This is a genomic window from Bacteroides timonensis (genome assembly GCF_000513195.1).
Classification (GTDB): domain Bacteria; phylum Bacteroidota; class Bacteroidia; order Bacteroidales; family Bacteroidaceae; genus Bacteroides; species Bacteroides timonensis.
Genome location: NZ_CBVI010000051.1, coordinates 1 through 42,345, shown reverse-complemented (window position 1 = coordinate 42,345; position 42,345 = coordinate 1). Strand labels below are relative to the sequence as shown.

Annotated in this window: 20 protein-coding genes; 12 read left to right on the top strand and 8 right to left on the bottom strand. The window is 38.1% G+C overall.

All coding sequences use genetic code 11. From position 1 onward, the window contains the following. The 5 genes from BN161_RS10935 to BN161_RS10915 all read right to left on the bottom strand — a co-directional run. On the bottom strand, window positions 1-3,126 hold a 3,126-nt coding region (locus tag BN161_RS10935), incomplete at its 3' end, for a SusC/RagA family TonB-linked outer membrane protein (RefSeq protein WP_244436471.1). Window positions 3,127-3,506: 380 nt separating this feature from the next. After that, window positions 3,507-5,243 (bottom strand): hypothetical protein, encoded by a 1,737-nt coding sequence (locus BN161_RS10930; protein ID WP_044265966.1) that lies wholly within the window; start codon window positions 5,241-5,243, stop codon window positions 3,507-3,509. Then, the gene (locus BN161_RS10925) at window positions 5,240-8,047 is read right to left on the bottom strand and encodes a glycoside hydrolase family 31 protein (RefSeq protein ID WP_044265964.1); all 2,808 of its coding nucleotides are present in this window, start codon (window positions 8,045-8,047) and stop codon (window positions 5,240-5,242) included. Before BN161_RS10925 ends, BN161_RS10930 begins: the two co-directional genes overlap by 4 nt. Window positions 8,048-8,059: 12 nt before the next feature. Next, window positions 8,060-9,970 (bottom strand): MGH1-like glycoside hydrolase domain-containing protein, encoded by a 1,911-nt coding sequence (locus tag BN161_RS10920; RefSeq protein WP_044265961.1) that lies wholly within the window; start codon window positions 9,968-9,970, stop codon window positions 8,060-8,062. Window positions 9,971-10,147: 177 nt separating this feature from the next. Beyond that, window positions 10,148-12,667, bottom strand: a complete 2,520-nt coding sequence (locus BN161_RS10915; protein ID WP_044265958.1) for a hypothetical protein — start codon at window positions 12,665-12,667, stop codon at window positions 10,148-10,150. A gap of 202 nt (window positions 12,668-12,869) precedes the next feature. Here BN161_RS10915 and BN161_RS10910 point away from each other — a divergent pair, with 202 nt between their 5' ends. Both BN161_RS10910 and BN161_RS10905 read left to right on the top strand, forming a co-directional pair. Next, window positions 12,870-14,345: a sialate O-acetylesterase gene (locus BN161_RS10910; RefSeq protein ID WP_044265957.1), complete on the top strand. Its 1,476-nt coding sequence runs from the start codon at window positions 12,870-12,872 to the stop codon at window positions 14,343-14,345. Window positions 14,346-14,377: 32 nt separating this feature from the next. Then, window positions 14,378-16,441, top strand: a complete 2,064-nt coding sequence (locus BN161_RS10905) for an alginate lyase family protein (RefSeq protein WP_167332519.1) — start codon at window positions 14,378-14,380, stop codon at window positions 16,439-16,441. A gap of 116 nt (window positions 16,442-16,557) precedes the next feature. Here BN161_RS10905 and BN161_RS10900 read toward each other — a convergent pair whose 3' ends face one another. After that, entirely contained in the window at window positions 16,558-19,785 is a 3,228-nt protein-coding gene (locus tag BN161_RS10900; RefSeq protein WP_044265954.1) for a glycoside hydrolase family 2 protein, read from the bottom strand. 201 nt (window positions 19,786-19,986) lie between these two features. On the opposite strand from BN161_RS10900, the gene BN161_RS10895 reads away from it, so the two are divergent. Continuing rightward, window positions 19,987-20,556, top strand: a complete 570-nt coding sequence (locus BN161_RS10895) for a Crp/Fnr family transcriptional regulator (protein ID WP_044265952.1) — start codon at window positions 19,987-19,989, stop codon at window positions 20,554-20,556. A gap of 75 nt (window positions 20,557-20,631) precedes the next feature. Continuing rightward, the gene (locus tag BN161_RS10890; protein WP_044265951.1) at window positions 20,632-21,486 is read left to right on the top strand and encodes a 23S rRNA (adenine(2030)-N(6))-methyltransferase RlmJ; all 855 of its coding nucleotides are present in this window, start codon (window positions 20,632-20,634) and stop codon (window positions 21,484-21,486) included. Window positions 21,487-21,518: 32 nt separating this feature from the next. Here BN161_RS10890 and BN161_RS10885 read toward each other — a convergent pair whose 3' ends face one another. Then, a complete protein-coding gene (locus BN161_RS10885; RefSeq protein ID WP_044265949.1) occupies window positions 21,519-25,415 on the bottom strand; it encodes a hybrid sensor histidine kinase/response regulator transcription factor in 3,897 nt (1,298 codons plus the stop codon). Window positions 25,416-26,057: 642 nt separating this feature from the next. Between BN161_RS10885 and BN161_RS10880 the strand changes: the two genes are divergently transcribed. The 6 genes from BN161_RS10880 to BN161_RS10855 are packed head-to-tail and all read left to right on the top strand — an operon-like array spanning window position 26,058 to window position 38,989. Further along, window positions 26,058-28,958 (top strand): SusC/RagA family TonB-linked outer membrane protein, encoded by a 2,901-nt coding sequence (locus BN161_RS10880; protein ID WP_167332518.1) that lies wholly within the window; start codon window positions 26,058-26,060, stop codon window positions 28,956-28,958. 21 nt (window positions 28,959-28,979) lie between these two features. Continuing rightward, window positions 28,980-30,896: a RagB/SusD family nutrient uptake outer membrane protein gene (locus BN161_RS10875; RefSeq protein ID WP_081743675.1), complete on the top strand. Its 1,917-nt coding sequence runs from the start codon at window positions 28,980-28,982 to the stop codon at window positions 30,894-30,896. A 30-nt stretch (window positions 30,897-30,926) separates the two neighbouring features. Continuing rightward, window positions 30,927-33,524 carry a heparinase II/III domain-containing protein gene (locus tag BN161_RS10870; protein WP_044265946.1) on the top strand — a complete coding sequence of 866 codons (2,598 nt, stop codon included), beginning with the start codon at window positions 30,927-30,929 and terminating at the stop codon, window positions 33,522-33,524. A gap of 40 nt (window positions 33,525-33,564) precedes the next feature. Further along, window positions 33,565-34,734 carry a glycoside hydrolase family 88/105 protein gene (locus BN161_RS10865; RefSeq protein WP_167332517.1) on the top strand — a complete coding sequence of 390 codons (1,170 nt, stop codon included), beginning with the start codon at window positions 33,565-33,567 and terminating at the stop codon, window positions 34,732-34,734. A 7-nt stretch (window positions 34,735-34,741) separates the two neighbouring features. Next, complete coding sequence (locus tag BN161_RS10860; RefSeq protein ID WP_044265943.1) at window positions 34,742-36,634, top strand: FAD-dependent oxidoreductase; 1,893 nt, start codon at window positions 34,742-34,744, stop codon at window positions 36,632-36,634. Between the two features lie 9 nt (window positions 36,635-36,643). After that, window positions 36,644-38,989: a beta-glucosidase gene (locus BN161_RS10855; RefSeq protein WP_081743674.1), complete on the top strand. Its 2,346-nt coding sequence runs from the start codon at window positions 36,644-36,646 to the stop codon at window positions 38,987-38,989. Window positions 38,990-39,292: 303 nt separating this feature from the next. Here the strand turns inward: BN161_RS10855 and BN161_RS10850 are convergent, their stop codons facing one another. Then, window positions 39,293-39,643: a DUF1622 domain-containing protein gene (locus tag BN161_RS10850; RefSeq protein ID WP_007209486.1), complete on the bottom strand. Its 351-nt coding sequence runs from the start codon at window positions 39,641-39,643 to the stop codon at window positions 39,293-39,295. 167 nt (window positions 39,644-39,810) lie between these two features. Between BN161_RS10850 and BN161_RS10845 the strand changes: the two genes are divergently transcribed. Together BN161_RS10845 and BN161_RS10840 are read left to right on the top strand one after the other, a co-directional pair. Continuing rightward, complete coding sequence (locus BN161_RS10845; protein ID WP_044265939.1) at window positions 39,811-41,448, top strand: rhamnogalacturonan acetylesterase; 1,638 nt, start codon at window positions 39,811-39,813, stop codon at window positions 41,446-41,448. A gap of 149 nt (window positions 41,449-41,597) precedes the next feature. After that, window positions 41,598-42,155: an RNA polymerase sigma-70 factor gene (locus BN161_RS10840; protein ID WP_044265937.1), complete on the top strand. Its 558-nt coding sequence runs from the start codon at window positions 41,598-41,600 to the stop codon at window positions 42,153-42,155. Window positions 42,156-42,345: the final 190 nt, after the last annotated feature.

Here is a 42,345-nt window from a genome sequence, read left to right as displayed (position 1 = left end):
ATACATATATCCATAGAGTTCAGCCGGTCTTTCCGGATCGACACCTTTCACACCTGTTATAGTGAACAAGTTATATCCATTCATATAAATTCTCAAATTCTTTATACCTACGAATGACAAACAATTCTTTGGTAAAGTGTAACCTATTTCAGCCGTCTTCAAACGCAAATAAGTACCTTTCTGAATAGAGAATTCAGAATTAACATCCGGAGTTGTACCACCATATGAATAATATCCTGAAATCCATTGGCAAGAAGGATCGTAGGGATCTTGCTTTGTATCAACTGGACGCCATCTGTCCAAGAACATATCCAAAGCATTACCATTAAATTGCAAGGGGGCTGACAACTGTTCACCATAAGATACATAGGACATTGCAGCACCTTGGAAAGTCATATTAACATCAAAACCTTTCCATTGAGCAGAAAGAGTTAAACCAAAGTTCATCAACGGATAATTTTTCTTATCCTGGAAATTAGCAGCAGTAGAATTAGTAGTTGTAGCAATAGGATATCTATCCATATCATCAATTGTACCATCACCATTCCAGTCTTCATAAATATAATCACCAGGAAGAGTTGCATTACCAGCAAATATATGAGAGTTAGCAATTTGTTCCCATGAGGTATAGCGACCGTCTGCCCCATAACCAAACCAAATGTCATTATAACGATTAGTTAAGTTATTTCTCCAGTTATCATATGAGTTACCTGACGGGGTGCGTTCTTTGTAACGCCACATGGAACGAGTAATAGCAATGTTTCCAGAAACACTATAATTAACCTGCCCCACACGATTGCGATGTCTTAGTTCAACTTCAAAACCTTTTGTACGGTCACTCTCCAAATTCTCTTTAGGCATTGCAGCACCGAATGTTCCTGGAATAGTAGCAATACGATTAGCCATCAGGTTATCACGGTCACGCTGAAATAAATCAAAAGAAACACCTAATAGGCCATTCCACAAATCAGCATCAATTCCCACATTCAGAGTCTTAACAGTGTACCACGTAATATTAGGATTGGCTACCGCACGGAAACCTAATGAATTCATGAATGAGCCATTGAAAAAATATCCTTTCGGAGTTTTATTAAATTTATCACCACTGGTATTCGGGTAATCATATCCGGAAATAAATTGATAATCAGCAACAGAATCATCACCCATCTTACCATAAGAACCGCGAAGTTTCAGGTTGTTAACAAACGGCAATTTATCTTTTATGAAAGTTTCTTCACTCATACGCCACCCCACAGAAGCACTGGGGAAAAAGCCCCAACGGCTATGTGACGGGAATTTGGAAGAACCGTCATAACGAAAGGCGAATTCTAACAAATAACGTCCTTTATAATCATAATTAAATCTACCAACCAACGCCTGAGAAGCACTTTCTGTCAATCCATTTGCATTAGCTGTACCAACTTGATTAGCTGAATTACCTGCAAATAAATAAGGCAAAGGAATAGAGAAATCACGAGCTGCACGAATGTTATCACCTACACTGTGTGCTTCTTCAAACAGCAACAATCCAGATACATTATGATTTGATGCAAAAGTATTCTCATAGCTTACAGAAGCTTGCCACAAAGTAGTCCATGAATTACCATAATAGCGTTCCAGATTAGTCGGTGACTGCATAGCATAAGCAGTATACGTATTAGTTGCTTCACTATAAGTATACTCATTATACTCTTTCTTATATATGGTATTATCAGCTATAGAAGTATCATAGCTGAACATGCCTTTCACCTTCAGACCTTTTACAAATGGCACAGCATATTCAAGTTCCATCGTAGACTGGAAGATTTTATTTGTTGTCTTATTATAACCGGAAACATCAGGATCTGTTGCTGCCAGAAGATTCAACTGGTCGGATGACATCTTTTGGAAATATTCCGGATTATCATTAGCATACAATTTCTCATTAGGACTTGCACGCCACAAAGCTTTATAAACCTCCCAAGTTGATAAGTACTGACGTTGTTTACTATCAATTATACCATTTATTTTAATTGAAGCCTTCAAATTCTTAGCTACTTCTGCATTCAAATTTGCACGAAGATTATAACGATTATAATCCATTGCTTTTGACTTGAAGAAACCTTCCTGATCTGTATAACCGAAGTTTACATAATAATCAGTTTTTTCACTTCCACCACTCAATGAAACATTGTGTTGCTGCTGGGGAGCTGAATTACGAATTACCGCATCATACCAATCAGTAGATTTCAATGTTCCATTCAGATACTCTTCAATCTGCTCATCTGAATAAGTAAGCTGCGGATTTGTCAGATTACGCATTGACTTTTCATTAAATAGTCTCATACGGTCTACAGCACCTACAGGCTCCAACATTTCTGCCGGAGTTTGAATACCATAATACATATTGTATTCAATCTTTGGCTTATTCTTTTCACCTTTCTTTGTAGTAATCAAGACAACGCCATTAGCCGCACGTACACCATATATAGCAGCCGAAGCATCTTTCAAAACAGAAATTGATTCAATTTCATTCGGGTCCATACGTTGTAAATTGCCACGAGGAACACCATCAACTACGATTAGTGGAGAACCAAAACCACGGATATCAAACTGGTTAGTAAATTCACCCGGTTCAGATGTTTTTTGGATTACACGAACGCCAGGAACCTTACCAGTCAACATATTCTGAGCATTTTGACTTTTGGTAGCAACTAACTCTTCATTAGTAATAGCAGACACAGCACCCGTCAAATTCACTTTCTTCTGAGTACCATATCCTACTACCACTACTTCATCCAATTGTTCAGAGTCTTCCTTTAAAGTAATTTTATAGCTGGTTTTGTTATCCACTGCCACTTTTTTATTCACATAACCAATATAAGAAACTTCCAATGTTGTTCCTTGAGGAACCGTTAGAGTAAAATTTCCATCAATATCAGTTATAGTACCTAATGACTTATTTCCAACTACAGTCACATTAGCACCAATAATTGCTTCACCCAATTCGTCAACAACCTGCCCGGATATACTTCGGGAAGTTTGTGCACGCATCGGAGTAAGCACCATCAAGAACATCATTAGCACACACCAATAAGTGTATTTGCTAACTTTCACAAAATTAGATTTGTTTTTCATGTGTTTCATAATCTCACTTTTAAAATTGTTTTTCATAAAAAATAACGTATCCTTTAGATCAAATAAGTAGGAAGGATGTGTCTTTGGTTAACTTGTATCTTTCATATGCATTTCTTTTAAAGTTATGTATTCTTTCAATTTACTTATCTTTTTTAAATTGTTATCCTAAATACAATCTTGTATTTTATTCTTAAAAAAAGAACTTATTATCGAACCTATTATTATCGTTTTGATATGGCAAAATTACATGCCTAAGATTAAAAATTGAGTGATATCACGCTTATCTGGTGCTTAATTTTGAATTAAATTAAAAGATTAATCGCTTCTTTGTTAATACATAGAACGATTGGGGAACAAACTTATGATCCAACTTTATCCATTGGAGGAATTTATTCATTTTGGAGCGATTTTGAATTCAACATCTTCAGAACTCTACTCCTGCATCTTAAAGCAATCTTTACATCATTCAACCAGTCATATTGACCGACAGGATATGTATTCACCAATAAATTCATATCCTCCGAAACTTGTTCTATTTTTTTTAGTGATAAAAAAATACGTTCCTTCAAACCTTTAGGATGAAACTGCTTAGCTCTGACATAGATTCTGGAACCATAATATGCCGTGCATACAGCTTCATGCAAACATGCAGTCAAATAAGTACGATAAAACAGCTGGTATAAATCATTATATGTCGCAGATTCTAATAAAGGCTTTACCTTTTCTATTTCAGCGACTGCTTCGGAAGCTAGTTTAACTCCATACTGTTTTTCCGTTAGAATATAATTATAATATACACTATCCATTTTTTCATCAGGTTCTATCCATTGATTATCAAAAACGGTCTTCACTTCAACAGCTAACGGAGATGATAATGACTTAAAGTGTACAGGAGCAATATGATTTATAATATCTTTCCAATAATGAAATGTTTTATTTATATCATGCTTAACAAGAACCATAGGCGGATCAATCCATCTTCCAGACACATGCCTGCTATATCCCCATTTATTGTTTTCATAATTTAGAGAAGAATGATCTGTTAGATTTGTTCCTAAGGTATAAAAAACAGATGTGACTATATCATATGCATTTTGAAACGCTTTTCTAATGGGCAACAAAGCATCCTCACCATACCTCGACGTAATAAATTCATTATAGATTTGCATTGGAGATACAGTTTGTTCTTCCGTCATCCGCTTCAGTGCATACAACTGAATTTCATTAGCTGTTCCTACTATGCTGGTATCTCCATAACGATCCGTCCTTGCAACATATCCGGTAACATTGGGACAGTTAATATAACTACCCCATCTTTTCATTGTATATTCAGGCCATGTGTTAGCAACAACACCTTGCCCACTGTATTCATTACCAGAATCAAACTCTACAATTGTAGGTCTATTCATCTTTCTGATATAGGAGTTATCCGGATGTGTCAGAAAGAAATCATGAGGGGTTTCTTTCATCATTAAAATGACCTTATCACTCTTTATATGCTCTATACATCCAACAGTACTCTTATACTCTTCTTCCGAATAAGCAAAAGTACGAATACAGAGTTTCTTTCCTCTTTCACCAATAACGACATCGGAAATAGCATTTACAACAGCTGCCAGTTTTTCCTCAGGGGTTTTCATATTCATTGAGTACTGCTTTTCCGCATAAGCTCCAGTTTCAATAAATGTTAGCACAAGTCCATCTGCTTCAGGAGCCCTGTTGAGCATCCGGCGATAGTCATCTTTAAACCATTCCCAGAATTTAGGATTATCCAGATTTATTGTACCATTAGGTCCTGTTCTAAAACACGATGGATAATAATCCAGAGAATATAAGCTATGATCCCAAAGCAACACTTCATCAATACCTTCTAAATGTGCAAGACGAATGAGTTTATTAACCTGTTCACATACCTTTTCTTCTTTAATGGCCTTTAAATCATGGATGATCTCATGGGACAACTGAAGCTGATTGATATTATACTCTTTTGCTGTTTTTATTGTCCGGATAGCACGTTCCATATTGTCAGACAGAATAATCCATCCCCTAACACTTCCATCTGCAAAAATATTTGCAAAGAAAGATAAGAAAAAGAAACTAACTATTATCAATCTCCTGAGGCTCATTTCAATATAACTTTTATTTCTTTACCACTATATTTTATCCTCTTTATCACATCTTTACCTTTGAGTTTAATAATAAGGTCCCTGTCCTTTACAGCATAATCGCCAGTGCGTTCTCCAACTATAAATTCCTTTGTACGATCATTCCACTTAAACGGAATAGTACTATAATTGCCATTTTTATATTTCAACGTCTCACCATCATCTTCGTATAAATTGAAACTTGCGTTTTCCCCACCAAAGACATGAATCTCAAGCGGAACATCAACATTAATATTTTTCTCAACAGAAGTATAATAGGGGATGATAGAACCAGACTTCACAAACAAAGGCATTTTATCCAGAGGTGCTTCTGCAGTAATTGTAGTTCCTCCTTGGTAGATTGCACCGGTCCAGAAATCTACCCAAGTACATCCTTGTGGCAGATATACAGAGCGGGAAGTTGCTCCTGCCTCCAAAACGGGGCAAACCAGGAGAGCAGGTCCATACATAAACTGATCTTTACAGTCTAATACATTTTGATCATAAGCAAAATCAAAAGCCAGTAAGCGCATTGGTGTATAATGCTCGTGAGTAACTTTACCTGATAGGGTATAAATATAAGGCAAAAGCCGATATCGTAATTTTATAAGATCAGTACAGATACGTTGTACCTCTGGACCGTATGCCCATAACTCATTCGGTGCTTTCGTATCTCCCGGATAACGACGTCCATGGCAACGAAAAACGGGACAGAATGTTCCATACTGAAACCAACGTACAAACAACTCCTGATAATCTTTTTTAGAAGGGTCTCCTCCTGAATAACCACCAATATCTGTAGTCCAGTAGGGGATTCCCGTTGCTGTAAAATTTAATCCTGCTGCGACCTGCGTTTGTAATTCGGCAAATGTCGTTGGAATATCACCAGACCACACAGCCGTTCCCCACTTTTGTTGGGAAGCCCACGCGCAACGGGTCAACATATAAGGACGGATACCGGGACGAGCTTTGGTTATTCCTTCATAAAAATGTGATGCATGAACCAAAGGGTATACATTTCGTACCTTCTGAGCTGGTCCGGCATAAGTATTAAGTGGCAAGTATGAGGCTACATGGTCAGGTTCCGGTCCATCTAAAAACCAGCCATCGATATTCAAGTCCACTAAAGAAGAAACCTTATCCCAATACATTTTGGCTGCATTCGGATTAAAAGTATCATATATATAGCCGTCAATAGCTTTGGCTCCTTCCAATATATACCCTTTTTGTGACATTTCATTATAATTAGGGATACCCGGTTTGAAGCAGGGCCACATTGTCAAAACTACCTTCATATCATAAACGTTATGGAGACTGTCCAACATTGAAGGAACATCAGGGAATAAAGTTTCATCAAACCTATGTGAACCTGTTCCGTACTTACCCCAATAATGATAATCTATAAAGATAGTACTTGCAGGAATATCCTCTTCCTTCATCTTTTTAGCTATCTCCATTACCTCTTTTTGCGTAGCATAACGGTTACGGCTTTGGTGATAACCTAAAGCCCAATCGGGCAACATCGGAGCCCCTCCCGTCAAAGAACGATATGCAGCTACCAAATTATCCATTTTATCACCTACAAAAAGATAATAGTTAACGATCTTACCGTAATCAGAAGCCAAACTCATACCGGTACTATTGTCTGTATAAATAGTCCGGGAAGGATTATCCCAAAACAATCCCCAACCACCAGTAGAATAAATAACCGGTACCGCAGCTTGCGTATTAAACTGAACCAGTTCCCGCTTGGCATTCCTCAAGTTCATTAAGTTATCTCTGAACTGCCCCAAACCATATAAAGCCTCTTCATCTCGTAACTGGAACTTACAATATGCATTGACAGAATCTCCACACATATTCATTCTCGCTTTTTCCGGAAACTCTTTCAGTAAGGTTTTTCCAGACTCATCAAGCAGACTAATATACCCTTTATTCTTATTTACAGTAACAACTAAACGGGAAGAACGTAATACAATATCTTCCTGAGTATCCTCCACTTTAAACTCTGCCACTTTTGCCTGTTGCGTTACGGCAAAACTCTTATATTCTTTTATTTCATTCTCAGAGCCGAACATCACATGTACACTTCCTATATTATAAGGTTGCAAATACAAAGTTCCACCTGAAGTATGAATCCACAAAGCCTGCTGTTTCTTTTCCCAGGAAAGAACTGTTTGTGGTTGTCCTTCCTTCGCTACAACTTGTAAGACATTAGGATGTACTACATCCTGATAATTCTCACCCAAAGAGACATCGCTAAAAATCCCTTTGCTCCCTTTTTCTGCTATGATTCTAATGCGGTCAAAATCAAATTTACCCGATAAAGTATACTCGGCATTTTCCAAATCAGGAACAGAAGCTGCGGTAGGGCTATAAAAAACATATACCTTATCAGCCTTTTCAGAAAAATCGATACGTACTACAACCAACTGAGGCTCCTGCGTCTGTTTGACTTCAACAAATAGTTTTTCACTATTACCTTTCTCAAATGAAAAGCCCAAACGCGAGTTTCCTTTTTCTTTCAACGCCAGAAAACTACACCAAACTGTTCTATTCACACCGTTCAATTGCACATCTCTATACATACTCACCTTTTTAGAAGCGGCATCTAAATGCCAACACATTTCAGGCGCAGCAACAGATGCTATCTTCAGACTTCCTTTTTCTTGCTTTATAGAGGTCATATCCCCTTTCCAGGAATCCTTTAAAAAAGGCTGTTTCTGGGCATATACAATAGAAACTGTACAAAACAAAAAGCTGATAATCAAAATTATATTTTTCATGATCGATTATTATTAATTACATTTACTTACAACTCCATTCTCTATAAGGGAAATATATCCCAGCAATGCCCCCCAATGATAGAACTTATCACTTCGCACAACATCATCACCTTCACCAGTGAGGGCATTGTAATTTTCAAAGACATATCCATGTGATAACCAGGATTTCAATAATAATTTTTGGGATTTTTCGGCAAAGGCATGTCTCACTTCCGGAAATTCATAGTTATTCAATCCTAAGTATACCAGAAAATTCAATGGAGCCCAAATGCGTCCCCGCCAATATTCATTATCTTTAAATGCAGGATCATTTTTAGGTACAGAAGGAATTACGTACTCCCCCCAGAACTCATCAGTGTTCAGTAAATGCTCTTTTATCATCCTCTCAGCCTGATTCTTTGTAGGTACTTTTGCCAGCAATGGATAAAAGCAAGTGGGTGAAGTGCGATAATTAAATTTCAGATCTCTGGTAGAACGATTATAGTAAAATCCAGTCTTATCATCCCACAACCCTGCTAAATTATTGCGATAATATTCCGCGCGTTTTCTAAGTTCAGTTACATCTTTTTTATACCCGAGTTCTTCCGCTATTAAAGCCAGATAGTCACAATCCATTACATACAAAGAAGACATGCCTACATCATGTTGTTCCAACAAATGTTTTTGCTTATTAAAAAGTACTCCATCATACATTGGAGAATTATCCAATCCTGATTCCAAAACAGCACCATAGTGACAATCCGTATCAAACTCAGACCTGAAATAAGTAACCTTTTCATAAGGATTACTACCTAAGCATAATAACCCTCCATCCTCTCTATTCCGGCTCCACCAGCGATTCCAAGTTAGTAATTCTTTATATAATAACTCCAAGAACCATTTTTCTTGATATTGCTTATATATTGTCCAAACAGCCAAAGAACCAACAGGTGGCTGAGAACGATCTCTTGACTTAAAATTATTGCTATAAAAACAGTTGGGTACAAATCCACGCTCTGTTATCGCTTTAGTTATCTCTACAGCATTTGCATAAGCCAATTCTTTATTGCCAACAGCAAGCATCATCGATGCAAAGTAAGTATCCCAACAGAACAGTGTGAAACCACCAAAATCTTCACTGGCAAACCATTCGGAACTCCAAATCCGACTTACAGGAGTAATCACCCTCCTAATGCCAGGATCATATATATTATCCCAAGCCAAAACACTTTGCATGGCATTATAGCAATCATAATTTTCACCAAATTGTTTCTGATTAGAATTAATAAAATCCCGGGCACGGTCATTAATGAAAGTAATTGCCTCATCCAATTCCATATTTTCTCCGCAACAGATAGCAACCGGAGTATCTAAAGACAGAATAAACTCCCTTCCTTTTTTTTCCAGAAGTTCACCCTCTATATAAGTTTTGATTTCAACAACTTTATCACGTGATGCCAATGTAAATCCTAAACTATCCACGCTAAGTGTATTGCCCCGTTTCCAAAGACTTTCAGGGATAACCACCAATCGTCCTCCTTTCTTCGTCTCAGCCAGTGGTCTGATTAGAATTACGTTTTTAAGTCCCATAGCAGCACTTTCCACCTGCAACTTATATCCTCTCCAATCTATGGTCATTTTGGTATACGCTCCATCAAAAGAATGAGGTCCCGGCTGTAATAATGGCGCTCCTTTAGCCCTATCTCCGATTCTGAATTTCCTTACACGACTTCCATCTGCATCCATCATATTCAGATCGACAGCAAAACCATAAGGAAGAAATACATGAGTCAGCACACTACGGGTATCCCAGGTATTCCAACCGGAAGCCAACCGTTTTTGCAAACTCTCATATAATTCTTCAGGAGTGTTACCTGAAATGGCCTTAATAGGATAGATAAACAAACCTAATAAAAACAATCCGATCAACAAGTACTTTTTCACAGTTTAAAGACTAAATTAGACATCAGTTTAACTTTTCATTGGAAGATTTTAAGAATACTTCCACGAATGCAAAATAAAAGCCTTAGTCTTAAAAAACAGAGCCATCCTTTATTAATTGGACATTAAAAAAGCGCTTAATTGTTATGATTAAGCGCTTTTTCTTATTCTTATAAATTATCATTTATATAAATTACATAAGGGGACCTTATATTCCTCTCCTAATGAATCTTTATACTCCTTGCAGAAACGGTCATATACACTCTTTGCAATACCCTTTTTACCTTGTATAAAAAGAATAGAGCATTTAGCAGCCAAAGCTTCTTCATTCAGAGGATCATGCAAGAACAGGATATCAGCAATACGCAGTACTGTATCATAATTATTACGTTGTACATCCAACAAATTCCTCAGCAAATCAATAGAAAGACTGGAATAAGAATCTTTAAATTCATCCAACCAATCAACAATGGTATTTGACAGCAACGGACCATACAATAAGATTTCCAATATCTGATTCAGGAGCTTATCATCTCCATGATCACCATTTTCCTTAAATTGACGAATACAATCCAGCGCCATCCGATAATCACAAAACACTCCCTCACGCCATCTGATACACAGAAATCCCGCATCACTGACAACTTCCACATCACCTACTTTTTCTAACAATATACGCAACTTACGCAAAGTCACATTACGGTTATTGCGAGCAGATTCTTCTTCTTTGTCTGACCACAGAATATCTGTAGCTTTTTTAGTCAAGATGCCTTGCTTGCTTTTTTCCGTATAAAGCACCAACAATATAAGCAAGCTTTTCAATCGTGGTGTAAAAGCTCCTGTTATGTCATTACCGTCTTTATCACGAACATTAAATGTGCCCAACAAAGAGATTGCCGAACGACTGCGATCAAAATACTTTTCTGCCGCTGCAACCTCCTCTACCGTTTCATTAACAGGAAGAACCTCCACCTGAGTATTATCTTCTTTTGTATCTTCAAATTCGACTTTCTTTCTGCTGCATTTTATCCGGTATAAAAGGAATACTGCTCCTCCCAACAACAGGATACCACATGACCACCATAACCACACCGAAGCAAAGTCCTTATTCACCGCCTGCGCAATTTCATTATCATTCAGTAAAGGAGTATTAATAGAATAAATAGCCACATCATGTGTACGGTCACTCAAAATCTTATCCATCACCAGATACAGTTTATGATAGGCAGGCGACGAATAAAAACTAAAATCGCAATCCTGATGAACCAAATCATTACGAATAGGCTTCGATATCTCTACCCAAGCAGAATCATTCATGAAAACCTTCCAAAGGCTGCCTCCGTCTTTCAAACTAACAGCATAAAAAGAACTGTCCGAAGGTTCAAAGTACATGGAAGATGCCATCAACAACATATCTGTAGATTGTTTTTTCTTCCATACACTACGAGACTTTCCCGTTTTCAGATTAATGGCACACAACTCATAATAAAAATGAGCATTGAATTCTTGCTTTCCCTGTTTATTTCCACGACCACCAAAAATATACAGTTCATCGCCTACTATAGCTGCTGCAGATGAGTAACGAGGAGAAATAACAGGGGTATATGCAACTTCTTCAACCTGTTTCATACCCACTTTCAACCGATATAGGTTATTCCTATATTGGTAGAATCCATATCCTCCCCAAAAATAAAATGAAGAATCAGACGGACTAAACGTACGTGCATGGTTGTAGTAACGAGGCTCATCCAAATGTCTTTCATTCAGACTCCATTTCCCTTCGTCGACAGACAAAGCTGAAACCAACTTTTCGTGTAAAGAATAAGACAATAACTGATTAGTCAGTGTATCATAAACCATGTGATCTGTATATTCCATAGCCGGATACCCCTCCACAATAGAGACCTCGTTCCGGTTACCGGAAATACCATTTAATATTTCTATTTTATTTTGTCGCACAAGATAGAACAAGGCATCACGGGCATTAAAAGCGACATCCAAACGACCTGATGTTTTCTCTGTATATATTTTCCGCCATTCAATATGATTATCAATGAGCCATGAAGGATAAGAAGCTAATGCCACAGCCCCTTCAACTTCATCAAGACAAACATCGCCATTATGCTTCCACAACTTCCAATATCTTATCAGTTCCCCATCCCGGGTAATTTTTATATCCCTAATATTCATAGGAACTACATCTGCCGAGAAATATGGAGATTTTCCAAACGAAACTGTAATATCTTTGGTACCACGCAATGGCACTACCATCGTAGTGTCCCTACTATCATATTTCAAATCAATTTGATTCTCCTTTATATTAAGGTGTAAAGACACAGGAACCCATTTACCTTTTTCAATATTGGTATTAATAGCAAACATTCCCTCATTGAAAACGAGAGCTGGAAAATTCCTGTTATTATCACCTGCAGCAAAAACAAAATGAAGAAATTGATTTTCATTCGTACATAAATGAAGAATAGCCCCGAAATCAGGCTCATTACGAACCCACATTTGAAAATCAATAATAAACTCCTTCTCCACATGAAAAGGAGAGTTCTCATCAAGAGACAAAGAGGTGCGTTCATTGCCTGGCACAGAATGAGATTTGAAATGAAGGCCATAATCTGTAGAAGCCAACACCTTCAAATTTCCCAATGAGAAGAAACATAATATCCAAATTAGCAATTTACTTTTCATAGTATCTCGTTAAAGAACACTCTGCAAAGGTATAAAAAAATCCCCCATAACAAATAAAGGACACGAGAATTTGGAATCTGAATTCAATTAAACCGATATTATGCGCAAATTAATAACAAATTAATCAGAGAAGTAATATCTCTGGTTTACTTTTGTTGCAAAGGACAAAAAGCTTGTTCTATCATCAAATTGAAACAGTATTATGGAAAAACTTTTTTTTAGTCACATGAAAGTAAAATCGTTGATTACTTTTTTACTATTAACACACTTTTTATCTGTCTCCACATTCGTAGGAGCCAAAGTACAATTACCCTCCGTACTTAGTAGCAACATGGTATTGCAACAACAAGCAAATGTAAAGCTATGGGGAAAAGCCAAAGAAAACTCGTCTGTTACCATAAAAACATCATGGGATAACAGAACCTATAAAACAACTGCAGACAAACAAGGAAAATGGTTATTAAATGTCTCCACACCAATAGCCGGAGGCCCCTATGAAATTACATTCAGCGATGGAGAGGCTTTAACATTGAAAAATATATTAATAGGTGAAGTCTGGTTCTGCTCCGGACAATCGAACATGGAAATGCCCCTGAGTGGTTTCGACCGCCAACCCACTCAGGGCACAAACGATATCATAGCCAAAGCGAAAGCCTCTACCCCAATCCGCATCTACAACACCGATTCTAAAGATGGAAGATGGGTACGGCAATATAGCAAAACCCCACAGGAAGATTGTAAAGGTGAGTGGTTAGAGAATACTCCAGTCAACGTATCCCACACAAGTGCAGCAGCATACTTTTTCGCCCGATATATTCAGGAAGTACTGGAAGTACCAGTCGGTATTATTGTATCTTCTCTTGGAGGATCAAAAGTAGAAGCATGGATGAGCCGGGAAGCCATAAGCCCATTTAAAAGTATTGATTTAGCCATACTCGACAATGATGAACCTGTAAAAAACATCACAGCTACTCCATGTGTACTCTACAATGGGAAAATAGCTCCTTTCACGAATTTCACCATTAAAGGCTTCCTTTGGTATCAAGGCGAAAGTAATCGTGACAATGCTGATTTATACCAAAGTCTGATGCCTGCTTTTGTCAAAGACTTACGCAGTAAATGGAATATAGGAGAATTCCCTTTTTACTTCGTAGAGATTGCCCCCTTCAATTATGAAGGGACCGATGGCACCTCAGCCGCCCGCATGCGTGAAGTCCAACAACAAAATATGAAGGATATTCCTAATAGTGGAATGGTTACCACTCTGGATGTAGGTCATCCGGTCTTTATCCATCCTACAGATAAAGAAACGGTAGGTAATCGCCTGGCTCTTTGGGCACTTGCCCAAACCTATGGACGAAAAGGATTCGGTTACGCCACTCCTGTTTATAAATCCATGGAAATATCAGGTAACAAAATATACATCAATGTGGACAACGCACAGCGTGGTCTTTGTCCTATGTGGACCCCGCTCGAAGGATTTGAAATTGCCGGTGAAGATAAAGTTTTCTACCCGGCCCATGCTGAAATAGAAACCAAAACTACCCGTCTTGCCGTATCATGCGATAAAGTACAGCATCCGGTAGCCGTCCGATATGCTTATAAGAATTATATCCAAGCAAGCGTATTCAACATCTATGGTATCCCCGTAGCTCCCTTCAGAACAGACAATTGGTAGAACACTAATTAAATAAAACAAAAGGAATGGAGATGAGAAAAAGAATACTCTTATTAATATGCATACTGTGTACCTTAGTACACAGTATAGCAGCCCAACCAGAAAAGAACTCCAACCCAGAGTTTCTAACCAAGGCTTTCGTGCATCCGGGCATGGCTCAAAGCAAACAGGACCTTGACTATATGCGCGAAATGGTAGTAAAAGGCATACAACCCTGGAAAACCGCTTTTGAGAATTTAAAGAAAAACACTTCTTTAGATTTTATCCCCAAACCATTTGCTGAAATATCAGTAGGTCCCTATGGAGCAAACAGTATAGGCGGACGTGAGTTTTCCGAGAGTGCAGAAACAGCCTATACCCATGCATTAATGTGGTATATAACCAAAGACAAAGCCTATGCGAATAAAGCCATTGAAATCCTGAATGCGTGGAGTTATGTTCTCCGGGGATTCGATGCAAACAATGCCAAGCTGAATGTAGGTTTATTCGGATATTACTACCTCAATGCTGCTGAAATTCTGAAACATACCGATTCCGGCTGGGCACCCAAAGACCTGCAACAATTCACCCAAATGGTCCTTACAGTCCTTTATCCCACTATTAAAGACTTCTTTACCGAAGCTAACGGTAACTGGGATGCATCCATGATTAGTACCATCATGTGTATCGGCGTTTTTACTAATAACCACGAAATATTCAACCGGGCAGTAGAAAGATTCTACCGGGGAGAAGGTAACTCCGGCATCACCCGTTATCTCTATCCGGGTGGACAATGCCAAGAGACAACTCGCGACTGGGGACATGTACAATTAGGTATAGGTGAATTTGCCAAAGCTGCACAAACCGCCGACACGCAGGGATTAGATTTTTATTGTGTAGCTGATGACAGGCTGGCACAAGGTTTCGAATATACAGCACGTTTCATGTTAGGAGAACATATTGATTTATTCGGAGTCTTTACAGACAGAGATAATGACAAATTCAGGGATATCTACGAATCCATATATCAGCATTACAAAAATACCAAAGGCTTATTACTGCCATATACCGAGAAAGCAATAAAACAGCACACACGCCCGAAGTCATCGGTAAGTTTTCTGACGGCTGCCAAAGCTCCGCTTCCCAATGCTCCAGCAAAAACATCTCTTTATACAGGTTTTGATAAATTCTTGAAACCAACAGTAATCGGAGCTTTAAAAGGCAAATCAAAACCCCTTCCTGCCAACAGTATTTCTGTAAAACCGGGAGAATCCATACAAGAAGTCATAGACTCCAATCAAAAGAGTGGCAAATGGATTATTTTGGCAGCAGGAGTACATACATTGGAGGCACCTCTAAAGATATATAGTGGCACCCTTCTTGCCGGTCAGGGACGCGAAACCATTATCTTTCCGGCGCCACAAACAGGAACTGCAATCATTAATGGAGAAGAAATTCTCGCTGATGTTACTATTCGCGACCTCCTGATAGAAGGAGCCACTAAAGTAATCGAAAATGCCGACCCCAATCACGACCGTCGTAGCCGCTCATATATGAACGCTCCCAGCCGGGAAGGCATCATTTTCAAATCAAAAGAGAAAGATGGTATACAGAACATTACATTTGAAAATATTACCATACAGAATTTCACCAAAAACGGTGTAGCCATAGTTGGTGGAAAGAATATTCGTATTAACCAATGTGATTTCAGTGATAATGGTGCCAGCGTAGTGCCAGGTGCCGGTTTCCATCATAATCTTCATTTGTCATACATCACAAATTGTGATATAACAAGTAGTCGTTTCGATACCTCCCCATACGGAAACGGCATAAATGCTACTTTCTGCCAGAATGTGAAAGTTATCAACTCAGAGATGGCCCGTAACGGACGCTCAGGCATACGATGTGCAGAAAGTAGCCGGATAACCATCAACAACAGTCTTGCTGAAGGTAACAACGAGCACGGAATATTCATCGAGAAGCAAATGAACCCTTGTCAAGACATTACAATCCATCAGAATACCGTACAAAATAACAGATATCGCGGTATTGATGCCCAAACAGCCATCCAACTAAATACCAAAGATAACAGAAGCCTTCATAACGGTAGAGAATAGTGAATAAAAAACAATCCAGTGTCATGCCAATAATACGCATGCCACTGGATTGTAACACTGAACTTATCGAAAAAGACCCTATTAAAAACTATACCTTTCTAATCATTACCTATACATCATTTAGCTTCAGGATTAATATACATCACTTTCAAAGAAGAAAGGAATTCATTTCTATTATCACATCTGAAGTTACCTGTGAATTCATTCTTATCTCTTTGTCCTATTTTTATGCTTATCTTATTCCAACCTTGCAGCAAGGGCAGTTCTTTATAAGTAGCCTCGTGCCTGTTTTGTGAAGCAGTAGCATACGCTTTGTCATTAATAGCGAGCTGGCATTCTCTTGCTTTCACAACCAAAGTCAGTTTCGGCATATTCGGTTCAATCAACAAGTCATCCAAAGGACGTGGACTAAATACATAGATATCCAAAGTCCATCCATCCGACGTTTTCACTAACTTATCTTTTACAGCATTCGGGAACATTAACTGGTTATCACGCAAAAAGAAAACTTCATTTGATTTCACCTCAATCTCATTACAGTCAATTCCGGCATTCTTCAAAATAACTCCCAATGTATTGTATCCTTTTTCTGAGTTTGTAAACTCTTTTAAAGTACTGATATAGAAGCAGGAAGCATCTTTCCGATATTTCACAAATACAGGAGTAGCAGCTGTACATTCGTACTCACTCCGTACCGTACTGGCCGTTTTAAGTTCCTCCGGACGTTTATTCCAAGCTCTCCAATCAGTCTTACAAGCATTCAGCAATACATCTCCTTCTTCCACTAAAGCGCCTGTCAGCGAGTATTCCGAGGCATCAGTTCTTTGAAGTTCGCTGAAATAGAAATCTGAATTATTCAAACCACGTATCCATGATTTCTGAACCGGCAGGAAAGAAGAACGCTTAAGGTTATCCAAAGCCACCGGAAGAGGCAGAATCTCATTATACACATTCACAGTCTGAGGTGTCAATCCCCAAATCCAGACATCAGCACCTTTAGCTATATTAGTCAACATACTCTTCTTTTCAGCAGCAGCCAAAGTATAAGTACCGTCCACAATATAAAGCATCCGTGCAGGAGCAGTAACTTTAGTCGCAAATTTCACACCTTGCGCATCCAAGATATTCTTCAGTTTACTATTGTCTTCTCCAATGAAAACGACTTCTTTATATTTCTCTGCCGAAGTAGCGGCTGGCGCTTCATATTGTTTCTTGTCGATATTGGCATAAGCAGACCAACCAGGATGTCCCGGTGCATTGGCTGCACGCATAGCATCATACATAGGCCACGGATCATACAAAGGTAGACTTGGATCATATCCCGGATTAAACGTAGTGCAATAGGGACCTACACGTTCCGGTTGTACGCCCGGAACACCTTCTTTATATTCTGCGAAGAAGATACCATCCTTATTTATATCCGGTTGCGTAGTCATATCCCTTTTACCCAACGGCAGTGGTTTCAAGGAATACCATGCCATATTGAAAACCGTACTATAAGAAGCCCCCATATTACGTTGGTTAGCAAGCAGATGATAACATTCATTAGCTAATCCTTCCATACGTCCCAACTGCGATTCGTAAGCTCTTTCACCATTATACTTAGCAACCTGCTCGGGTGTACCATAGTATGCCATACTATGTTCACCGATTCCCCAAGGTTTACCTATTCCAACCCAATGTTTCATTGAGTTCATGTCACCATAGTGACCTACTGTAACCGGCAAGATGCCATCTCCATCATCTTCTCCATCGGCAGAAATCCACGGGCGGGTCGGGTCATTTGCACGAACAATATCCCTCCAGTCTTCCCAGGCTTGCTTCTGCTGAGGCATAAGTTCAGGCCGGTTGTAAACATGCAGAATCACCGGTTTATTCTCATTACTGATACTCCAGCCAAAAACAGAAGCATGGTTACGGTCTCTGAGTACAAAACGTTTCAGATGTTCTTTAGATGCCTCCCAAAAGAGCTCGGAATCCAGTTTCGGACCACCATCACTTGCCCAGTTAGCAGTTTCATTCAATACACAGATACCCATTTCATCAGCTACATCCATATAGAAACGAGGATAAATCTGTGCATGAGGACGGACTGCATTGGCATTCATTCCCTTAACAGCAGTGAACCATGCCCACGCATATCTGCGTGTCATTTGCGGAATACCCATAAAGTGCCAGGAATCACCTCTCAACTGATAAGGTTTACCATTCAGGTACTGTGTGGTACCTTGCAATGTCCATTCACGCCATCCGAAACGCTCATATTTCATATCAAGGGTTTCTTTCTTAGCCTGCAATGAAAGCAATACGGCATAAAGATTCGGCTGCTCAGGAGTCCAGAAATTCAACTCACCGGATACCGGAACCTGCAATACAACTTTTGTTGAAGTATTGGCAGGGATACTAACTTTAACAGGGGCCACTTTCAAAGCTTCCTGTCCAAGTTTCCATGCAGGTACAGGAGCAGAATTAACATCTGTCCCAGCCAGGTTTACCCATTCATTAATCTTACCTTGAAGTTGCAGATCAGCCTTTTTTTCCGTATTATTCTGTACAGTTACTTCCAGTTCAAGCATATTTTGAGAAACCAACGGTTTCACATATACATCTTCCACATGCACTTTGGGCAATGCCAGCAAATATACATCCTGCCAGATACCGGCAATATGATATCCCCACATAGAACCGGCAGGAACAATGCGGCGACCAATCGTAGAATTGTTTTCAAACAAAGACTGGCTGCGAACTCCCACCCATACTTCGGCTGTCTCACCTGCATTCACTTTATCCGTAATATCTACACTGAACGGAAGGAAAATATCAAAATTCTCTCCCACCTTCTCCTTATTAATATAGACTTCAGTATATCCGGATACAGCCTCAAAATAAAGTTTTATCTGTTGACCATCCCAGTCAGCAGGAATCGTTATCATTTTCTTCATCCATGCCATTTTCACTTGCTCCCATTCTTTCGGATAAGACGGGTAATTGCGATGATCGGGACCTTCCACATCTCTGTTGGCAAAAGAATTAATATTCCAGGGAGAAGGTATTTTTATGCGGGTTTTGCTCCAAGCCCCTTCTTTAGGCAACGGCAGTTCCGGTGCTATACCTTTACCTTGCACGTAACTACCCGGCAAAGCCACAGGTTGGAAGTCCCAGTAACCATTCAGGCAAACTTCTTTCCTATACTCCTTTTCTGTCCTATTTACAAGACCCTCACTTGGTGCAAACGGGAAATTATACACCAATTTACCATCGCTCGATGTGGTTTGCCCCACTGCCTTTCCCGGTAGCAAGAACAAAGCCGTCAGCAAGCTTAATAAAATTGCATTTCGTTTCATTTAAGAATACTATTAATTAGGTATTAGACATATTTGTTTTCCTGTTTGCAAAGTAAACGGGGCAGCATTAAAAAATAAGCCGAAACAGAATTAATATTGAATTAAAAACATATTAATCCTCCATATTTCAGCACTTTTCGATTAATAGATGATTTTTTCTGCAATCTTTGTACCTTTGTCATATGTACTAATACAATAGCTATGGACAAATTTAATATAAAAGACAGTCACCCCAATATTTCCAGGCTCGAAAGATTATTTCTGGAAGAAGGGGTACTTACTAAATTCAAGAAGAATGAATATCTGGTACAGCAAAATGAAAAAACAAATCAGATAGGTTTCATCATGTCCGGCATGTTCCGCTTATCACATATAGATGCAGACGCCAATGAATGGATTGTTGGTTATAGCTTCGTAAACGATTTCGTCTGTGACTATCCTTCTTTTATAAAACAGGCAACTTCTACGGTCAATATACAGGCTACTACCGAATGTGAAGTTTATCTTCTTAGCTTAAACCGACTTAATCAATTCTGGGAAACAGACATGGATACCCAACGATTAGGCAGACAGATAGCCGAAACCATGTTTGCCGAGATATACCAACGCTTATTAGGCTTCTATTGCGATAGTCCCGAACAACGTTACCAGTCATTAATGAAACGATGTCCCGATTTACAAGAAAAACTTTCTTTAAAAGAAATAGCCCAGTTTCTCGGTATTACCCCCGAAACCCTCAGCAGAATACGAAAAAAACAACTGTATACTTAAAAGTCTTGACTTTGGTCAAGGCTTTTATCTTTTATATAGCCTAATATTGCTGCCATAAACATTAATCATAAAAATATGGCCACTTATACTCATTTCGGGAAACAAGCAGATGTATTTAAACATCTGGTACTCTGTGAGATTATTCAAATCGAAAAGCCACAAATGTACGTAGAGACAAATTCGGCATCTGCCATTTATCAAATGTCACATACTGTGGAACAACAATATGGTATTTATCATTTTCTGGAAAAAGCCAATAAGGAAAAGTTTCTTAGAGATTCTATTTATTATAAGCTGGAAAGTATAGAAACGGAAAAAGGAAATTATTTAGGATCTCCGGCTTTAGCTATGAACATACTAGAAAAACGAGCATCCCAATATATCTTCTTTGATATTGAAAAGGATGCTTTAGAAAACATAGAACTTTACGCCGGACAAATAGAGTTAGAAACACATATTCAAACATATCATGCAGATTCTCTCGAAGGAGTTATAAACCTGCTACCCACGCTTCCCAAATCTTCTTTTCTTCATATTGATCCTTATGAAATCGACAAAAAAGGAATATCGGGAATAAGTTACTTAGATATATTAATAAAGGCCACCCAGGCAGGCATAAAGTGCTTGTTATGGTATGGTTTTATGACTGAAGATGACAAAATGCACATCAACCAATATATCATAAACAGACTCAAAGAAGAAGATATTAAAGAATATACTTGCGTTGAGCTAATAATAAATTCAATAAGGAAAGATACTATTATCTGTAATCCTGGAATACTAGGTAGTGGCATCTTAACTACAAATTTATCTCAAGAATCAAGAAATAAAATACTCGATTTCAGTTCTGTATTAGTCAATACTTATATATTTACTAGATATAAAAATCACGACGGTAGTCTATATAGATGTATCATAGAAAAAAGCTGATATTACTTGCAGCACATGAGTGGATCTTCATATTATTTAGGCAGTAATTCATTCGGAGTACATCCAAAAAACTTTTTAAAAACTTTGCTAAAATAATTTGGGAAAGAGAAACCTGTCATATAAGCTACCTCACTTACATTATATTTTCCTGTTTTTAAAAGTTCTGCAGCTTTATTCATACGTACTTCATTTATGAATTCTGCTGGAGACTGATTACTAATTTCTTTTAGTTTACGATAAAAAGTAGAATTACTCATCCCAACAGCATTACACAATATTTCTATAGAGAATTCAGCATCTGACAAATGTTCCAAAACAATTCCAGCCACTAAATTCACAAATGCCTGATTCTGACTATCCACCAAAGAAGTATCCGAATCAAATGTCTTCAATATATTTTTTCTTAACACAGATTTATTCTTCAACAGATTCTCAATGCGAGATTGGAGTACTAATATGTCAAATGGTTTCTCAATATATCCATCAGCACCAGCTTTATAACCATCTATCTTATGTTCATTTGAAGACAAAGCAGTCAGTATGATAACAAGCACCCCTTGCCATTTGGGTGTCGATTTTATTTTCTCACAAAGTTCAATACCATTCATTTCTGGCATCATAAAATCAGTAATTACAATATCTGGTAGATTATTCTCAATACATTTTATGGCCTCTACCCCATTAGACGCCGAATCAACATGGTAATATTCACCTAAATTCTGTTCTATATAAAGTAACAATTCCGGATTATCCTCAACAATTAATATCTTCGCCCTTTCTCGATCCTCATTAGCATGTACCGGAAATGGAATTTCCAATTGTTCCACATAGTCAACCAACTGTTCTGCAAAATGTTTTCTACCCAATGGCAAAGCTAGAACGAAAGTAGTCCCTTCTCCTTCTCTGCTTGAGAATGTTACAGTACCATTATGTAATTTCAAAAGCTCATTTACAATAAGCAATCCCACTCCACTCCCTGGAATTTTTGAATTTACAACATTAGAAGCTCGATAATATTTCCGAAAAATTATTGATTTCTGGTTCTCCAGAATTCCGATACCAGAATCTCTTATTTCAATAATATAACTATCTGCATCTACTCTGGCTTTTATTTCAACCTCACCGTTTTCGGGTGTATATTTAAACGCATTGTCTAACAAATTATATAATATTTTCTCGAATTTGTCCATATCGAACCAAAGCCAGGTGGTCACCTCAGGTAGTGTCACCAAGAAATTAATATTCTTTTTCTGTACTATCGGGGCAAATGTCTTTGTAATAGACTCTATAGTAGCTTCAGCCCGGTATTTGCCAACTTGCAATTTGACTTGCCTGGAAGAAGCCTTTTCAAATTGTAATAATTGATTAACCAGTTTCTCCAGACGTTCCGAATTTTTAATAGCTATATCCAATTCTTTATCCAGTTTTTCATTAAGCACTACTTCTTTCTTCATTTTGGAGAGAGGCAACATTATCAACGACAATGGAGTCTTGATATCATGTGCAATACGCACAAAAAAGTCCATTTTTTCCTTCGCTTGGCTGACTACAATTTGGTTTCTATAAAACCTCATTATCAATCGTATCAGCAAAAGTACAATTAAAGCATAAATCAAATACGCTATTGGAGTAGACCACCAAGGTGAACCTATTACGATGGCAATTGCTTTTTCATTATAGCTTCCACCTATTGGAGCAGTCCTCACCTTAAAAACATAACTTCCAGGACTTAAATTTGTATAATAGGCAGAAGTTCTATCTGTATAAGCATTCCATTCTTTCTCAGCACCTTCCAGTATCCAAGAATACCAATTCTGCTCTATTCGAGAAAAATTAATAGCAGCAAAATCAATAGAAAAAGTATTTTGGGTATAATCAAGTTCTATTTTAGAGGTCAAATCAATGCTTTGTTCAAGAAGCCCTCCTTTCTCTTGAGGCTTTACAGAATGGTTGAATAATTTAAAATCAGTAAATATTAAAGGGGCTAATACTGATTCACGATTTACGGATGATGGATCGAAAATTGTACAGCCATTAAAACCTCCAAACAATAACTTCCCGTTTTTTAACGAGGCACGTGAACAATACAAAAACTCACGTAATTGCCCATGAGCGACATTTCTTGCAGAAAAGCTCTGTAAAGTAAAATCATTCCCATTTATACAAGTTAAGCCCATTTGTGTGCTAACCCAGATATTACCTAAAACATCCATCAAAAGGCAATAACACACATTAGAAGCCAGTCCGTTGTCTATACTGAATGTAGTGGTTTCTTTAGTATCTATATCTTGACAAATGACTCCTAATCCATCCGTTGCAAACCATAACCGTCCTTTTTCATCTTCCAAAACACTATAAACCATAATATGCTTATTCTGATTCTTTGGTGAAAAGACGTTTTCCACTTTACCACTTTTTTTATTTATCTTTTGTACTCCTCTGATACCACTTACAAGTATATCCCCCGAGCCAGTCTCAGTTATGGCGCGAATACGACTATTTATCCCATACAATATCAGTTGCTGGGATGCACTATTATAGCAACTAAGGTTCCCGTCCTCTCCCGAAATCCAAATATCCTTATCACGATCCGTATATAATACAAATATATCATCTGATGTTAAGGAGCTATTGGTGGTTGTTATTTTACGCTTAATATGCAGGTTTTTATCACAAACTGTTATTCCTCCGGCAAAAGTTGAAATCCAAATATCTCCGTTCCCATCTTCAGTGATAGACATGGTAGAATTAGAACTGAATTTAGAATCCGTCCCACTATTCAAATGCCGCCATTGTTTTGTTATTGGCGTGTATATGCTTACTCCTTCTTTGGTCCCAAACCAGATATTACCATCCGTATCTTCATAAATAGCCCGTACCATATCATTTGAAAGACTATTCTTATTATTAGAAAAATGTTGTATAGTATGAAAGGGGGATATATGAGGATCTATACAATTGATTCCTCCTCCAAATGTAGAAATCCATAAACGGTTCTTATTATCAGCAAAAAGAGACTGAACTCCACTATTAGACAATGACAAATCACTATCATTGACTTTTATTGTATACAACAATTCCAAGTTCAAATCACAGAAAACAAGTCCAAAACCATCAATAGCTATTACTATCTTATTATTATAGCTTTGTATATCAAGCACCCGATAATTATGGGTAATCATATCCCATTTAGGTTTTATGACTCTTCCATCAGATTTTATCACATAAATGCCCTTTGTATAAGTTGCCAACCAAATATTTCCATATCCGTCACTCTTTATTTTCCGCAAATCAAGCCCGTTCAATAAAGGATTATTGAATTTTTCATCAGACATCATATTAACTATCCGATCCGTATTCAATTGCATAAACAAAAGGCCTTGATGAGTAGCAATAAGAGAAAATCCGTTTGATAAAGGCATAAAAGAATGTGCTCCAAAAGCCTTATCTACACTGTTTAATTTACGCAGTGCTATATTATAATGATACAATTCATTACTGGTTACTACATATAGGTTCAATGAATCTGTTACATGAAGCTCCATTGCTTCTATAAAAGTATTCTTTTTATCAGAGATAGAAAAAGTTTCAATAAAAGTATCCAGCTCCTTGCTATAAAGAAATAATTGATTACGATTCATAGCCCAGAGACGACCAAATTTATCATTCTGAACCAACAAAAAACGATTATCATTATTCCCCGTTACCCCTCTCATATCAAATACATCGTATTGTTTAAAAAAGGTTCCATTATAACTTTGAATTCCACATTGAGTTGCAATCCAAATAAGTCCATTATCACTTTGAGTTATATTACGTACAATCATACTACTCAGACCATCATTCACCGTAATAGTTCGTAACTCCTGAGAATATCCTCTAATAAGAAAAAAGATATTAAAACAGATTATACTAAATAAGATACGCATAACTCTATTCCTTTTCTAATTATATAAAAGCTATATGCAAATATAACATATTAATTAGATAAACATCGCTTCATTCTTTTTAGAAAAAGAAAATATTTCAAGCTAATACACTATATACAAGCATATTAGACCATATACCATACATTCTTTTGAATAAAAAATCTCATTCTTTGAATAAATAATTTCCATTCTCTTTCTACTTCCTTAAGCTCTGAATAGAATATATCTGCACTTGAATAAATTATCCCCTATCATATAATTCATAGTCCCTACTTTTGCCTGTGAACAGACAGAGTATGATTCTGGCAAACGGAGATATATCCGAGGACTTCCGCCCCTCTAAGTAAACTTCTCCCCGAATATAATCATGTCACTTTCTAATTAATAATCTATAAATCATAAATGCGGAAAATAAACAGAAAAGAGATTAACTATAAGAGAAGAAAGGCAGAAATATAAATTACCTATATTTGCCTTACCCCATAAAGGGAAACTATAAATCTAATATTTATTAATGCTGGTTCATCAGCAAAACACATTATTCTTATGACGCACACACTTTGTTATCTAAGCAGAATCTTTCACTCAAAAGAGCTCAGATTCTATCTGGTTATTGTATGTCTATGCCTGCCCTTATCCGCAATGGCACAAAGCAAAATTACCGGGAAAGTAATTGATACTGCCACTGGAGAAACTTTGATAGGAGCTAACGTACAAGTAAAAGGCACAGGAAAAGGTACAATAACGGACATAGAAGGAAACTATTCGATAAATGCATCTTCTGATGACAAACTGATATTCTCATCCATAGGATACATTACACAAGAAGTTTCGATAGGAAAAAAGACTATTATAAATGTGAATATGATAACTGATACGCAAACTTTGGATGAAGTAGTCGTTATCGGATACGGAAGTCAAAGTAAAAGAGACATTACAGGTGCAATTGGTTCAATCAACAATACGACTTTGGAAAGGCAAAATACACAAACAGCTGCCCAAGCTCTAATAGGTCAGATAGCAGGTTTGAGTGTAGTACAAACCACAGGTAATGTCGGAGTAGATCCTGTAATCGAAATACGCGGTATGAATTCTATTGATAAAGAATCATCACCTCTAATTGTGATTGACGGAGTGTTCGGTGACATGGCTGCCTTCTCAGCATTAAATCCATCAGACATTGCTAAAGTTGATGTGCTAAAAGATGCATCTTCAACAGCTATATATGGTTCCATGGGAGCAAATGGAGTAGTTCTCGTTACAACCAAAAGTGGTAGTGAAGGAAAAAATAAGATTAATTATTCTGGAAGTTATGGCATCAGAGTACCGGTTCGTATTCCTAAAATGATGAATGCACAGGAATTTGCCAAAACCCTTCAGGACGCTACCGACTATTTCGGATATACTTCCCGCACACTCGGTCCCGAAGAACAAGAATGGGTAGATTCCGGCAATTCTACCGACTGGTTAGATCTCGTCCTTGGCAATGGAGTACAAACACAACATACTCTCTCACTACAGGGGGGAAATAAAAACGAAAATCACTATATTTCATTAGGTTATTCCAATCAAGAAGGAAATATCAAGCCGGAGAAGTTCGAACGTTATTCATTATCCGGAAAAATCAACGCCAAGGTCGGCAAGATATTCGAAATGGGCGCAGCACTCAATGGAGCATTCTCCGAAAATAAAAAAGGTGGTAATAATGAGATTATCCGTTCTGCATTTCGCCTTCGCCCCACCGGACGTGCTTTTGATGATGAAGGGAATCGTATCTTTTGGCCTACCAGCACCGACTCACAGATTCCTAATATTTTATATGAGTTAGATAATTCCAAAATAGAAACCATGCGTGCCAATGTATATGGAAATGTTTTTCTGTCGGCCACACCTCTAAAAGGACTTACATTAAAATCATCCTTTATGCCCAGTATAGCTTATACACGTTATGGATTTTATATGGGACAGTTGACAAAAATCAATGTCGGCAAGAATCCTGCCTATGTTAATCAATATAATTCATTTAACTGGGCATATGTGTGGGACAATACCATTAATTATAACACCCAATTCAAAAGCCATAAATTCAATATAATGGCCGGCTACAGTGTTAATGAAAAATTCTATGAGCGATATGACTCTGGAGTAAAGGGACTTACTTTCAACTCGCTTTGGCATAATATGGGAGCAGCATCTGAATTAACAATGGTAGATAGCGACTATACGCGTTGGACCGTTTTGTCTTATTTGGCACGTATCAATTATTCATTCAAAGATAGATATTTATTAACATTGACAGGACGCTACGACGGTGCCTCCAATTTAGCTCCCGGACACAAATGGCAATTCTTTCCTTCTGCAGCTATAGCTTGGCGAATCAGTGAAGAAGAATGGATGAAAAGACTAAATATATTTGACAATTTAAAGCTCCGTTTGAGTTATGGTACTTCAGGCAACAACAATGTAGCACCTTATTCGGCATGGCCTACATTAACAAAAGTCGGATATGACTTTGACGGAACAGGCGCTGCGGGGTATACAGCTAATCTAGCTAACAAAGCGTTAACATGGGAAAAAAGTGATGAAATCAATGTGGGACTCGATTTTGGAATATTGGGCAACCGTATATCTACCACTATTGAATTTTACAATAAAAAAACCAGTGACCTGATATTAAAGCAAAAACTGCCTATTCATACAGGATACGATAATATTGTATCAAATATTGGAGCTGTGAGAAACAGAGGTATTGAGATAACATTAAATACAGTCAATATTAAAACTAAAGACTGGTCTTGGGTGACCAATATCAACTTTACGCGAAATCGTAACAAGATACTTGAACTCTACGGAGATAATGAGGATGATATAGCTAATCAATTGTTCATTGGGCAACCTATCAAGGTTAACTATGCGTATAAATACCTAGGGATATGGCAAGAAGGAGAAGAGTATTATCAGAAAGCTAAAGCCGGACAACCCAAAGTGCTAGATGTAGACCAAGATAATGCGATTACAGCAGATAAAGATATGATGATAATAGGAACTCCATTTCCAAAATGGATTGGCGGTATGACTAATACTGTTACTTACAAAAACTTAGATTTATCCATTACAGCCTATGCACGCTATGGTGAACAAAAATTGAGTTGGTTCCACAATAGCCATACAGATATGAGTATGCGATATAATGTGGCAAAAGAGTGCTTTGGTAACTACTGGACCCCCGATAACCCGAATGCCGAATGGTGGGCACCAGGTTCACAAGCCAATGCTGACTGGCGAAAATCAAAACTATACATGGACTGCTCATTCCTCAAAATCAGCAATATTACATTAGGCTATGAATTCAGTAAAAAACTATTGAATAAAATTGGCATGACCCGCCTAAGAGTATATGCTACCGTACAAAATCCTTTTACCATAACAAAGTACAATGGTTTTGATCCGGAATGGGCAGATACAGCCATAACAGGATTAGATTCGAATTCTACCGGATTTGCTTCTACAACTTATACCTTTGGCGTAAACATCGGATTTTAATAATATTAAAAAATAATAGATATGAAACACTATAAATTTATCGCTTTATTAATTTCGGCTTGTATGGCATTTTCCTGTACAGGAATGCTTGATGAAGATCCCACTCATCGCGGAACAGCAGAAACCTTTTATTCGACTCCTGATGGTCTGAATGCCGCGGTTATTGCCTGCTATTCTTCCTTACGGTTGGTTCATAAAGATAAAACCCTATATATGACCGGAACCGATATTATTTCCAATTCTGCCAGCAGAATTATCAGTACCAATTCTGTATTCACTTCTGTCAATGAATACGGACAGGATTTAGACGCTAACAACAAAGCTGTTTACACTATGTGGCAGAACTTATATAAAGGTATTAACATCTGTAATCTGACTTTAATCAACGGGCAAAAGACTGTTCCCGACGAAACGATGAGCGAACAACTTAAACAAACCAGACTGGCTGAGGCTACATTTATCCGCTCATTATATTATTATTATCTCGTACAACAATTCGGAGACGTACCTTATATGACTGAACCTGTATCAGAAGTCATAACGACAGCTGAACGGACCCCTGAAGAAACCATTATGAATGATATTATAGAAAAAATGGAAGAATCTATAAAATCCCTTCCAGAAAACCCTGAAGCGTGGGGAAGAATCACTAAAGAAGCCGGATTAACTTTACTGTCCAAACTATATCTGGCCCGCGGATACAAAACCTATAAATACAAAGATGACTTTTCAAAAGCCGCCCAGTATGCAGATGAAGTAATTAATTCACAAAAATATGCATTACTTACCGGTCCTGATGGATTTGAAAAACTATTCTGGTATAATCGAGGATCCTATAATAATCCAAAAGGGATTATCCCTGTACAGACCAACAATGAAAAAAATAGTGAAATAATCTTTTCCATACAATTTCATGACCAACAAAACGGCTCTATTTTTGATGAATCAATTGGTACAGCTAAGACCAACTACGGAAACAATTCTCACTATATCTTCAGAGGATATTCTTCATTTCCGGGAATGGATGACCGCCCACTGCACATAAATTACCATCTCGGAAGTTTATGTGAGACCCCCTTTATCTATTATCTTTACGGTTATGATGGCAATATGTCACGATATAAGGAATATAATGCACAGAAAACAGATCAAGTTTTTGATTTCAAAGGCAGCTATACTTTGGATAAACGATTTGATGGTACATTTGATCGCTTATTTATCACTGCTGCCAATGTAAACGCTTCAAAATTGCAAAAAGCTGGACGTATTACAGCATTGAACCGTAAGACAGCATCGTATACAATCAGTGCCGGAGATACTTGCCTCTTTATTCCCCGTCCTGGAGAAAGATGGCCACAGGACAAAATTGATGCTTCCCGCTACACAGTGGTCAATGATGATTATTGGTATTACGGAAAAGTCGATATGCCCATTGCTGGCGGAAATACAGAAACAACAGATGCTTTGGCCGTTCGTCCATTCATAAAAAAATTTATGGAAGAGGGATTCTACTATGAATTTACTGGTTCAAGAGACATGTTTATGTTCCGTTTAGGAGAAGTTTATCTTCTTGCAGCTGAAGCCTATCTGCAAAGTAACAACCTGACAAAAGCTTTAGAACGTGTCAACACAATCAGACGTAGAGCTTCGGGGGCAAGAGACTTAACAATCCCATCAGAATTAGATGTAACATCCAATGATCTGGACATTGATTTTATTTTGGACGAGCGGGCTCGTGAACTGTTTGGTGAAGAACTCCGCTGGTTAGAATTAAAACGTACAGGAAAGCTTGTAGAGCGTACTTTACGTTGTAATATGCAAGCTGGGCATGAAAATGCTAAATATCTAAATGAAAATCATAATTTACGTCCATTACCCTACCAATGGTTTATCCGTTTATCCAACCATGACGAGATTAAACAGAATCCTGGTTACTAAATCTGAGAAAAAAATTAAATAATATATAGTATGAGAAAAATTAAATTCTACTCTCTATTTATATTTCTGGTTGCATCACTTCAAATATGCGCACAAAAGAAATACGCATCCCCTAAACCTCGCCTATTTCTTACAATACAGGATATAGACAGAGCCAAACAACAAGCCGCTACCGATATTTCCGTAGCACCCAGCATAAAGAAATTAAAAGCAGATTTGAAAGTAAACGCTCAAAAATGGCGGAAAGACTTTCCGGCTAAAAATAGCGGATATACGATGAAAGAGCTTTTCAGTAAAGCAAAAGAAAAACCAAGCAGACCTGAATTTTTAACGGAAGCAACAGCCTTTGTCCTATTTCCTACCGAGGAAACCGCTCAGATACTGAGAGAGAAGATTCTTGTAGAATTAGGAATAAGAAAAGCCCTTGGCTCTTGGAGACAATTAGGGATTCACGAAAGTGAGCGTCTATTACGATTCATACAAGCTTATGACATTGTATGTGAAACCGGACTTCTGTCAGAAAAGGAAAAAGCATTGTGCAAAGAAGAAATTCATAATAGTGCTCGCTTTTTAGAAGCTTGGACTTTAGAAAATGATCTGAATGTAGTTTATCAAGGCCAAACATACTGCTTTAATATTAAATATTTTCCTGCTATAATGCTGGGATGTGTAGCAATGTACTATCCTGACTTTGAGGAATCACCGGCTTGGTTAGCGAAAGCTCAGGATGAAGTAATCCGTTATTTCTATACAGAAAACTTCCTGGACGGTGCATACGGAGAAGGCTCTATACATTACTTTCATCCTGTAGCCAACGCTATTATCAACTTTATATATGCAAGCCGTAATACCGGACATGCAGACTACATGAAAGATCATGCTTTCAAAACAGCATTCAGCAATTTCATGCATTGGAGAATGAATCTGACAGCTCCTGATGGGAGAAAAGTCGCCATTGGTGATGCCAAACGTTCTTCATATGGCGCCGACTATCTGGAGCAAGCTGCTACCTTGTTGAACGATCCGGAATTAGCTTGGTGCGGGCGTCAGATACTAAAATTATGCAATAAAGATTGCTTTCTATCTCCTTTTGAGCTACTAACTGTAGATCGAAGTATTGCTCCGATAGAACCAGCCAATCTTTCGGCTAACTATATATGGAGTGGATACAACGTATATCGTTCTTCGTGGGAAGAAGACGGAAACTATCTGATGTTTAAATGGGGGCCAACTTTTGCCGGAAGACGGGAAATCGAACGCTATGCAGTTATTGCAGGGCACGCACACGAAGATTGTATGGAGATAGAAATGCATTATAAAGGTATCCCCATGTTAGTGGATGGAGGATACAGGGGAGTATATGCTAATTATGATACTTATGGCGGATATTGGAAAGCCACCATTTCACATAATACCGTAGGTTTAGGAAACGCTTATGGTTATAATCGTACAGACGGGAAATACCTGGAACACGTTCAAAAGCACGGAAAAGAGTTCCGTTATGAGAAAGAACAAAAAAATATTTCACAGCAAACGACACGACTCTTATCATATGGAGATGTGACAGATGCAACCATGACGTCCGCTAAAGCACAAACATTTGACGACGTAACCCATCAACGTACCGTACTCTGGTTCCGTGACAGTTCTTTAACCTTAGTCTATGACTGTTTGGAAAGCGATTATGAACAAACTTATGAATGGTATCTCAATCCTATAGGGAAACATTTGGAAACTAATAATGCTTATACTTTCGGGGATAATAAAGCAAAATTGGATGTAATACCACTAAGCAAGAATCAGACAATTAACATCATTAGTCAAGGAACAAAAGGATTACCAGAGTATTATCACGCTTTTCGCGATAATTTTGCTCCAGAACCCAGTTGGGATGGTCCGAATGCCAGATGGCAATACTATAGTTTAATGACTGAATCTCAAAAAAAGAAAAATGCTATTTTCTTCAATATGCTCATTCCTTACCAAGGAACCAATCCTTATAAGGAAGAAAAATTTGGAGAATCCGGCTATCGTTTTGCATCTGCCCAAGAAGAAATCTGTGTAATTTCCAAAGAAGAAAACCCTGTACTTTCCACAGATGGTTTATGGAGCTTTACCAGAAAGAAAAATAACAAATTAGTAAATTATGGTATTCAGCGTGGTCATATTTTAAATAGTAATCAAAGTGAACTGATAAAAAGTCAACTGATTAGTTTGCCATGGACTGATTTGTACGACCCCGCAATCACTGCATTAGTAAGTTTGGACACCCAACGCGCATCCTTTGTACTTGATCCTGATCCATGGAATGAAAGATTACTTTTATTCAATCCCAAGTTAGAAAAAGACAAAGAGCCAGCATTACCTATAGCCGTCAAGGTTAGCTTTAAAGTTCATAAAAAACCGCAAAAGATCGTCCGGTTACGTTCCAATAATCAAATGCCCGAATTAGAGAATGAAATATATGATCAAAAAATCAACAAAGGAAAATTCTTTACCGGAAAGAAGAACTATGATGTGATTGAAAGTCGTATAGGCAGAGAAATACTTAACTTCGACTATGATGAGAAAGAGCAAATAGTCAGTATCATCCTGCCACATGGTTTCAATCAGATTGTTTGGGAATAAACATTTTTTTAAACTGACATTATACATAAATCAAACTTATATGAAAAGTAAAAATATTCTTTTTATACAGATAATGATATTGGCGCTAACAACATCCTGTAACCATTCACCTCAAAATGTAACCCAATCGTGGGTAGATTCCATTGCAAGATATGGTAGTGAAGAATTTATGCCTGCCGAAAAATACAAATGGGGATGGGGAGAGGCAGTTATGCTAAATGGATATGTTCACCTTTACAACAATAAACCCAATGAGAAATATAAAGATTATATCCGTACAGCTATGGATATTACTTATGATGCAGCTAATGGTCATCACCCTAACGCTGTCGCTTCTGGTTTAGGAATGGCTTTTCTAGCCAGGCAAAAGGATGATGATAAATATCTGGAAAAGGCTAACCAAATATTCATTGATTATAAAAGAATTCCGGTTGCCTTAAATGGCGGGGTATCACACAGACCCAATACTATTGAATTATGGGACGATACAGTCTACATGATTGGTATATATCTTAAAGAAATGTATCAACTTACCGGCGATACAAAGTATTTAGATATCTGGATGGAGCAGTTTCTTGCCCACAAAGAAAAGTTACAGGATGAAAAGTGGGGTTTATGGGTACATGGTTATGATGATGACAATGAAGATTTTGACGATAATTGTTGTCAATACGGTTGGGCTAATATGACTCCCGAAAGAAAAAGTATAGAATTTTGGGGAAGAGGAAACGGATGGATCATTATGATGATCAGCGATTTTCTACAAATCTACCCCAAGGGCTCCCAGGAGTATCATTTTCTGGCAAACGAATTGAAACGTATGGTGAATCCTCTCATTTCTCTCCAAGACAAAGAAACAGGTTTATGGAGACAACTTCCCATACACACAGATATTCCTGAAAATTATTTGGAAAGCACATGTACCGCTATGTTCGCTTACGGTATGTCTGTAGGAGTCAGATTAGGAATTTTGGATGAAGAGGCATATATAAACACCATTCAGAGAGCTTATCGAGGTCTTAGGAAAAATGCAATGAAGCAAGAAAGAGCTTATTTAATACCTACTCGTGTATGCTTGGGAACCTGTATCGGAGATCCGGAATACTATTACAAACGTCCTACCGGAGAGGGAGTAGATTATGCCATTGGAATCTACATCATGTTCGGATTGGAATACGAGAAACTAACGAATAACATAACTCATTCATAAAAGAATTATGAGACTGAAATTAATAATCATGCTCCTTTTTGCCACTCTGTCCGCTACATGCCAGAATTCTTATGATTTGGTTATAGTAGGAGGCAATCCCGGAGGTATTATGGCAGCTGTACAAGCTGCCCGCCTCGGGAAAACATCCGTCATATTAGAACGTACAGAACACATAGGAGGACTTCCTGCCAACGGTCTAGGAGCAACTGATATAAATACCCGTGGAGCCACAACCGGCTTATTTCTGGAGTTTGTCAACAGAGTAAAGGAGCATTACACGAAAACGTTTGGTCCCATTTCCAGACAAGTAATTGATTGCAGCGATGGATATCATTTTGAACCATCCGTAGCTGCCAAAATTTTTAATGAAATGATTCGGGAACAAGACTCTAAAATTACCGTACTAAAAATGCGCCAGTTTGATTCTGATCCTGCCCATATAAAGATTGTCGATAATAAAATAAAAAGAATAACCATCCAAAACAGATTAACCGGTGAGACTGAAGAATATTTTGGAAAAATATTCATAGATGCAACCTATGAAGGAGATCTCGGAGCCGCAGCAAACATTCCTTTCAGGATTGGAAGAGAAGGTTATAATGAATTTCAGGAAATTGGAGCTGGAAAAATCTACAAATATTGGGATGGTCCGACAGGATCAGGCAGTAGCTTCCAAGGTGACAATGCTGTTCAATCTTATAATTATCGTTTATGCCTAACGAATAATCCGCAAAATGGAGTTCCATTCCATAAGCCGGAAAATTATAATAGAGAAGAATATCTTTCTCTGGTGGAAGATGTCCTTTTAGGAAAACATACTGGAATAGAAATGCTGTCCGTAACAAAAAAAATGCAAGAAGAGAATAAACAAAGAATTCTCAAAGGAGACTCTACGAATATCCCCGGAGATATTTGGGGAATTAAGAAACTAACGAATATGGTTACTCTCCCTAATTCTAAAACAGATGCCAACAACCAACATCTGGCATTTATTTCCACTGACCTTCCCGAAGAGAACTGGGGATGGGCAACCTCTTCTTGGGAATGGAGAGATAAATTTGCAGAAAGACTCAAAAACTATACTTTAGGCCTACTATGGTTTGCTCAGAACGATAAAGCATTACCACTTTCATTCCGCAAAGCCGTAGTACGCTGGCAATTTGCTAAAGATGAATATACGGATAATGCAAACTTTCCACGACAAGTTTATGTACGAGAAGGCAGACGATTTGAATGTTCCTACTTTTTCACAGCAAAGGATGCGTTACCTATGGAAGACAAACGGCCTCCTATCTTTCCCAATAGTATTACAGCCAGTCATTATGCCCTCGACTCACATGCTGTGAGAAAGAGAGAAAACGGCAAAATCCATTTGGATGGTTTTTTAAGCTATCCATCAGTCCCTTATACTGTTCCTTGGGGAGTTATACTTCCCAAAGAAGTGGATAACCTCCTGTTACCGGTTGCAGTATCCGGCTCACATATCGGATTCTCCACACTCCGGATGGAACCATGTTGGATGGCTTTAGGACAAGCAGCAGGTGTAGCTTCTTCCATAGCTATTGAATCAAACTGTAAGATGAAAAATATATCTATCGAACTGTTACAGGACATATTGCTCGATAATAATGCAACTCTCATCTATTTCGATGATTTAACTCCTCAGAATCCACATTTTCAAATGGTTCAATATTTAGGCATACGAGGCTATCTTCCTGAATGGAGTGCCTGTTTAAATGAAAAAATCAGTCAACAAACCTTGGAGTTTTGGACAAGGAAATCAGGAATACAGCTCAAGGCTGAAATAGGGAAAACACTTCGTATAGAAGTTCTTAAAGATATATACGACATGCTTAAAGGCAACACCAATCCTCCCAAATATTATAGTAAAACCCACTAAAAAAAATCTATGAGCAATATTAGACTTTTAATGTTTTTTATCACCTATACACTCCTATGTAACCATTCATCGGGGCAAAACAACACTCCGCAGTTACATACAAACAGCATTGATGAAGTCATATCAGCTATGAGTCCGGAAGAGAAAGTTTATATGGTCATAGGAAACAACAATAATGTTTGGCGTAAAGTACAGGGAGTTGGTTCAACCTGGCAATGCGAACGCCTTGGTATTACACCGGCCATTCTGGATGATGGCCCCGCCGGGTTACGTATACCTCCACAAAGAGATGGTGACTCCCACACCTACTATTGTACAGCCTTTCCTACTGCCACAGCTCTGGCGGCAACATGGAATACGGAGTTGGTTAAAGAAGTTGGGCTAGCTATCGGAAACGAAGTGCTAGAATATGGCTCGGATGTCCTATTGGCTCCCGCAGTAAATATCCAAAGAAATCCGATGTGCGGTCGTAACTTTGAATACTATTCAGAAGATCCGTACTTATCTGGTTATATAGGTAGTGCCATGGTAAAGGGCATACAAGCCAATGGAGTAGGAGCCACGGTTAAACATTTTGCAGCCAATAATCAGGAGACCAATCGAAAAGATATAAATGAAGTTATTAGCCAAAGAGCCCTCCGCGAACTCTATTTGAAAGCATTCGAAATCATTGTAAAAGAAGCATCTCCATGGAGTATTATGTCATCCTATAACCGAATAAACGGTTTCTACACCTCTGAAAACAAAGATCTGCTTACAACCATTTTACGTAATGAATGGAATTACCAAGGTATAGTAATGACGGACTGGGTATCAGGCGATGATGCGGTAGCTCAAATGAGGGCAGGCAATGACCTTATAAATCCAGGCTTTCCAGCTGAATATGCCCACTACCATTACAATGAATTATTATCAGCCTTAAAAGACAAGACGCTGGATGAAGATATATTAAATAGAAATATCCATCGCATTCTATCTTTTATAAAAAAAACTCCCCGATTTAATGGCTATATTTTCTCTTCCACACCAAATCTGAAAGCACATACACAGATTGCCAGGAATACTGCAAATGAAGCCATGGTCCTTTTAAAAAATGAGCAAGAGACTTTACCTCTAAAGAAGACAAGAAGCATAGCTTTATTTGGTAAAACATCCTACGAACTGATTACCGGAGGCACAGGAAGTGGCGAAGTAAATTACAAGCACGCTGTATCCCTCAAAGAAGGACTGAAAAAGAATAAATACAACTTATCTCAATCCGTAGAAAACTTGTACTTAACTTATCTTGATTCAGTACGCCATACGGATTCGAAAAATAAATATGTCACAATGAATAGTGCAGAAAAGGTTATAACAAAACAATTCATTCAAAAAGAAGTATCACAGAGCGATATCGCAATAATCACAATAGGACGTATTTCAGGTGAAGGTGAAGACCGCAATCCCGAAAATTATTTTTCATTATCTGAAATAGAAACTCAATTGATAAAAAATGTCTGTGATGCATATCATGCAGCAAATAAAAAGGTCATCGTTATCCTGAACATTGGTGGAGTAATTGAGACTGCAAGTTGGAAAGATTATCCTGATGCTATTCTATTGGCCTGGCAAGCTGGCCAGCAAGGAGGCAATGCCATTGTTGATATATTAAGCGGTAAAGTCACTCCATCCGGAAAACTTCCTGTATCTTTCCCCATTGCATATAGCGATGTTCCTTCTTCTTCATTTTTTCCCGGTATCCCCCAAAAAGATCCCATAAATTCATTTTATAATGAAGGAATCTATGTAGGTTATCGCTATTATGAAACATTCAATATTCCTACATCTTATGAATTTGGCTATGGCCTTTCCTATACCAACTTCGAATATTCTAATATACAATTAGACACCGATACCATCGGAAATATAAAAGTTTGCGTAACTCTCAAAAACATTGGAAGGAAAACAGGAAAAGAAATAGTACAACTCTACATTTCAGCCCCTACCACAGAAATAGACAAACCACTCTACGAATTAAAAGCATTTGCAAAGACTACATTGCTAAAACCTCAAGAAAGTCAAATTGTCTCTTTCTTATTATCGGCAAAAGATCTGGCATCTTTTCAAAGTGGCATTTCATCTTGGATAGCGGATAAAGGGGAGTATATACTTTCAATAGGAGCCTCTGTGAAAGATATACGCCAAAAAGTATCTTTTCATCTCCCTTCCAGCATTCTTGTCGAAAAAGTCCATGATGTTTTATATCCCAATTTCTCAATTAAGGATATGAACAGTACAAGCCGCAAAGTATTAAAAGAAATCCCGCCCAAACGCCCTACCAAGAAGATACCTCATGATTTTTTGTGGCATTGGTAACTTGGCTCACCAGTAGTTTAACTCAGATAAATAGAGCCTTCAAGTATGGTCATAAAAAAAGGCTATCTATCCCAGACAGCCAATCTTTTGTTAACCTTAAATCTAATACTATGAAAAACACATTGCAAAGATACGGACTTTGAGGATATCTCCAAATTTTCAGGTCCAGACAGGGGCATTTATAACATGGTTTAATAGAATAAAGAAGGTTGTTAACTATTCAGATTCGTTATGTTAACGATTAACATAATTCAGATAATATGTTAAAGAAGGGATCTAATAATGCTTTTTACTTCCCAAGAATCATTGCTCTTTTTCACCTTCAGCCTCCAAATCTTTGATTTCTCTATTTAGAAAGACGGATAAGATAGTTCTCAGAACGACTATACCACCCAAAATTGCCAGTTCATTCAAAGTTGGTTCCAGTACGGTTTTTAAGATATCTGATGCGATAAGAAATTCAAGTCCAAGTAGCAAATAAGTTCCGAAAGTAGCCCGTAACTTCCGGATATTGGTAGTTGAGTACTTGCCCGTGAATCTTTTGAACTCATTGACCAGAAAAGAAATTATCCCAATTAATGCCCCATAAGTGACGATGAGAAGACTTGTCACACTAATTATAGTGGCTAATGCATTTAAGAACGTAGTAAGCATGTCGATTGAAGTTTATTAATATAACATCGTAAAAAGCTTTAATGTTTGAATTTTAAGGAAATCCCACTCAATTGCACAAAAAGACAGCAATTCTGAATGATATTCCATTCGCAGAGACTCAGATTTCACCTATTTTTGCACAAACAAAGAATTAAGGTTATAGAAAGATGAATAAGCACACATTTTACAGCTATCTGATTTTAGGAATATCATTCGCTTTTGTTTTCTCGGCACAGGCTCAGAATAAGGTATCTGCACCGATGAAGGATGTCAACCAGGTGATTGACAATACACTGGACAGTTTGAATAAGGCCCGTACAGCAAGACCTGTAGCCGGTTCAAGCCGGAAAGGAAATAACCCCATTCTGTTTCTGGTGGGTAATTCTACCATGCGTACCGGAACCTTGGGAAATGGAAATAACGGCCAATGGGGTTGGGGATATTATGCCGGTGATTATTTCGATTCAGACCGGATTACCGTAGAAAACCATGCATTGGGAGGAACAAGTAGTCGTACTTTCTACAACCGTTTCTGGCCGGATGTTATAAAAGGGGTCAAAGCAGGCGATTGGGTGATCATCGAACTGGGACATAATGACAACGGCCCTTATGACAGCGGGCGCGCACGCGCTTCCATACCGGGAATCGGTAAAGATAGCCTGAATGTAACCATCCAGGAAACCGGAGTGAAGGAAACTGTATATTCCTATGGAGAATATATGCGTCGCTTCGTGCAGGATGTAAAGGCGAAAGGTGCCCACCCTATCCTGTTCTCACTGACTCCCCGCAATGCTTGGGAAGATAAAGACAGTACAATTATCACACGCGTCAACCAAACTTTCGGCCTGTGGGCCAAACAAATAGCCGAAGAGCAAGGAGTACCTTTTATAGACCTAAATGATATCACCGCATCCAAGTTTGAGAAATTCGGCAAGGAAAAAGTGAAATATATGTTCTACTTAGACCGCATCCACACCAGTGCCTTCGGGGCAAAAGTGAATGCAGAATCTGCAACTGAAGGTATCCGAAACTATGAAAGGTTAGAACTGGCCAACTATTTGAAACCGATTGAGCAGGATACAATTACCGGTTCCAGCCGGAAAGAAGGATGCCCGGTGGTATTCACTATCGGTGACAGTACGGTAAAGAATAAAGATGATGATAAAGACGGTATGTGGGGATGGGGAAGTGTAATAACTGAGATATTTAATTCAAAGAAGGTATCTGTAGAAAATTGTGCCATGGCCGGACGCAGTGCCCGTACTTTCTTGGACGAAGGGCGCTGGGACAAAGTGTATAATGCACTTAAACCGGGAGATTTCGTGCTCGTCCAGTTCGGACATAATGACGGAGGAGATATCAATATCGGAAAAGCCCGTGGCGAATTACACGGTTCGGGAGATGAAAGCAAAGTCTTTCTGATGGAAAAGACCGGAAAATACCAGGTAGTCTATACTTTTGGCTGGTATCTCCGCAAGTTCATCAGGGATGCACAAGAAAAAGGAGCAATCCCGATTGTATTAAGCCACACGCCCCGCAATAAGTGGAAAGACGGACAAATAGAACGCAATAGCGAGAGTTACGGTAAATGGACACGTGAAGCGGCAGAAGCAACCGGAGCCTGCTTTATTGATCTGAATAAAATATCCGCAGATAAACTCCAAAAGATGGGGCCCAAGAAATCAGCTGTTTTCTATAATACAGATCATACACATACATCTTTGAAGGGGGCGCGAATGAATGCTCAAAGTATAGCCGAAGGATTAAAAGTTACGGACTGCCCGCTGAAGAAGTATCTGAAATAAAAGCGATACGGAAACATTGCAGATGTGTCTGAAATCAAGAACTGAGAATAGAAAAGAAAATAGACAAGGTTAATTAATCCAAAAGAATAGCTTCATCAAACAAATAATCACTTCTTTTGCTCCCGTCAAAAAACAAAACCGGACCATAAATGAGCAATAAGATTGATATAAAAACCTTGGAGGCTTTACGACAAGATAGCCATGAGGCCTTCGAGGAGGTTTTTATCACTTATTATGGTAAGACAAAAGCCTTTATACAGGGCTACATCAAGTCGAGTCCGGATGCTGAAGAACTGACAGAGGATTTATTTGTAAACCTCTGGATGAACCGCCACTCTGTCGATATCTCCAAATCATTTGATTCTTACCTGCATACAATTGCCAGAAATTCTGCCATCAACTTTCTGAAACACAAATATGTAGAGGATACTTATCTGAGTAATGTCCAGCAGCAGGAATGTAGTTCTACTTCGGAAGAAGATCTGATAGCCAAAGAACTCGGATTACTAATAGACGACACGGTAGAAAAAATGCCGGAACAACGGAGAAAGATATACATGCTAAGTCGTAACGAGGGCCTAAGCAATGAAGAGATAGCCGTACGACTGAATACTACCAAGAGAAATGTGGAAAGTCAGTTAAGCCTCGCTCTGAAAGAGATACGGAAAACTATTTCACTTCTTCTTATTGCTGGCATAATGGTTTAGTAATGAGCTATATTCCCATTAGGACTGAACATACTTCCCACTACGACTGAAGCCACTTCCCACTACGACTGAACTAGTGTTCCACTACGACTAATCTTAGTGGAACACCAAGTACACTGTCACACAGGAAGTTATATTCTTCAGTTCACTCCTATATAATGCATATCCGGAAAGAAATGAGTTAAATGAT

Coding starts and splice junctions, on each gene's coding strand:
- BN161_RS10845 (WP_044265939.1), top strand. CDS start 39,811: ATGAATAAGCACACATTTTACAGCTATCTGATTTTAGGAATATCATTC.
- BN161_RS10925 (WP_044265964.1), bottom strand. CDS start 8,047: ATGAAAAATATAATTTTGATTATCAGCTTTTTGTTTTGTACAGTTTCT.
- BN161_RS10910 (WP_044265957.1), top strand. CDS start 12,870: ATGGAAAAACTTTTTTTTAGTCACATGAAAGTAAAATCGTTGATTACT.
- BN161_RS10905 (WP_167332519.1), top strand. CDS start 14,378: ATGAGAAAAAGAATACTCTTATTAATATGCATACTGTGTACCTTAGTA.
- BN161_RS10880 (WP_167332518.1), top strand. CDS start 26,058: ATGGCACAAAGCAAAATTACCGGGAAAGTAATTGATACTGCCACTGGA.
- BN161_RS10870 (WP_044265946.1), top strand. CDS start 30,927: ATGAGAAAAATTAAATTCTACTCTCTATTTATATTTCTGGTTGCATCA.
- BN161_RS10900 (WP_044265954.1), bottom strand. CDS start 19,785: ATGAAACGAAATGCAATTTTATTAAGCTTGCTGACGGCTTTGTTCTTG.
- BN161_RS10850 (WP_007209486.1), bottom strand. CDS start 39,643: ATGCTTACTACGTTCTTAAATGCATTAGCCACTATAATTAGTGTGACA.
- BN161_RS10895 (WP_044265952.1), top strand. CDS start 19,987: ATGGACAAATTTAATATAAAAGACAGTCACCCCAATATTTCCAGGCTC.
- BN161_RS10890 (WP_044265951.1), top strand. CDS start 20,632: ATGGCCACTTATACTCATTTCGGGAAACAAGCAGATGTATTTAAACAT.
- BN161_RS10915 (WP_044265958.1), bottom strand. CDS start 12,667: ATGAAAAGTAAATTGCTAATTTGGATATTATGTTTCTTCTCATTGGGA.
- BN161_RS10885 (WP_044265949.1), bottom strand. CDS start 25,415: ATGCGTATCTTATTTAGTATAATCTGTTTTAATATCTTTTTTCTTATT.
- BN161_RS10930 (WP_044265966.1), bottom strand. CDS start 5,243: ATGAGCCTCAGGAGATTGATAATAGTTAGTTTCTTTTTCTTATCTTTC.
- BN161_RS10840 (WP_044265937.1), top strand. CDS start 41,598: ATGAGCAATAAGATTGATATAAAAACCTTGGAGGCTTTACGACAAGAT.
- BN161_RS10855 (WP_081743674.1), top strand. CDS start 36,644: ATGAGCAATATTAGACTTTTAATGTTTTTTATCACCTATACACTCCTA.
- BN161_RS10865 (WP_167332517.1), top strand. CDS start 33,565: ATGAAAAGTAAAAATATTCTTTTTATACAGATAATGATATTGGCGCTA.
- BN161_RS10875 (WP_081743675.1), top strand. CDS start 28,980: ATGAAACACTATAAATTTATCGCTTTATTAATTTCGGCTTGTATGGCA.
- BN161_RS10860 (WP_044265943.1), top strand. CDS start 34,742: ATGAGACTGAAATTAATAATCATGCTCCTTTTTGCCACTCTGTCCGCT.